This window comes from Mycobacterium sp. MUNTM1, from assembly GCF_054660795.1.
In genome coordinates this window covers 1-55,935 of sequence record NZ_BAAGDE010000008.1, presented here as the reverse complement: position 1 = coordinate 55,935, position 55,935 = coordinate 1, and the positions used below count along the sequence as shown (strand labels likewise).

Below are 55,935 nucleotides of genomic sequence, written 5' to 3'. Positions count from 1 at the left end.
GGTCAACCTGCTGCGCCCGATGCCGTCCCTGCGCGAACTCTCCGCCATCGTCACAGACCTGCCGGTCGCCTATGCCGCTGTGGGACCGAGCTTTTGGGGCGACGGTCAATACCCGCCCAGCGACGCCGTCTATTACCCGTTGTACACCAAGTGCGCCGAGCTGGAGCTGCCGCTGTGTATCAACACCGGCATTCCCGGGCCCCCCATCCCCGGCGAGGTGCAGAACCCGATCCACCTGGACCGGGTCTGCGTGCGATTCCCGGAACTGAAGCTGTGCATGATTCACGGCGCGGACCCGTGGTGGGACGTCGCGATCAGGCTGCTGATCAAATACGCCAACCTACGGTTGATGACGTCGGCGTGGTCGCCAAAGAGGTTGCCGGACAGCCTGTTGCACTACATGCGGACCCGCGGGCCGAACAAGGTCATCTTCGCCTCGGACTGGCCGGTGCTGAAAATGCATCGCGTCGTTCCCGAAGCCGCTGCGCTGGACCTGCCCGCCGACGTGCTCGACAACTATCTCTACAACAATGCCCAAGAATTCTTCTTCGGTGGCCAGGAGGAAGGCTGAGGATGGACCGCTACGAACTGCGTAGGCTCGACTACAGCCTGACCTCGGATCACGAGGCGCTGCAGGCCGCCTACCGCGACTTCTTCAAGACGCATTGTTCGATCGAGACCGTGCGCGCCGCCGAGGAGACCGGCTTCGACAAGAACCTGTGGGAACGGTTGTGCGCCATGGGCGCAACGACGATGGCCGTCCCGGAATCCGCCGGCGGAGACGGTGCGACAATGGTCGACCTGACCTTGGTGGCAGAGGAGATCGGCCGGTCACTTGCGCCGGTACCGTGGATCGACCAGGTCTGCAGCGCACGGCTGCTCGCGCGCCTCGGCGCCGTCGAACCTGACGTCGTCCACGGCAAGCGCCTCGCCGCGTTCGATCCGCAGCACGACAGCGCGTCTGGTGCCCGGCTCCTGCCCACCGGCTCGATCGCCGACCAGATCATCGTTCGCGACGGCGACGACGTCGTCGCGCTGACCTTCGGGACGCGCCCGACCAAGGTGGACAACATCGGCCGGCTGCCGATGGCCTGGGTCGATCCGGCGACCGCCGACACCCGCACCGTGCTGGCCAGCGGGTCCGACGCATTGGCGGAATATCAACGGGCGCTGGATGAGTGGCGCGTGCTGAGTGCCTCGGCACTGGTCGGGCTCGTCGAGGAGACCATGACCATCGCCGCCGAGTTCGCCAAGACCCGCTACACGCTGGGTGTGCCGATCTCGACGCTGCAGGGCATCTCCCATCCGCTGGCCAACATCGCGATCACCGTGCAGGGCGGCCGCAACCTGGCGCGGCGCGCGGCCTGGTTCCTGGACAACGAGCCGCAGGAGCGACCGGAGCTGGCGCCCTCGGCGTTCGTGTTCATGGCCGAGGAGGCGGCGAAGGCCGCGACCATGGCGGTGCATATCCAAGGTGGACTTGGTGTTTCGGCGGAGGCCGCGGCGACCGCGTATCTGGTGCGGGCCCGCGGCTGGGCACTGGCCGGCGGCGACCCCGGCGCCAGCGCCAAGTACGTCGGCGAGCTGGTCGCCGCACGCGAAAGTGGAAAGGGCGCCTAGGTGGACTTCTCACGGGTCACGCTGTCCGACGACGATCAACGTTTTCTGGAAGAAGCGCGCGACTTCCTGCGCACGCATGTGACGGAAGACGTCAAGCGCCGGGACCGGGAAACGGGTGACAACTTCGACGAAGGGGTGCACCTGGCGCTGGGCGCCGCCGGTTACCTGGAGCGCGAATGGAAGTCGGAGGCCGACGGCGGCTTCAGCCGGGTGCGTCGCCGCATCTGGGAGCTGGAGAAGCGACGCGCGCACGTGCCGTGGGTGACCTGGGGTACCACCGCTATGGTGGCCCGTTCGGTCTCGAGATTCGGCTCCGCCGAATTGCGGGATGAGGTGCTACCGGGCGTCTTCAGCGGGCACGTCCGGCTCTGCCTGGGCTACACCGAACCCGAGGGCGGGTCCGACATCGCCACCTGCAAGACCCGCGCGGTGCGGGAAGCGGATGGATCGAGCTGGATCATCAACGGCTCCAAGATGTTCACCACCGGCGCGCACAACTGCCAGTACGTCTTCCTCATCACCAACACCGATCCGGACGCCCAGAAGCACAAGAGCCTGACCATGTTCCTGGTTCCGCTGAACTCCCCGGGCATCGAGATCCAGGGCATCCGCACGGTCGACGGTGACCGCACCAACATCGTTTACTACAGCGACGTGCGCGTCGACGACAAGTACCGCCTGGGCGACGTCAACGCGGGCTGGACGGTGCTGCGCGAACCCCTCAACACCGAGCACGGAGCGGTGGCGGCAGCCCCGGACGGGCTGCAGGACGTGTCGATCATGATGCACCAGGCGGGTTTCATGGCCGATGCCCTGGACAAGGCCGCCGCCAAAGTCGCGGAGCGGGATCCCAACGGGCGCAGGCTCGTTGACGATTCTGCGGTGGCATATCGGTTGGGCCGCAGCGCCGCGCGGATGGAAGCGTCGCTGAGCGCGCCCAGCATCTTCGGGCGTGTTGCCCTGGCGCAGACGATGCGTGACATCTCCCCGGACCTGATGGATATCCTCGGCACCGCGGCCACGCTGCCCCTCGGCACCGACGGCGCCGCCGACAACGGCGCCGCGGAGTACGTGTACCGATTCGCCCCGCTGGTCGGCATTTACGGCGGGACGCTCGAGGTGTTCCGCAACATGATCGCGCAGTACGTGCTGGGCCTGGGCAAGCCGGCGTACGCGCCGGTCGCGAAGAAAGCCTCCTAGCGCCCGGGAGGGCGGTCAGGTCGTGAGGATGGTCGCCGCGGCGGTGCCCGGGGCGCCATACAACTGGGTGAATCCCACCTTCGGGTTGCCGGGCACCTGCCGCTCGCCCGCCTCGCCGCGGAGTTGGCGCACGATCTCGTGGATCTGCCGCAGGCCGGAGGCGCCGATGGGCTCGCCGTTGGCGATCAGCCCGCCGTCGGTGTTGACCGGCATCGCGCCTGTGATCTCGGTGGCGGCGTCGGCCAGCAGCTTCTCCTGATCGCCGTGCTCGCAGAACCCGCACTCGGCCATGTGGATGATCTCGGCGCCTGCGTCGGTGTCCTGCAACTGGATAACGTCGACGTCGTCGGGTGCGATGCCGGCCTTCTCGAACGCGGTCCGCGCGGCGTAAACCGTTGGCGCCAGGTCTTCTTCGACCGGCGCGCAGGTGGTGTTCACCTCGTAGGCCCCGTAGCGGCGGGTGCGCACCTCCACCGCCCGCAGATAGACGGGCTTGGAGGCATAGCGGTGCGCGATGTCCGCTCGGCACATGACCACGGCGGCGGCGCCTTCGTCGGGCGCGCAGAACATGTATTGGGTCAGCGGATAATTCAGCATCGTCGAGTTCAGGATGTCTTCTTCGGAGATCGGCTTGCGCCGAAATGCGTTGGGGTTGATGGCCCCGTTGCGGAAGTTCTTGGCCGCGACCTTGGCCAGGGTCCGCCGGGAGATGCCGTGGTCGTGCAGGTAGCGGTTGGCCTTCATGCCGAAGAACTGGGTCGTCAGATACTGCCCGTTCTCGGCATACCAGCGCGGCATCCCGACCAGCGCGGGATCCTCGGTGAACGCGCCGCGCGGGTGCTTGTCCAGGCCGATGGCGATCCCGATGTCATAGTCGCCCAGCCGGATGCCGTCGGCGCACGCCTTGGCGGCGCTGGCGGCGGTCGCGCACGCGTTGAACACGTTGGTGAACGGGATGCCGGTCAGACCGACCATGCCGACGATCGCGTCCGGGTTGGCCACCGTCCAGCTCCCGCCGGTGGCGAACTGGACGTCCCGCCAAGCGATACCGGCGTCGGCGACCGCGGCGAGAATGGCGTCGACGCCCATCTGCATCGCCGACTTGCCCTCGAAGCGCCCGAACGGGTGCAAGCCCACGCCGATGATGGCGACGTCGTTATTGGAGGTCACGCAATGGCTCCTGCATTCTTGAGTTCGTCGATGCGGTCCCAGTCCATGCCGAGCTCCATCAGGACCAGTTCGGTGTGCTCGCTGGCCTGCGGCGCCCGCGTCGTCGTCAACGGCTCGTGGTTGAACTGAACGGGGCCGCGGACCACGCGGAACGGCTTACCGCCGCCGGCGAGCTCGACCTCGGCGATCATGTCGTTGGCGATCGCCTGCTCGTCGTCCACCAGGTCGATGAGGCTCTGGAACGGCGCCCATTGACCCTTCATGGTCTTGAGGTGCTGTCGCCAATAGCCAAAGGGCTTGCCGGCGAAGGCCTTTGAAATCAGTTCGGCGGCGGCGTCGGCGTTCTGAATCAGCGGGAGTACATCGGAAAAGCGGGGATCGTCGGCCGCCTCGGGAATGCCCAGGTGTTCGAACGTGTCGCGGATCAGCCCGGTCGGGCTGATGATGCACAGGTTGATGGTGCCGCCGTCGGAGGTTTCGTAGTTGCCCATGAACGGATTCACCGAGGGCGCGCCCGAACCCGGCATGGGCGTGCGCATGACCTCGCCGGTCTCCATGCCCTGCGTCACGCTGGCGCCCGCCGCCCACCAGGCCGTGCTCAGCAGCGACACGTCCAGCTCGACGGCCTCACCGGTGCGCTCGCGGTGCAGCAGCGCGGCCGAGATGCCGCCGGCGATGAACATGCCGCCGATCGAATCGCCGAAGGCGGGAATGCCTTGTCCCAGTGCGCCGCCCAGCTCCTCGGGGGTCAGAGCGTAGCCGATGCCGCTGCGCGTCCAGAACGCCGTCCCGTCGTAGCCGCCGGTGTCACGCTCCGCGCCTTTGTCGCCGTAGGCCGAGCCGCGGGCGTAGATGATGTTCGGGTTCACCGCGCGAATGTGCTCCACGTCGAACTTGTGCTTCTGGCGCTGCGCGGGCATGTAGTTGGTGAGGAACACGTCCGCGGTTTTGGCCAGCTCGTAGATCACTTCCTGACCGCCCGGCGTGGAGACGTCGATCCCGACGCTGCGTTTGCCGCGGTTGGGATGTTCCATCAGCGGGTGCCGTTCCGGATCGACTTGAATGCCACCCATATTCAGGAAGCCGCGCTGGGTGTCGCCGCGCGCCGGGTGTTCGACTTTGATGACGTCGGCTCCCCAGTCGGCCAGGATGGCTCCCGCCGCCGGAACGAAGGTGAACTGCGCAAGCTCCAGGACCCGAAAGCCCGTCATGACTTTGACCATTTCGCCGACCCTACTTCGCGTCGAACGTCACCGGAAGCGCATTCGGCGACCGGAACGGCTGGCCGTGGATATGCGGATCATCGTCGGTCAGCAAGGTGAGGTTGGTCAGCCGGTCCAGCAGGCATTCCATCGCGACGCGCATCTCCAGCCGCGCCAGATGCAGACCCAGGCAGGTGTGCTCACCGGCGGCGAAGGAGATGTGTGGCATGTGCTTGCGGAAGATGTCGAACTCTTCGGAGCGTTCCCAGCGCCGTTCGTCGCGGTTGGCCGAACCGATGCACACCCCGATCACCGAACGAGCCGGAATCTTCACACCTTCCACCTCGGTGTCCTCGGTGGTGAAGCGTTGCACGGTGGTCAGCGGCGTCTCGTAGCGCAACCCTTCCTCGATGGCCGGCGCCAGCAACTCGCGGTTGGCCTGCAGCGCGGCGAACTGCTCGGGATGGGTGAGCAACAGGCACAGCAGGTTTCCCGACGAGCGGTAGGTGGTCTCCAGGCCGGCGGGCAGCAGCAGCCGCAGGAACGAGAAAATGGCTTCGTCGGTAAGCTTTTCGCCGTCGATCTCCGCGGTGACCAGGTCGCCGATGATGTCCTCGGTGGGCTTGGACTTACGCTGTTCGATCTGTTCGAGGAAATAGTCCTTGAGCGCGGCCGACGCCTCGAAGGCGCCTTCGTAGTCGACGTGGTAGCTGATCAACTGGACGGCCCGCTTGCGGAACATCGGCAGGTCGTCGGCGGGCAGCCCCAGCAGCTTGGCGATGACGCGGGTGGGGAATTCGAAGGTGAAGTTGCGGATCAGGTCGGCCCGGCCGGTCTCGATGAACTCGTCGATCAGGCCGCTGCAGATCGGCCGCACGATGGTGGGCTCCCAGCGGGCCAGCGCCTTGGACTTGAACGCCGCGGAGACCAGGTTGCGGTGTTCGCGGTGTTTCTTGCCTTCCATCGCCAGAATCGTCGGCCCCATGAACAGGCCGATGGTCTTGTCGTACGGCTTGGAGCTGAACACCCGGCCGTCCCGGAACACCGTGTTGACCGCGTCGAACGACATCGCCGAGTATTCCTGCTTGGGCATCAGGGACTCCGGGGTCCTGGAGTAGTCCATCACCGTGCCGGCGAACACGCCGGCCTCGCGCCGCTTGCGGGCGAAGAACGGATAGGGGTCACGCAGGCTGACGGTCTCGTCGCCGGCATCGGCGGCGGTGTGCACGTTGGTCGTCACCTGATCTCCCAGATCTCAGCACGATCGAACACTTACTTCGTAAGATCGTACTGTAATTATTACAGTAGGCAATATGGGCATGACCACGCGAGGTCGCTCGCCGGTCCGGACACCGAAGGTGATTCATGAGCACACTCGACGAACGCCCTCACGGCACCGCCGAACAGCGGGCCGCTGAGCTGGATGCGGTTTTGCGGCGGCAACGGCGTGCCTTCATGGACGAGGGGCCGCCCGGCCTGGCGGTGCGGCGCAACCGCATCGACCGGTTGATGGCGCTGGTACTCGACAACACCGATGCGTTCGTGGACGCCATGGCCGCCGACTTCGGCACGCGCTCCAAGGCGGCCACCCTGTTCACCGAGGTCATCGGGATGCTCTCGGTCATCGAGCACACCAGATCCCATGCCGCTCAATGGATGCGGCCGACCAAGCTGATGCGCGCGGCGCGGCTGTGCGGCCTGCGGGCCGAGGTCCAGCCCTCACCACTCGGGGTGATCGGGATCATCGGGCCGTGGAACTTCCCGCTCAATCTCGTCGTCCTGCCCGCCGCCACCGCGTTCGCGGCCGGCAACCGGGCGATGGTCAAAATGTCGGAGGTCACGGCGCACACCGCTGACCTGATGGCGTCGCTGGCACCGGAGTACTTCGATTCGGACGAGCTGCACGTCGTCACCGGCGGTCCCGACGTGGCGGCCGCCTTTGCCGCGTTGCCGTTCGACCACCTCTTCTTCACCGGCTCACCGTCGGTCGGGACTCTGGTGCAGCGCTCGGCGGCGCAGCATCTCGTTCCGGTGACGCTGGAGCTGGGCGGAAAGAATCCCGTCGTGGTCGCGCCGGGCGCCGACATCCGCCGAGCGGCGAGACGGATCGCGCAGGCCCGCATGGTCAACGGGGGACAGGTCTGCGTATGCCCCGACTATGTGTTCGTGCCCGAGGCCCGGCTGGACGCCTTCGTCGACGTCGCCCGGAATACCCTGCGCGACATGTTCGCAAGCATCGTGTCGAACAAGGACTACTGCTCGAGCGTCAATCAGGCGAATTTCGACCGTGTCGTCGGGCTGATCGAGGATGCCCGAGACAAGGGCGCCAGCGTGGAAGCCATTGCACCGGTGGGAGAGTCGCTACCGGACCGAGCCTCGCGCAAGATCGCACCCACCATCGTCCGCAACGTCGACGAGCGCATGACGATCGCCAGCGAGGAGATCTTCGGCCCGGTTCTCGTCGTGCAGACGTACTCGGGGCTGACGGAGGCCATCGACTACATCAACGACCGGCCGACGCCGCTGGTGGCGTACTGGTATGGACCCGACGACGCCGACTTCCGCACCTTCGTCCGCAGCACCCGCAGCGGCGGCGTCGCCCGTAACGACTTTGCGGCACAGATGATTCCGTCCGCTGCGCCGTTCGGGGGAGTGGGCCGCAGCGGGATGGGCGCCTACCACGGCAAGGCCGGTTTCGACACGTTCAGCCATCACCGCACCGTGGTGGGCAACGATCTGCCGTTCAGCATCACGGGAAGCGCGGCGCCACCGTTCGGGAAGTCGATGCGAATGTACGCCGACCTGATGATGCGAATAACGAAGGCCCGCAACCGCCGCCGGCTCAGCGCGAGTCGGTCAGTTTCCCGGCCCTAGCCAACAGGCCCGCGTACCCCGCGCCGAGCAGGCGCGGCATCGCCGCCATCACGCGGCCGTCGGCTCCGATGAGGATGCGGGCGCGGTTCTTGTCGGCCCCGCGCAGAATCAACCGGGCGGCCTTGGTGGCCGACGTCAGGGCCGCGCGATCGAACATCTTGGTCGCCATCTCCGGATCCTCGGTGTCGGCAGTGCGCATGTTGGCCCCGAAGTTGGTACGCACGACACCGGGATGCACGCAGTGCACGGTGACCGGGCGGCGTTCCATGATCATCTCCTGCCGCAGCGCCTCGGTGAGGCCGCGCACCGCGAACTTGGACATGCTGTAGGCGCCCTGGTAGGGAACCGCGATCAGCCCGAAGGCGCTGGACAGGTTGATCAGCCGGGCCGGTCGTCGCGGCGTACCCGCCTCGATGAGTTGTGGGAGAAAGGCTTTGGTCCCGTTGACGACGCCGCCGACGTTGATGTCCATCAGCCAGTCGAAGTCCTTCCAGGACATGTCCGCCACGCCGGCGAACAGGTCGACCCCGGCGTTGTTGAACACCAGCGAGGCGGGCCCGTGCTGCTCGCGCACCTCGTCGGCGAAACTCAACACCGCATCGCGGTCGGCGACGTCGACCCGGTACGGGGTGACCTGTCCGGGCCGACACGCGGCCTGGGTTTTGGCCAGGCCGTCCGGGTCGATGTCGGATGCCGCGACGTGCGCCCCATCCCGAGTAAGCGCCTGAGTCAGGGCGCGGCCGATGCCGGAGCCGGCACCGGTGACCACGGCGACACGACCTTGGTACTTCATGAGTTCCTCACGCATCCACTCCTGCCTCGACGATCCTGCGGATCCGGTCCACCGAGACCTCGAGGTTCTGCTGCAGATCACCGCGACGATCCCGGACGAACAAGAACAGACGCTCGAAAGCCACCGCGCCGAGCGGAAGTGGCACGCACATCCGTACCGTTTCGGTCAGGCGCGTCGTGCCGGCGGTGAGACCGGGCTCGATGAGGTACGTCCATTGCGTCCAGTCCCCACCCATTGCCTGAACGACGAAGGAGAACCTGTGTCCCGGCTCGGCTTCGACGACGTTGGCAACGGTGCGCCACCGGCCCAGGCGGCGCCGGTTCCAGGCTTGAAAGCGATTCGGCGCCAGCCACTCTGCGCGCGTTGTCTCGGGACTCCACTCCGGAATGCGGGTGACGTCGGAGACGACGGCGTAGACTTGATCCGGGGCGGCTCGCACCTCGGTGGATGCCGTCAGCGTCTCATCCTTTTGCAGCAACGACATGGTCTACGCCCTTCCGCGGCGGGCTGCCGGATCACCGGTCAGCCAGTCACCGCCTGCTCGCGCGCCCACCGGTAGTCGGCCTTACCCGACGGGCTGCGCTCGATGACCGAACGGAACACGATCGCTTTGGGCAGTTTGTAGCGCGCCAGCGTCTGCGCGGCGTGCGCCACCAGCTCGCCGGATTCGGCGCTGGCCCCCGGTGCGAGCGCCACCACGGCGACGACCTCCTGGCCCCACCGCTCGCTCGGCCGACCGGCGACCACCACGTCGGCGACCGCGGGATGCGACGCGATGGCCGTCTCGACCTCCTCGACGAAGATCTTCTCGCCCCCGGAGTTGATGGTCACCGAATCCCGGCCCAGCAGTTCGATGGAGCCGTCGGCGCCGTGGCGCGCGCGGTCACCGGGGACGGCGTACCGGACGCCGTCGATCACCGGAAATGTCTTGGCCGTCTTGGCCGCATCGCCCTTGTAGCCCAGCGGAACGTAGCCCCGCTGCGCCAGCCAGCCCATCCCCTCGTGGCCCGGTTCCAGGATTGCGGTCAGGTCCTCGGCGGCGACGAAGGTGTCCGGCCCGGCGTTGAACGTGCCGGTGGCCACCGCGCCCGACGTCGACATGTGGTGCATCTGCGCCCCGGTCTCCGACGAGCCGACGCCGTCGACCACAACGGCGTTCGGCAGCGTTTCGATCAAGCGCTGCTTGACGTACGGGGTCAGCAGCGCACCGCCGTTGGCGACGACCGCCAGCGACGACACGTCGGCGATCTCCTTCTCGATCGCGGCGACCAAGGGGCGCGCCATCGCGTCGCCGACCACGGTGACCACCATGACTTTCTCCCGCTCGATGGTGCGCACCACGTCCTCGGCGTCCAGGTGATCGACCACCGTCGGAAAGACGACTGACTGCCCCGTCGTGATCGCGGTCATCACACTCCACTGGGCGGCGCCGTGGATCAGCGGGGGCAGAATCATCAGCTTGGTGCCCGGGCCCGACGCGGCGCGTTCGACGATCTCCTCGAGGGAGTTCGACGGCTCGCCCGTCATCAGATTCCGGCCGCCGAAGGACGTCATGAAGATGTCGTGCTGGCGCCACAGCACGCCCTTCGGCATCCCCGTCGTGCCCCCGGTGTACAGGACGTACAAGTCGTCGGCGGAATGCTGCACCGGCGGCGGCTCCGGGGACACCGACGCCAGGGCGGCCTCGTAATCGACTGCCCCGTCAAGGAGTTCGTTGCCCGAGCCGTCGGCGATCTGGATCAGCACGCGCAGCTGTGGCAGATCCGGCAGGATCTCGGCCACCCGCGGTGCGAAGGCGGCGTGGTAGAGCAGCGCGGTCGCCCCGGAATCCGCCAGCAGGTATTGCAGCTCGCTCTTCACGTAGCGGAAGTTGACGTTGAACGGGGCGACCCGTGCCTCGAAGCTGCCCAGCAACGCCTCGACGAATTCGTTCCCGTTGTAGGCGTACAGGCCCAGCAGGTCTTGGCCTACCTCGTGGCCGCCCAGCGCCGAGCGCTCGGTGTGGCAACCCAATCCCTGCGCGTGCAGATACGCGGCCAGTCGGTTGGAGCGCTCGATCACCTGCCGGTAGGTGTAGCGCCGGTCCCCCTGAATGATCAGCTCCCGGTCGGGGATCGCGGCGGCGACGGCCTTCGCGACGGCCGGAACCGTGAATGTTGTTGTGGTGTCGGACATCGTGCCTCTCACGGCTGGTGGGGTAGCAAACGAACCATCAGGCCGTTGGCTTCGCTGAGCAAGGTTCCATCGGCGGCTGTCATAGTAGCGTCAATGAAAACCTTCCTGCCGTCGACTCTGGCGATGCGGCCGTGGGCGGTCAGCGGCTGGTCAATGGGAGTGATGCTGCGGAAGTCGACGTGCAGATAGGCCGTGCGCGTCGGCCGGATGTCCGCGGCCGTCACGACCATGCCGAACAGCCAGTCGTAGAACAGCGGGATCATGCCGCCGTGCACCGCGCGGTTCCCACCGATGTGGGCGGTGCTGAAATGACCGGCCATCCGCACGCCGTCGGGGCCGGACTCCGTCACCATCCAGGGCGGGATCAGCGGATGGGCCAACCCCGGCAGGCTCAGCACCCGGCCGGCCACCGCCTCGGTCTCGGGGACCTGGTGGCCGTCCAGCAACGCGCAGGCGTTCTCCAGGTGCACGGTCGCGGAAGCCCACAGCGTGGGGTCGGGCTTGGTGGATACGGTCAGGTCCTGCAGCCGGCGCAGGGCGGCGACGAACGGGCCCAGTTCCGCGGGCGCGTCCTCGACGGGTCTGACGTCGGGAAATCCGCCTCGCACTTCCGGCGCGGTGTCGGTCATTGCGTTCCTTCGTCCCAGGCCCGGAGCAGATCGTCGGTGCGGGTGATCGTAGCCAGCAGTGACAGGGTGTTGGTGATCATCGCTGCACCGTAGTCGGCGGGTATCCCGGCCACCGCGTCGCGGGGGACAACCACCCGGTAGGCGGCGTTGACGGCGTCCATGACGAGGTTGGGAATCGCGATGTTCAGCGAAACACCGACCACGACGACGGTCGACACCCCGAGATTGCGCAGCACCGCATCCAGGTCCGTGCCGCCCATCGGGCCCACGCCGTGCCACCGGCGCAACACCAAATCCGAAGGCTCCGGCCCTAATTCGGGCAGCAGCTCCGCGCCCGGCGTGCCGGGCGCGATGTCCACCTTGTTGCCGCCGCCCATCGCGAAGATCTTCGCGTTGTGGTTGGAGCCGAGCCCGTCGGGCCGCCGCTGCACCAGGCAGTGCACGACCCGCACCCCGGCCGCCCGGGCCGCGGGCAGCAGACGCGCGATGTTGGGCAGCGCCTCGCGGCGGGCCTCCTCGGCGAGCATCGCCAGTCCCGCGTCGGGGCCCATCACCGCGCCCTGGCACTCCTGGGTGACGATCGCGGTGTGCCCCGGTGCGGCCAGCCCGGCCAGTCCGTCCGTCATGCGGGGGCGCCCACCGGGGCGACGTCATAGAACTGCGTCGCCCACTTCCGCAGCGCCATATAGCCTTTCGCGTCGACTTTTGACAACGCCGGGTGTTCCACGTACTTCTGGTAGCGCCAGATCTGCAGATCGTCGAACACGGTGGACAGGAACTGGTTTTCGATCAGGTCTCGCAGCTTGCCATCGGGCACGGGGGAGTCGTCGCCCGGAATCCGCGGCCACCAGATCGAGTAGAACAGATCCGAGCATTCGTCGTCGACCGGTGTGCAGGTGAAGATCAGCCGGTGATTCTGGGCGCCCTCGAAGACGCTGATCGCTCCGCCGAGGCCGAACAAGTGGCTGTGGAACCGCAGCGCGAGGTCTTCCGCGTTGTCGCTGCGCGCGTCCGGCCAGCCCGCAATGAACTGCCATTCCTGGTCGACGATCTTCCACTCCAGCACCCGGGGCGTCACGGTGGCGTGGTGCACGTACTCGAAATGTGCACTGTCGGGGGCATTCTCGGCGACGATCTGTGGATGCACCGGTTCGCGCGCCGCGCGCCGGGAGAACTCCGGATACGCCCGGTAGTAGGCCGCCGGGTCCGTCTCGAACTGCGGAAACTTGTGGAAAATGTCCGGCATCTCCCACTGCGGCTCCTTGCCGTCCGGGTGGTGCCAGACGAAGACGCAGTCGTACTGCTCCCGCACGGGAAAGGCCTTGAGGCGCAGCCCGCGGTTGGGCCGGTCCGGCTGGTAGGGGATGTACCGGTTGGTGCCGTCCGGACCCCAGCGCCAGCCGTGGAAGGGGCACTCGACGCAGTCGCCGACCACCTTGCCGCCGTGGCCGATGTGCGCGCCCAGGTGTTTGCAGTGTGCCTCCAAGACGTGCAGCTCACCCTGCTCGTCTCGGTAGGCCACCAGATCCTCACCGAAATAGTGCAGCGGCCGAACCTCGCCGACGGGAAACTCTGGCGACCAGCCGACCATAAACCAGCCGGTGACCTTCCAGGTGAATGGGACTTTCACGCGAAGCCTCTCGATTCCTGATAGATACTAAGTCCGTTACAGTATAGATTTCAGCAGTCGAGTCCGTAAGCGGCAAGGGAGTGCGATGACTGAGGCGGCTGACGAGCTGGAAGCCCTCCGGCAGCTGAAGGCGCGCTACTGCCGTTTCCTGGACACCAAAGACGTCGGGGCGTGGCGTGACGTATTCGCCCCCGATGTCGTGGTCACCCTGGACATGGCGGTCTCGACGGTCGGCGCCGATCCGCAGACCGCCGCGCCGATCGAGGGCGTCGACAACTTCGTCCCGATGGTGATGGGCGGTCTCGAGAACGTGGCGACCAAGCATCACTGCCACACGCCCGAGCTCTCGCTCACCTCGGCCGCCACCGCGACCGGCATCTGGGCGATGGAGGACCTGCTGATCTTCGGCGACGGCCGCGAGTTGTACGGCGCCGGGCACTATCACGAGACCTACGAGAAGCGGGACGGGTCATGGCGGATCAAGAGCCTGCACCTCACCCGAACCATCCTGAAAATGACCGGTGGTGAAGATGGCTGACGCCGATACCTCCTTCGATGCGCTCGTCATCGGTGCGGGATTCTCCGGGTTGTACATGCTGCACCGGCTGCGACAACTCGGGATCCGGACCCGGGTGCTGGAGATGGCCGAAAACGTCGGTGGCACCTGGCTTTTCAACCGGTACCCGGGCGCACGGTGCGATATCGAGAGCATCGAATACTCCTACAGCTTCTCCGAGGAGATTCAGCAGGAGTGGGTTTGGACCGAGTCGATGCCGGCCCAGCCCGAGATCGAGGCCTACCTCAACTTCGTGGCCGACCGGCTCGAGCTGCGCCGCGACATCCAATTCGGCACCAAGGTCGTCGCGATGACGTTCGACGAAGAAGCCGGCGTGTGGCTGGTGCGCACCGAAGCAGGCGATGCATTCCGGGTGCCTTTCGTCGTCGCCGCCTCTGGCATCCTGTCGGTGCCGCTGGAACCCGACATCCCCGGAATGGATAATTTCGCCGGGACCTCACTGTTCACCAGCCGCTGGCCGGAGGGCGGCGTCGACCTCAAGGGTAAGCGGGTCGGCGTCATCGGCACCGGCTCGACCGGCGTTCAGCTCATCCCGGTGGTCGCCCGAGAAGCCCTGCACCTCTCGGTGTTTCAGCGTTCGCCCGCGTACACCCTGCCCTGGCGGGTGCACCGCTTCGAACCGGGCGAACTCGACGACATGAAGGCGCGCTACGGCGACATCCGGGCGGCCCAGCGAGCCCACCCGATCGGGGCCGCCCGGTTGAGCGCCTTCTCCGTCCTGCTCGAGATGCTCGGCCGGCCGCCGTTGAAGTCGGCGACCCGCGAAGAACAGCTGCGTGCCATCGAAGAGAACGGCGTGATGGGGGCGTTGAACTGGGGCGACATCTTCTTCGACATCGAGGCCAACCGGATGGCCACCACACTGTACGGCGAGGCGGTGGCCCGGATCGTCAAGGACCCGGACACCGCCGCGTCGTTGGTGCCGGTGCACCCCTTCGCGTGCAAGCGGCCGATCATCGACCAGGGCTACTACGAGACGTTCAACCGGGACAACGTCACCCTGGTCGACCTGCGCAAGTCGCCGATCCGCGAGGTCACGCCGGTCGGCATCCGCACCGAGGACCGGGTGCACGAACTCGACGTCATCGTGTACGCCACCGGGTTCGACGCGATGACCGGTGCGCTGAGCCGGATCGACCTGCGCGGTCGCGGCGGAATGTCGCTAAGCGAATTCTGGGCCACCGAAGGGCCGCTGTCGTATCTGGGCCTCGCGGTCGCCGGCTTCCCGAACCTGTTCACGGTGCAGGGCCCGGGCAGCCCGAGCGCCGCCACGAATTTCGTGGCCGCGCTCGAGCAGCACGTCGAGTGGATCGGTGACTGCATTGCGTATCTGCGCGCCAACAACATTCGCACCATCGAGGCGATGAGCACCGCGCAGCAGGACTGGATCGATCACGCCACCGCGCTGGTCGCGCCGACGGTGTTGGTTCATCCGTCGTGCAACTCCTGGTACAACGGCGGAAACGTGCCCGGTAAGAAACGGATGTACATGGGTTATACCGGCGGAATACCCGAATACCGGCGCCGCTGCGACGAAATCGCGGCCGGCGGATACACCGGATTCAAACTGGCATAGCTGGCGAAGGTGAACGACATGGCGACGGCGATGAGCGGGCTGAGCCTGGCCAAAGATGTGGTTCGTGAATTGGGAATGCTGGCGCCGCGCACGGTGGCCGGCCTGCAGGAGTCGACCGGCTGGGCACCACTAACGCCGCGCGGCGCCCGCCAGTTCGGCGAGGCGATGCTCGACGAACTGGTGTTGAGCGCCTTTTCGCTGTTGGGCGGCAGCCCCGCCGCGATACGGCCACTGGACGCGTGCACCGCGGCAGCCGAGGAGCTCTCCTCGCTGGGTATCGACCGGGCGCATGCCGACCCGAACCCGTTGCGGGCCAACTCGATCCGGAAGCGAAGCATCCCGGGTCTGGCGTACGAACGGATGGCCTTCGAGCACGACCCGGCGTTGCCGGCCACGCTGCAGGCCGACGGCCTCGGCGGCCCGGCGCGGGCGGTGGTGCATCTGTGCCGGCACCGTGACGAGCCCAGGCCGTGGCTGGTCTGGGTGCACGGCGCCGGCCAGGGTGGCACCGAGGACCTGGTGTTGTCCCGGATCGGACACATCCATCACAAGCTGGGTTTCAACGTCGCGCTGCCGGTGCAGCCGGGCCACGGGTGCCGGCGGCGCCAATGGCCGGTCTATCCCGACATGGATCCGCTGGCCAACGTGGCGGGCATGATGCGCGTGGTCTCCGAGGTGCGCGCTGTCGTGCGCTGGGTGCAGCCGCGGGCCACCGCCGTTGTGGTGGCGGGGATTTCGATGGGCAGTCCGGTGGCCGCGCTGGTTTCCCACCTGGAGAAGCAGGTCGACGCGGTCGCCCTCTACACGCCGATTCTAGGGCTCAACGCGATGATCGCGCGCCACCTGACGCGGTGGGGTTCGTCGCGCGAGGGATTCCGCGAGTTGCTGGAATCGCCCGTGGTGGCCCAGCTGACGTCGGTGATCGATCCGCTGGCGGTAACCCCGTCTGCGCCGCCGGATCGCCGGCTGATCGTCGGGGCGTGGCACGATCGGATGGCGATGCGCGAGCCCGCCGACGCGCTGCAGGAACGCTGGGGCGGCCAACTGTACTGGTACGATGGCAGCCACGTCGGGCACATCTTCTCGCGGCGCGTGCAGCGCATCACCGACCGATTCCTGCGCGACGTGGCCGCCCGAAAAGCTGCGGTGCCCGGCTGATGGCGCCCACCTGGACCGCGCGAACGGTGGTCGAACTCTACAACCTCGTCGTGTGGAACGAACGCAATATCGAGCTGGCTGAGGAGTTGTTGGGCGACACGGTCATTCGGCACGAGGTCGGTACCTCGCGCACGCTGACCCACGCCGAAGCGGTGCAGCGGGTGGTGGACATGTGGGAGCTGGCCGATTCGTTGCACTTCGACCTCAACGTCGTCATCGAGGGCGACGATGGCGAGCACGTGGCGATCGTCTACGACTCGACCATCACCACCAAGGACGGCACCGAGACCAACATCGCCAGCATCGAGGTGTTCCGCGTCGTCGATGGCAAGATAACCGAGGTTTGGAACTGCGGCTACCAGCAAGGGGTTTGGAATTGAGTGACCGAACGCTTGATGAATTGGGTTTCTACCTGCTGGCCGGAGCCGGCGGTGAGGGCCCGGCAACATTGATGGACGAGGCCCGCCGCGGCGAGGAACTCGGCTTCGGCACCGGATTCATCTCCGAGCGGTGGAACGTCAAAGAGGCGTCGTCTCTGGTCGGGGCGGCATGCGCGGTCACCAACCGAATGCAAATCGCCACCGCCGCAACCAATCACAACACCCGTCATCCCCTGATCACCGGTTCGTGGGCGACCACGATGCACCGCCTGTCGGGCGGCCGATTCACTCTCGGCGTCGGCCGCGGCATCGCCGCGATCTACGGGGCCTTCGGCATCCCGGCGGTGACGACGGCGCAGATGGAGGACTGGGCCCAGGTCATGCGCCGGCTGTGGCAAGGCGAGCTGATCTTCAATCACGACGGCCCGATGGGCAAATATCCCATCCTGTTCCTGGATCCCGACTTCAACGAGGACATTCGGCTGGCGCTGGTGGCCTTCGGGCCGAATACGCTCGCGCTCGGAGGGCGGGTGTTCGACGACGTCATCCTGCACACCTATTTCACGCCGGAGACCTTGCAGCGCAGCGTCAACACCGTGAAGTCGGCGGCGGAGAAGGCCGGCCGCGACCCGGACAGCGTGCGCGTGTGGTCGTGCTTCGCCACCGTCGGCGACCACCTACCGGAACAACTGCGGCTGAAGAAGACCGTGGCGCGGCTGGCCACCTACCTGCAGGGCTACGGCGATCTGCTGGTCAGCACCAACAACTGGGATCCCGCTGTGCTGCAACGGTTCCGCGAGGATCCGGTGGTGACCTCGATCGCGGGCGGGATCGACCACAAGGGTACGGCCGAGCAGATCGAGCACATCGCGACGCTGATCCCCGATGAGTGGCTGGAGCCCTCGGCCACCGGGTCGGCGCAGCAGTGCGTGGATCGCATCCGCAAGGAATTCGACTACGGCGCCGACGCGGTCATCATGCACGGCGCCACGCCCGACGAGCTCGAGCCGATCGTCGCGGCCTACCGAGCGGCCATGCCCTAGCCGCGAGCGCCGCAGATGTACGCCTACCACGGCGGGTCATCGTACAAACACACACGCTCGCGAGGGCGCGCCCCTCACGGCATGATGACCGTCCGGCTCACCGGCTCGGCGGCGGCTTGCCTGCTGGACAGGCCACGCTTCAGCGAGGCGAGCAGAACATCGCGCGTCTCACGGGGATCGATGAGTTCGTCGAACCCCATGTGTTCGGCCGACCGGAAGGACGCCTGCAACTCGGCCTCACGCAACTTCGCGGTGACGTCCTCGCCGGCGTGCGTCGCCCGGCCCAGCGCGGCCGCGCTCATGGCGCCCATCGTCGCGCCGGGGTAGGCGAAGGTCGCGGACTGGCTGTCGAAACCCAGCAGGGACATGACCATGGAACCGAACCCGTATGCCTTGCGCAGCGTCACGTGCAGCTTCACCGTGGTGGCCGTGGTTTGGGCGGCGAACATTCGCGCGCCGGCGCGCAGCACGCCGCTGCGCTCGGACCGACTGCCTGGCAGCATGCCGGGATTGTCGGCGAGGAAGACCAGGGGTAGGTGGAACGAGTCGGCCACCATGATGAAGTGCGCCGCCTTGTCCGCGGCCGCGGCGTCGATGGAGCCGGCGAGCACCTGCGGCTGGTTTGCCACCACCGCGACCGGGTGACCACCGAGATGGGCCAGCGCGCAGATGATCGCCTTGCCGTACTGCGGCTGCACCTCGAACCAGTCGGGCCGGTCGAAGACCACGTCGAGCACCGCGCGCATGTCGTAAACGCGGCGGTTGTCGCGGGACACGATGTCGAGCAGCTCCGGCGTCGCACGCGGCTCGCTGTCCTCGTCGCGCGGCAACGACGCCGGATACGACCACGCGCTCGACGGAAAGTAGGACAGGTAGCGCCGGATGTCGTCGAGTACCGCTTCGTCGTCCTCGGCCACGTTGTGGATCACCCCGCTGGGCAACGCGACGTCCGGCCCGCCGAGATCCTCCTTCGAAATGTCTTCTCCGGTCGACTCTTTGACGACGGGTGGTCCGGCGGTGAAAATCGCGCCCTGCCTGCTCATGATCCGGAAGTCGCAGACCGGGGCCACCAGCGCGCCGTGCCCGGCCGACGGCCCGAATACGGCGCCGACGGTGGGGACATGGCCCGAGCACCGTGCCTGGGCGAGCAGGTCGGTGGGGGTGCGGCCGTAATGCCCGCCGCCGGGACGAAAGCCGGCGCCTTCGAGCAGCATCACCAGCGGGACCTTGTCGCGCAGCGCCAGTTCGGCGATTCGGTATCGCTTGGAGTTGCCGCCGGGCCCGATGCTGCCCGCCATGGTGGTGAAGTCTTCGGCGCCCAACATGACCGGCGAACCGTTGATCTCCCCGGAGCCGACGATCAGGCCGTCGGCCGCGATCTCACCGCCGACCAGGGTGCCGAGCTCGCGGAATGTGCCCCGGTCGAGGAGGTACTCGATTCGTGCGCGGGCGTCGAGCTTTCCCTTGTTGCGGTGCTTGTCGAGTCGCTCCGGCCCGCCCATGTCCCGCGCGTGCTGACGGCGCCGCTCGAGATCCTCGAGCGTTTCTCCCCAATCCTGGGCTTTCGGCATGCCTATGTCCTACCTCATGGAGATTCGTCGCGCGACCAGATTTGTAGGGTCACATACTGGATTGCTTACTGTAAAGTTACCCGCATGTCTGACGCCACCCGTCTGGAGGTCGACGGGCCGGCCCAAATCGAGGAGTCTCAGCAGTGAGCGCAACGACGATGGACGAGGCCGCGAAGCTATTGGCGGACCCGTTGGCGTACACCGACGAGCAGCGGTTGCATGCGGCGCTGACGCACCTGCGCGCCAACGCCCCGGTGTCCTGGGTGGACGTCCCGAACTACCGACCGTTCTGGGCGATCACCAAGCACGCCGACATCATGGACATCGAGCGCGAGAACATGTTGTTCACCAACTGGCCGCGCCCGGTGCTGACCACCACCGAGGGCGACGAGATGCAGGCCGCCGCGGGTGTGCGCACGCTGATCCACCTGGACGACCCGCAACACCGCGTGGTGCGCGCGATCGGCTCGGACTGGTTCCGGCCAAAGGCTATGCGCGCGTTGAAGATGCGCGTCGATGAGCTGGCCAAGACCTACGTCGACAAGATGTTGGCCGTCGGGCCCGAATGCGACTTCGTCCAGCAGGTCGCGGTGAACTACCCACTGTTCGTGATCATGTCGCTGCTGGGCATCCCGGAAGCCGACTTTCCTCGCATGCTCAAACTCACCCAGGAGCTGTTCGGAAGCGAAGACAGTGAATTCAGGCGTGGCGACTCGAACGAGGATCAGCTGCCCGCGCTGCTCGACATGTTCGGTTACTTCAACGGTGTGACCGCCGCGCGCCGTGAGCACCCGACCGAGGACCTGGCCTCGGCGATCGCGAACGCCACCGTCGACGGCGAGCCGCTGTCCGACATCGACACGGTGTCCTACTACCTGATCGTGGCCACCGCCGGTCACGACACCACCAGCGCGACCATCTCCGGCGGCCTGCAAGCGCTCATCGAGAATCCGGACCAGCAGAGGCGCCTGCGCGACAACCTCGACCTGATGCCGCTGGCCACCGAGGAGATGATCCGTTGGGTCACCCCGGTCAAGGAGTTCATGCGGACCGCCGCCGAGGACACCACCGTGCGCGGGGTGCCGATCGCCGCGGGGGATTCGGTGCTGCTGTCCTATGTTTCGGCCAACCGCGACGAGGACGTCTTCGCCGACCCGTTCCGCTTCGACGTCGGGCGTGACCCCAACAAGCATCTGGCCTTCGGCTATGGCGTGCACTTCTGCATGGGTGCGGCGCTGGCCCGCATGGAAGTCAACAGCTTCTTTTCCGAGCTGCTGCCGAGGCTGAAATCGATTGAGCTGACCGGGGATCCGGAACTGATTGCCACCACCTTCGTCGGCGGCCTCAAGCACCTGCCGGTGCGCTACTCGCTGACCTGAGTGCGGCCGCGCCCTTCGATCGGGGCCCTGGCTAAACTCCGCGTGGAGGTCGAGGCAATGGCGCGTAGGACGATTGTCATCACCGGTGCCAGCGACGGCATCGGCGCGGCGGCGGCCCGCCGGATCAGCCGCGGCGGCGACAACGTGGTGCTGGTGGGACGCTCGGAGAGCAAGACCGCCGCCGTCGCCGCCGAGCTCGATGCCGACTACTTCGTCGCCGACTTCGCCGACCTGTCCCAGGTGCGGGCGCTGGCGGACAAGATCCGGGCCGAGTACCCCCGCATCGACGTGCTGGGCAACAACGCCGGGGGAGTGTTCTCCAAGCCCCGGCGCACGGCCGACGGCCATGAGATCACCCTCCAGGTCAACTACCTGGCGCCGTTCCTGCTCACCACGCAGTTGCTGGACATGCTGGTCGGTTCTCGGGCCACCATCATCAACACGTCCAGTTCCTCTCAGCGGCTGCTGCGCAACGTCAAGCTCGCCGACTTCGACACCACCGACCGGCGCCGGCCCAGCTCCGCCTATGCGTTGGCGAAGCTGGCAAACATCTTGTTCACCAAGGAATTACACCGCCGCTTTTCCGCCGACGGCCTTGCGGTGGCGGTGGTCCACCCGGGTTTCGTCAACACCAACATCGGTCACTCGTCCGGTTCCCGGTTCTTGACCACGATGCAACGCACGCCCGTCAGCCGGATGATCAAGACCCCCGAGCACGGCGCCGATCAGCTGGTCTGGCTGGCGACCAGCGTGCCCGGCGTCGACTGGGCGGCCGGCGAATACTACGTCAAAGGCAAGGCCGCCAAAGCCAATCGGGCGGCCGGCGATCCCATCCTGGCGCGGGAATTGTGGGATCACACGATGGCCAAGCTCGCCTAGCCAGGGCCAGCACCCGCCATCCTCTCGATACTCCCTAGTATCCAGTCGATACTGTCCAGTATGCTGTGACCATGTCGCCCGTCAAGCCGTACCGAACCCGCCCCACCCGCGGCGAGGTTCGTGACCGGATCCTGGACGCGGCGTCGAAGGTCTTCGCCGCCGAAGGGTTCGCCGGCGCCACCATCGACGCCATCGGCCAGGCCGCGGGCTTCACCAAAGGCGCGGTCTACTCGAACTTCGAATCCAAGGACGGACTGTTTCTCGCGCTGCTCGACCGCGAGTTCGAGCTGCGCGGCGAGCAGATCGCCACCGCGCTGGACAGCAGCGGCGGCGACACCGACGCGGCCGCGCGCGAATTAAGCCGGTCATGGCTCGACTCGGTTCGCGACCATTCCGACTTTTACGTGCTGTTCGTCGAATACTGGCTGCGCGCCCAGCGCGATCCCCAGCTGCGCGAGCGCCTCATCGAACGCCGCCGCGCCGCCGCCGCCGACCAAGCGGTGCACATCGTCACATCGACCCCCTCCGTGGCGTCCGATTCGGAGCTGGCCGACCTCGCGCAGCTCGTCGTCACGATCAACCTCGGCATCGCGATGGAGGAGGTCCTGCGGCCCGGGACCATCAACCCCGACCTGCTCGCACAGCTGATCACCGCAGTGCTGGAATCGGTCCCGGTTTCCGCCGATCGGAAAGAGCCTAACCATGAAGACAGATGACGGGCCGGACGAGGCGGCGGCGGTGATCACTGCCCGCGGCTTAGGCGTCGACGGCGAGCACGGCCCGCTCTTCTCGAATATCGATCTCGCGCTCCCGCCGGGTTTTCACGCGATTCGGATGCCCGGTGGACCTGGGCAGACCACGCTGCTACTGACGCTCGCGGGACGTTTCAAGCCGAGCCACGGCACGCTGATCGTCCTCGGTCAGACGACCCCGCGCGCGATTCGTCGGCGCTGCTCGATCGCGGCCTTCGACGACATCGACGAGCTGGAGGAATCGGTGACGGTGGAGACCGTGCTCGCCGAGCAACGCCGGTGGCTGGCGCCCTGGTATTCGGCTGTGCCGCTGCAAGCCGGCCAGGCCGAGCTGACCGAGGTCTTCGGCGAGATGACCCCGCCCTCCCATGACACGTACATCGTCGAATTGTCAGACCTGGAACTATTTTTGCTGCGAATCACGCTGGCGTTGCTGTCGAACCGCCCGATCCTGGTGGTCGGTGACCTCGAGCAGGTTCGCGACAATTCCCGACGGGCGATCGCGGTCGAGCGGCTGGGCGTGATCGCGAAGCAGCGCACCGTCGTCGTCGGCGTGACCAATCCGCTCGGCGCGGACGCGCCCGACCACGAACTTCACGATCACCGCATCCTGACCGGAGAGGACTGACGATGCTGGCTGGACTCGCCTTTGGCTCGGAGATCAAACGGTTCGGCCGTAGCCGCTTGACGCGCGTGGCCATCGTCGTGCTGATGCTGCTGCCCCTGGTGTATGGGGCGCTGTACCTGTGGGCGTTTTGGGATCCCTTCGGCCACACCAACAAAATGCCGGTGGCCCTGGTCAACTCCGACCGCGGCGCCGTCGTGTCCGGGCAGCAGTTCAACGCCGGCGCGGAGATCGCCAAGAGCCTGACCGCAGACGGCGGCCTGGACTGGCACGTCGTGGATCTACCGGAGGCGCGCAACGGAGTCGACCACGGCAAGTACTACTTCATGGTCGAGTTGCCGCCGGACTTCAGCGCGGCGATCGCTTCGCCGGTGACCGGGCAACCCAAGAAGGCCAACCTCATCGCCGTCTACAACGACGCCAACAACTACATCTCCACGAGTATCGGTCGTACCGCCATCGGCCAGGTTCTCAACGCCGTGTCCAGCCGGATCTCGGGACAGGCGGTCAATCAGATGCTGTCGGTAGTGGTTTCGTCGGGATCGGGTATCAAGCAGGCCGCGGACGGGGCCGCCCGACTCGATGACGGCGCCGGCCAGCTGGTGGCCGGCCTGGACACCGCGCGGTCCGGCTCGGCGCAGCTTGCCACCGGTGCCAAACAACTGTCGGACGGGATCAACCAGGCTACCGACCCGCTGCTCGCGGTGACCAAGGCGGTGTCGCAAATCGGCGGCAGCACACAGCAACTGCAACAGGGCGCCACCGCGCTTGCGCAGGCCAACGACCAGATCGGTGCCATCGCGGCGGCGCAGGATACCGCCGCAAACTCGCTTTCGTCGGTGATCGATCAGCTCTCCGCGCGCCAGGATCCGCTGGCGAACAACCTGCGCGGCATCCAGGATCAGCTCCGGGGTCACCAGTTCACTCCCCAGATCCGCCAGCAGCTCACCGACGCGCAGAACGCGGCGATCGCCATGACGTCGGGGTTGCGTAACCCGGGCAGCCCGCTCGGGTCGGCGCTCGACCAGGTCGGCAGCAAGGGGCAGGACCTGACGAACAAGCTCACCCAACTGCGCGACGGAGCCCAGCAAGTCGCCACCGGCAATGCCGAATTGGCCGGCGGCATCGTCAAGCTCGACGATGGCGCTCGACAACTCAAGTCCGGATCGGCCGAGCTGGCGACCAAACTCGCCGAAGGGGCCAAGCAGGTACCCAACTGGACGACCCAGCAGAAGGATGCGGTCGCCGACACCATCGGTGGTCCGGTGCAACTCGAGGCTTCGCACGAGAACGCCGCGCCCAACTTCGGCACCGGAATGGCTCCGTTCTTCCTCACCCTCGCCTTGTTCTTCGGCGCCTTGGTGCTATGGATGGTGTTGCGGCCTCTGCAGACTCGTGCGATCGCCGCGGAGGTGCTCGCGCTCCGCGTGGTGCTCGCCAGCTACCTGCCCGCCGCCGCGATCGCGGTATTCCAAGCCGTCGTTCTCTACTGCGTGGTCCGGTTCGCCCTCGGTATGCACGCCGTGCACCCGGTGGCGATGCTGGGGTTCATGGTGCTGATTTCGGGCGCGTTCGTCGCCGCGACGCAGGCAATCAATGCGCTTGTCGGTCCGGCGGTGGGCCGGGTGCTGATCATGGCCCTGCTGATGTTGCAGCTCGTCAGCGCGGGCGGCATGTATCCGGTGGAAACCACGTCACGGCCATTCCAGGTCCTGCACCGCTTTGACCCCATGACCTACGGCGTCAACGGGCTCCGGCAGCTGATACTCGGCGGCATCGACGCCCGGCTGTGGCAGGCGATCGTCGTGTTGGTCGGGATAACGGCTGTCGCACTGGCGATCTCCTGCCTGTCGGCGCGAAGAGACCGGCTCTGGAATCTCAGCAGGCTGATCCCCGCCATCAGGATGTAGACAAAGCCGTCAGCTGACGCCGAAATCGATGATGCCCCGGACGATTTTGCCGCCGAGCAGGTCGTCGTAGGCGTCGTTGACCTCGTCGAGGCGATAGCGCTTGGTGATCATCTCGTCGAGCTGAAGCTGGCCCGTCTCATAAAGCCTGGCCAGCCGCGAGATGTCTGCCTTCGGGTTGCACGAGCCGAATATGGTGCCCGCCAACGTCTTGTTCATCAGGATGAAGTCCTGCAGGTCGATTTTGACCGACCGGGTCAACTGCGACGTCATGCCGGTGAGCACGCAGGTGCCGCCCTTGCGGGTGAGCTTCACCGCCTCGCGGACGTCCTCCGGGGTGATCAACGAGGGCGAGACCACCACCGCGTCGGCCATCACCCCGTAGGTCAGGCCGCGCACCAGATCCAGCGCCTCGTCGATCGTCGCCGCGCTGTGGGTCGCGCCGAACTGCAGCGCCGACTTCTGTTTGAAGTCAACGGGATCCACCGCGATGATCTGCGCGGCGCCGTTGATGCGGGCGCCCTGGATCGCGCCCGTGCCGATCCCGCCGACGCCGATCACCACGACGGTGTCGCCGGCGCGCATGTTGGACCGGTTGGCGACCGACCCGTAACCGGTCGGGATGGCGCAGGACAGCAGGGCGCTCGACGTCAGGGGCAGGTGTTGCTCGATCTTCACCAGTGAATTCGTCGACACCACAGTGTGTTCGGCGAACGCGCCGATCTTGGCGATGTGGCCGAGGTTGTGGCCGTCGGCGGTATGGTGGCGGAACGTGCCGTCCGTGGGCATCCCCGGGATCATGGTGCCGATGCCGACGTCGCACAGGTACTCGATTCCGCTGGCGCACCAACGGCATTGGCCGCACACGGCCACGAACGACATCACCACGTGGTCACCCGGCTCGAAGTCGGTGACACCCGGGCCGACCTCGCGCACGATGCCGGAGCCCTCGTGTCCGCCGATCGTCGGGAACATGGTCGGCAGGCCCATCGAGCGCATCACCTCGTTGGGCGCCGACATGTCGCCTTTGAGGATGTGGTCGTCGGAGTGGCACAGGCCGGCCGCCGCCAGCTGCACCAGCACCTCGCCGGCCTTGGGCGGATCGAGCTCGAATTCCTCGACGGACCACGGCCCGCCGACGTCGTGCAGGATCGCTGCGCGGCTTCTCATGCGGCGGGGGCGAACGTCACCGGAAGCTTGTTCGGCGACCGGAAGGTGAGCCCGACGATCTTGGATTCCTCGCCGGTTCCGTCGTCGGGCACGAAGGCCAGATTTTCAACGCGGTCCAACAGGCTGTTCAGCATGACCCGGGTTTCCAGCCGGGCCAGGTGCATGCCGAGGCACATGTGGATTCCGCCGGCGAAAGCGATGTGGGATTGGCGCGGCCGGCGGATGTCGAACGTGTTGGGATCGGTCCAGCGGGTCTCGTCGCGATTGGCCGAGCCCATACACATGTCGATCTGGGCCTCGGCCGGGATTGTCTTACCGCCGATTTCGACCTCCTCGGTCGTGGTCCGCATAACCATAGTCAGTGGCGTTTCGAATCGTAGGCCCTCCTCGATCGCCATCGGTATCAGTGACCGGTCCTGGTTGACCATCGCGAGCTGTTCGGGGTGCGTCAGCAGCAGGTAGAGCAGATTGCCCGAGGAGCGATAGGTGGTCTCCAGGCCGGCCGGGAGGAGCAACCGCAAGAAGGCGATGATGGCCTCGTCGGTGAGTTTCTCACCGTCGATCTCGGCGGCGACCAGGTCGCCGATGATGTCATCGGTGAGCTTGCGTCTGCGCTGCTCGACCTGTTTGAGGAAATAGTCGTAGAGCTCTGTGGCGGCGTTCAATCCGGCCTCGATGTCGGTCGGGATCGAGATCAGGTCGAGGGACAGACGCCGGAAGAGGTCCAGGTCCTCGGCGGGCAGACCGAGCAGTGTCGAGATGATCCGCGTGGGGAATTCGAAAGTCACCGCCTTCACCAGATCGGCATGACCGTCGTTCTTGATCTCGTCGACCAGTCGATCGCAGACCGGCCCGATGACCGACGGTTCCCACCGTTCCAGAGCGGTCGCGCGGAACGCCTTGGCCACCAGGTTGCGGTGATCGTGGTGTTCCCGGCCGCCCATCGCCAGGATGGTGTGTCCCATCACCAACCCGATCGTCTTGTCGTACGCGGCCGACGTGAAGATCCGATCGTCGCGAAAGGCTTGGGATACACCGTCGTAATCGAACAGGACCCACTCGTCACTGGGTCGCAGCTCTTCCGGCAGTTGGGTGTTATCGCTTAACGAACCGTGCCACACCGGGTCGGTGTGACGCATGTGTTGAAAGAACGGGTAGGGGCTGGTTTCGCCGGTGAAATCGAGTGGGGGTACGACGGGCTGACCGTTCGGGCCAGTGCTGAGCGTCATTGGCGCTACTCCTGAAACAACGGATCGGGCGGTTCACGCGGACCGGATGACGAGTGCCCGCGAAATCCACGGCGGGGTGTACCGAGGGGGAAAATAGCTATCATAGTATAGATAGCAACGAAGCCCAATGGCTTGTGCTCGCCGGCCCGACCGGCGACCGATCCGCGGCGTGTCGAAGGCCCACTCGAAGAGACCCCCTTTTTGCCGCGGCGCCGGCCCGCCGGACATGTTTCGCGGCGCTGAGCACCTGGTGTGTGGCCACCAAAAAGCGCAGGTCTACCTTGAAGGTGGTTTACGGTAAGCCTGACCTTCCCGGACGGTCGACGAGCACGCACGACGAGCCCAAAATGAGTTGACATGACACAGACGAACCTGGCCCGGCCGCACGGCCTCAGCCGCATCGATCCGGTGCTGCGCGATGCCGCGGTGGAGTTGGGCGCCTTTGAATTCCGCGCCGAGACACTGCCGGCCGAGCGCGAACACGCCGACCTATTGGCCGCGCAGCGCGCCGCGGCGGCCGATACCACCGGCGTCTCCATCGATTCACGATCCATCGCCGGGCCGGACGGTCAGCAGCTGGGCCTGCGTCTGTACCGCGGCCGCACCGAATCCGCCGCGCCGCTGGTGGTGTACGCGCATGGCGGCGGGTTCGTCACCGGGAACCTGGAGACCGACCACGCCCACTGCGTGGAGCTGGCCCGCGACGGGGCCTGTCTGGTGGTCTCGGTCGACTACCGCCTGGCCCCCGAACATCCGTGCCCGGCGGCGCTCGACGATGTCGAGGCGGCCTTCCGTTACGCCGTCGACAACAGCGCGGAGCTGGACGCCGACGCGAGCCGCATCGCGGTGATGGGCCGCGACGCGGGTGCCGCGCTGGTCGCGGGCCTGACCCAGCGCATGTTCGACCAGGAAGGTCCGGCGATCCTGATGCAGATCCTGCACCAGCCGATGCTCGATTCCGATGCCACGCCGTCGCGCCGGGAATTCCAGCGCACCCCAGGCCTCAACGGTCCTGCCGTGAGCCGGGCGTGGAACCACTATCTCGGCGACGCCCGCGCCAACGGTCAGCACGTCCCCGCGCACCGCGCCAATCTCGAAGGCCTGCCGCCCACCTTCGTCAGCTGCTCCGAGATCGACCCGTGCCGCGACGAGGCCATCGACTACGCCAACCGGCTGTTGCATGCATACGTCCACACCGAATTGCACGTGATCGCCGCGACCTTCAACGGCTTCGACTCGATGGTCCCCGATTGGGTTGTTTCCCAGGAGAATCGGGCGCTGCACGCGCAGGCGGTGCGCCGCGTGTTCGCCATGTAGCGCGACCGCGGGCGAGTGACCCGCCGACGCCTCGACTTGCCTGCTCGTCCCCGCTTTTACCGACTGAACTCCGGTATCTCTTACCGTATCGGACGTTGCTAACATCGGAATCGGCAGCCAACCGAGGACCGATCGGGCGGATGATCAAACACTCAAACCGATTCCGTTGCACGGCAGCGATCGAATGTCACGAAGGATCCCCCGGCACTATGACCACCCTCGACTCTCCCGAAAAGATCCTTTTCACCTCGACCACCCAGGCGTTCCTGGAAAAGGAAGCGCCGCTGCGCCGAGTCCGGGAGTTGCACGCCGCGGGCACGTCGTTCGATCCCGCGTGGTGGCGGCGCGCCGCGGAGCTCGGCTGGACGGGCCTGCTTGTGCCGGAGGCGCTGGGCGGCGGAAGCGTCTCGGAGAACGGCTTCGCCGATCTGGCGATGGTCGCCGAGCAACTCGGCAAGACGGTGGCGCCCGGACCGCTGTACCCGGTCAGCACCGTGCTGGCCGGGCTTGTCGAGTGCACCAACTCCGGTGAGCACGCCGACGCCATCGAGGCGCTGATAGCGGGCGAATCCGTGGCGTCGTGGGCGGTCTGTGAGCCGGGCCGGGGCTGGGCACCGCTGGACGCGTCGGTCACGGCCACCGAAACCGATTCCGGTTACCGCATCGACGGCGTCAAGGACCGCGTCGAGGCGGCCGCCCAGAGTGCGCTGCTGCTGGTGGTGGCGCGCTGCGACGCCGAGATTCGTCAGTTCCTGGTACCGGCGGACGCGCCGGGGGTCCGGATCGAGCCGCAGCAGTCGGTCGATCTGGTCAAGCAATATGGTCGGGTGCGCTTCGACGGCGTCGAGGTGCCGCGGTCAGCGGCCGTGGGCACCGCCGGCGAGACGGGCGCGCTCGTCGATCGACAAAGCCAGATCGCCCAGGTGCTGCAGTGCGCCGAGGTGGTCGGTGCCCTGCAGACGGTGTTCGACCTCACCGTGCGGTGGGCACTGGACCGGCACACCTTCGGTCGTCCGCTGGCGTCGTATCAGGCGCTCAAACACAAGTTCGCCGACATGAAGCTCTGGCTGGAAGCCTGTCGCGCCACCACCTCGGCGGCGGTTGCCGACGTGGCCGCCCGCGCGCCGGAAGCGAATCTGTCGGCCAGTATCGCCAAGTCCTATGTGGGCGAGATGGCGGGCCAGATCGTCCAGGCGTGTGTGCAGATGCACGGTGGCATCGGTGTCACCTGGGAGCATGACCTGCACCTGTACCTTCGCCGGATTACGTTGTACCGCAGCATGTTCGGGACGCCAGAGGAGCACAATCTGCGCGTATACGAGTTCGAAAAGGCGGGTCGTTCGGCGAAATGAGGAAGATCCGATGACGTCGACCGAGTCCGTTGCCCAGTTCGCCGCCCGGGCCAGGGCATGGCTGGCGGACAACATGCCCGCCATCGACAGCGAGGCCCCGCCGGCGGCCCCTCGTGACCAGGAACGGTCCTGGCTGAGGGCCAGGGAACTGCAAAAGCGTTTGTATGACGGCGGATTCGCCGGCATCTGCTTTCCCCGCGAGTACGGCGGCCTCGGGCTGGACTACGAATACCAGAAGGCTTTCGACGTCGAATCCCTCGACTACGAGATGCCGTTGATCCTCAACACCCCGACGTTCACCATCTGCTGCGCCACCCTGCTCGACACCGGCAGCGAAGACCAGAAGAGGCAGCACATCGCCGCGGCGCTGCGCGGTGAGGAAGTGCTGGTGCAGTTGTTGAGTGAGCCCAGCGGCGGATCGGACCTGGCCGGTGTCCTCACCCGCGCCGAGCGGCGGGGTGACCGCTGGATCATCAACGGTGCCAAGACCTGGAGCACCAGCGCGTTCGCCGCCGATTACGGTCTGTGTCTGGCCCGCACCAACTGGGACGTGCCCAAGCACGAGGGCCTGACGATGTTCTTGGTACCGATCGCGCATCCGGGAATCACGTTGCGGCACATCACGATGCTGAGCGGTTCCACCGAATTCTGCGAGGAGTTCCTCGACGGTGTCGACGTCGGAGACGACGCCGTCGTCGGCGAGGTCAACGGCGGCTGGGCGGTGGCGTCCCGGCAGCTGTACCACGAACGCCGAGCGGTGGGGCAGGGGTCCGAGTTCGCCAGCGGCAGCGGTAGCGAGGGCGGCAACGCCATTCCGGTCGACTACGTGGCGCTCGCCGAGAAGACGGGGCAAGCCGACGACGAGCGCGTGCGCGAGATGGCCGGCCGCGCCCTGGTGCACCGCGCGGTGGCCGAGCAACTGATCGGTCACGTGTACCGCAGCGTCAGAGACGGCGCGCTGCCGCCCGCCGCCGGAACGCTCATCCGGCTGTTTCACTCCGAGACCACGACCACCGACGTCGACACGGCGCTGGCGATCGCGGGAAGTGCGGGCGTGGTGGGGGAGCAGGGCGCCGGACTGGAAACGGGCCTGCGGTATCTATCCCGGCAGACGGTCGCCATCGGCGGCGGCACAACGGAGATGGCCCGCAACGTGATCGGCGAGCGGGTGCTGGGCTTCCCCCGGGAGTACGCCGCCGATCGCGGGGTTCCCTTCAACCAGGTGCGGCACGGCGAGCGCGCCGACCGGGCCTAACCCTCGGCGACGAGGTTCTCGGCGAGGCCGCTGACCACCGGGATCTGCACCAGGGACAGCACGTGGTGCGCCGGGCTTCCCGGCGGGGCCACCAGCACGTACTCGCTGCCCTGTCGGAGCGCCCGCTCGCGGGCGGCGGCCAGCGCGCTGACGCCCGCCGATCCGAGGTGGGTGACGGCGGTGAGGTCGACCGTCAACGGCGCCACGCCGGAACGGCTTTCGACCGCGATCTGACGGTCCAGGGTGGAGGCGGTGTTGGAGTCGATGTCGCCACTGACCACGATGCGGCCCGGTTCGCTGACCTCGGAGACGAATTCCGCGTTGACCGTCCGCCTGCCCTGCGCCCGGCTGACCACCGAGTCGGTGACGAAATTCGCCGGCCGCGAGAGTTGATGCGTCACACTGGCGGTCGTCCCGTCGGCGCCGTGACTGACGTGTGCCTCCGACACCAGGGCCTCGGCCATGGCGAGGCCGCGGCCGCGGCCCGTCTCGCCCTCGCGGTGGTCCTTCCACCGTCCCCGGTCGGTCACCGAGGCGTGCAGGTTGCCGTCGCCGGACAGCGTCGCCTCGACGACAACGCCGTCGGGGACCTCGTCGGCATAGCCGTGCTCGACCGAGTTCTCGACGAACTCCGAGATGGCGTGCACCACATCGGAGATGTCGTCGGCGTCGGCGCCGACTTCCGACAGCCACTCCCGCAGGCGGGTGCGTGCGATGCGTGCGGCCCGGATGGTCGCATCCAGCGTCAGGTGCAGGGGCGCGGGCGGTGTCCGGCGTTGCGCCGCAAGCAGTGTCACGTCGTCGCTGTAGCCCGTCGAACGCAGCAGTAATTCCAGTGTCTCCGAGCAGATCCGGTCGATCGGCCGCACCGATGACTCGATGACGAACCCGCGCTGGCCGCCGACGATGGCCGCGGCCAGCTCGGCGAATTCGGCGGTGCTGGCGACCAGCGGCCGGCCGGGTCGTTCGATCAGGCCGTCGGTGTAGAGCAGGATCGAGTCGCCCACGTCAAGCAATTCGGTGCGCACCGGAAACCCGGTGCCGCTGCCGAGGGGGCCGGCGCCGGACGGCTCGAGGTAGCGTGCGGTGGCATCCGTCGTCACCAGAAGCGGCGGCGGGTGTCCGGCGGTGCAATATCGGAATTCGCCTGTGCCGAAGTCGAGCGAACCGACGCAGATGGTGGCGGTGTTCGAGCCGGGAACGTGCTTGCGGAAGCGGTCGACCGCCTCGAGCGCCTCGGCGATCGGATATCCCGCGACGACCTGCATCCGCAGCGCGGTGCGCAGCTGCGACATCACCGCCGCCGCTTCGACGCCGTGGCCGACGACGTCCCCGACGACGAGCACCAGCCGGTCCCCGAGGGGGATCGCGTCGAACCAGTCGCCACCGGCCGCGGTGTCCTCCGCGGCGACGAGGTACTGCGCGGTCACGTCCGCGCCGGGGATGATGGGCACCGACGGCGCCAGGAGCGCCTGCTGCATGACGGTGGCGGAATCGCGGACGTTGCGGTACCGCTCGGACAGCTCCTCGAGGCGTGCTTCGGCGGCCATCCGTGTTTGCACCCGGCTGGTGACGTCCACGAAGGCCAGCTGCACGCCCTCGATCGTGCCGTCCTCCGCCCGCCGCGCCGTGACGATGAAGTCGAAGAAGTGTTCCTGGGCGCGACCCTCGCCCTCAAAGTCGGCCTGCACTCGCCATTCCGTGCCCGACTGCGGCTCGCCGGTTTGATATACCCGGTCGAACATGTGCAGGATTTCCTGGCTCTCCAGCTCGGGATAGATGTCGCGCACAAATAGCCCGATGGAGTCAATTGGCGGACTGAGTGTGCGGTAAGCCGCATTGACCGCGACAAAGCGGTGGTCGGGCCCCTCGAGTCCGACCAACAGCGCGGGGACGTTCTCGAAGACACGGCGTACGTCGTCCGCGGCACCGACGGTTCTGTCCCAGTCCTTTTCGGCCACCATCTGGCCGTTCCTCCTAGCAGCCTCCGAGCGGCCCGAAAAACGGGCCGAGTCGAAAACCGGGTCAAATGGGCTGACCTATTTGCACACGTAGATGATCAGATTAGCAATCGATGTTGCATGCGTATTGCAACGGTTTGATGCCGGTGTCACCGGTGTCGGCAAATACGCTGACAAATGCAATTGACGACTGCGACAATCGTGCCCCGCTAAACCGCCGAGCAGCCCGTTTTGCGGGCGTGCGGGGCGGGTACCTCGCAGTCGTGGCCGATCTCGTGGTGCGACGGACGACGGCGCTCTGGCGGCGCCTCCTGTCATCACCGATGCTGACCTTGAACGGCTGGGTGGCGTTCAACCTACCGCGCACGGTGACTGCGCTGGGCGGGGGTCTGCTGACCGGGCTGGTGGCGGTGCACGTCTACCTGCTGGCCGCCGAGCCGGACCTGCCGCGCTATTTCGTCGCCTACGTGCTGGTGCTGGCGGCCGCGTGTCTGACCGCGGCGGGCGCCATGGTGATCGGCATCAAACCGGCTGTGCCCCAAGCGGGTTGGTATCTCGGCAGTTTGGTCTGCTTGGTCTTTCTCGCCCTGTATCTGGTCACTCGCTGGGTCAGCCTGCCCGGGCTCGTCACGATGACCGCCCGATGGGACTTCGCACCGGGGACGTTGGGGATGGCTTGCGCGGCAGCGTTTGTCGTCGTGCACACGACGGTGCTTTCGGGCATCAACGTGGCCTACCCGCGACGCCAGCAGTGGTACGACTGACGGGGTGCCGGCATGACAGTATTGGACTATCCGGTATGGCTGCGCATCGACCATTGGCTGAACGTGTTGTTCGTGACGCTGATTCTGCGCAGCGGAATCGAGATCCTGGCTACCCACCCGAAGTTGTATTGGCACGACGACAGCAAGCCGGGCACCGAGTGGGCGCGCTTCACCCGAAAGGTGATGCCGCGGGACAGGATCTACGACACCCTGGATGAGGAAGAGGACTACAGCCCGTTCATTTCGCTGCCCGGCCGCGCGCAGCTCGGTGTGGGCCGCCACTGGCACTTCTTCGTCGTCATCGGCTGGATTCTGCTCGGCCTGTCCTATTACATCCTGTTGTTCGCGACCGGCCAGTGGCATCGCTACTGGCCGGCCTCGTGGTCGATCTTCCCCGAAGCGTGGGACGACGTCGTCACGTATCTGTCGTTCAATCTGCCACCGGTGCTGCCCGGTGAGCCGCTGGACGCCATGCAGAAGCTGACCTACGCCGGGGTCGTGTTCGTTCTGGCGCCGTTTCAGATCCTCACCGGGGCCGCGCAGTCTCCCGCGATCGAGGCGCGGTTCCCGTGGTACGTCCAGATGTGGGGCGGCCGGCAATGGGCGCGGAGCCTGCACTTCCTGGGCCTCATCGCGTTCCTGGGCTTCATCGTGATTCATCTGTCGATGATTTTCTTCTGGGGCTGGGGAAGGCTCACCGCGTCAATGATTTTCGGTTCCGTCCGTAACACCTATTGGGCCACCGCCATCTCGCTGCTCATCATTGCGGCGATCATCGCCGTCCACGTCGCGGCGACGGTGTGGAGTCTGCGCAACCCGCGGTCGGTGCAGCGCGTGCTGGGCGCGGTGGTCACCGCGGCGCGCCTGCTGCTGCTGCGCCCGCTGAACTCGCGGCAGAACTACCCGGCGCACAAAATCTCCAAGCAGCACCGCGTCAACGGAAAGCCCCCCACCAGCACGGAATACAAGGTGATGGCGGTGCACAACTTCGTGGACTGGCGGCTGCGGGTCGGCGGGCTGGTGGAGAATCCGGTGATCCTGGACCTGGGTGCGCTGCGCGCGCTGGCCGAGTCGGAAACGCAATGTGTGATGCACAATTGCGTCCAGGGCTGGACCAGCATCGGCGAATGGACCGGCGTTCACCTGCATCAGCTGGTGGACCTGGTGCGGCCGCTGCCGCAGGCGCGCTACATCTGCTTCTTGACGATGCAGGACAACAGCACCGACGAGCCGGCGTCGCACGGCGGGGGCCAGTTCTATGAGGTGCTCGACCTCGAGTTCGCCGACAAGCCGCAGACCCTGCTGGCCTACGAAATGAACGGCGCGCCCCTGCCGATTCAACACGGTGCGCCCTTACGGCTGCGGGTGGAAACTCAGGTGGGCTTCAAAATGGCCAAGTGGATCAACCAGATCGAATTCGTCGAGAACTACGCCGGGATCGGCATGGGCACGGGCGGCTGGCGCGAGGACCGCGTGTACTACGACAAGGACGTGGAGATCTGAGATGACCGACACGGCGACCGAGGGAGTCGGGGTACGCCCCGAGCTGATCAGCCTGGACACGGTGGCGCACCACCGCGTGCTCGAACAGATCGCGGCCAAGGGCGGGCACTGTGAAGCTTGCGGCGCAACGGATTTCGCCGTCGGCGACGCCCTCTACCTCGGTTACCTGTTCTTGAACGAGGATGCCGACGCATACATGGTTGCGCTCACCTGCCGCAATCCGGACTGTCCCAAACCGCGGACCGCGATCAGATTGCGCGCCACCGACTTTCTCACCCACGCAGGAGGCGACGGGGACGCTTCCGGGCACGACGCCCGCGGTTAGCCTGGCCGTCCGTGGACCCGGGGAGCTGCGGTCGAGCGAGGCCGAATCGCTCTATCAGCGGCGACAATTCGCGGAGCTGGTCGCACAGCGATCGAAACCGCCGCTGATCGTCCTCGCCGAGCCGCCCCAGCGAACCGTAATGCGCCATGCGCGGCAGCCGTCCCGCGAGCGCGGCGCCCCACCTGATGCTCAGGTCGTAGATCTCTTCGTCGTCGACGTCGTCGCGCTGTCCGAGTCGTTGCAGCGCCTCGATCTGCTCGGTGAGGAAGGCGACGTCGTCATCGATATCGACCGGCGTCCCGCCGTGCGGTGCCATGCTCATCTGCCCTCCCTCCGCCGGACGACGCGTCGACCGTCATGTCGAGGAGTACCCGACGGCGGTCCGGCTACACCGAACCGTCGTCGGGCAGCGATCAGGTGATCAGGCCGAGACCGGTTTCTTGGCCGGCGCCGACACCTTCATGAGCTTCATCAGGTTGCCGCCCATGATCTTGGCGATGTCTTCTTCGGAGAAGTCGGTGAGCTCGTCGACGAACGAGATCGGGTCTTTCAGACCTTCGGGGTGGGGCCAGTCGGAGCCGAACAGCACCCGGTCGGTGCCGACCATGTTGACGATCTCGGTGAACCGGTCCTCCCAGAACGGGGTGATGTAGACGCACCGCTTGAACGCCTCGATCGGGTCCTCGCTGAACGACTGCGGCATCTTCTTGTAGACGCCCTTGAGGCCCTTGAACAGGTCCGGCACCCAGTCGGCGCCGTTCTCGATGGACAGGATCCGCAGCTCGGGGTTGCGCGACAGCGCGCCGTGGCACACCAGCGCACCCATCGCGTCCAGAATCGGGCGATGGCCCATCGCGAAGCTGCGGAACGGGGTCGGCTTGAACGGCAGGAACTCGTCGCCGGGCTCCCAGACGTTCGCGAATTCGGAGTAACCGCTGTCCGAGGCGTGCATCGAGACCGGGATGCCGGCCTCGATACAGGCCTGCCAGAACGGGTCGAACTCCTCGAGCCCGAACGAGCGGCTGCCCTTGTAACCGGGCACCGGCGCCGGGCGGACCAGCACGGTGCGGGCGCCGCGCTCCAGGCACCACTGGAGTTCTTCCAGCGCGCGGTCGACGATCGGCAGCGTGATCACCGGGGTGGCGAAGATGCGGTCGGAGTAGTTGAACGTCCACTGCTCGTGCATCCACTGGTTGAGCGCGTGGATGACGTCGTGGGTCATCTCCGGGTCGTCCTTCATGCGCTCCTCGACCAGGCTGGCCAGCGTCGGGAACATCAGGGCGTAGTCGATGCCGAGCTCGTCCATGACCTCGAGTCGCGCGCCCGGTTCACGGAAGGCGGGGATGGCCTTCATCGGCTCGCCGAGGATCTCGCGGTAGCTCTTGCCCTGCGCGCCGTTGCGGAAGTAGTCCTCCTGGGCGCCCGGTTTGGCGACCTTCTCGAAGGTCGGGTTGGGGATGTACTCGCTGATGTGGCCGCGCACAACGATTTTGGTGCGACCGCGCACCTGCACGTAGTCGATGACGTTCTTGCGGTTGTCCGGAAGGTACTTGGTCAGCGCTTCCTGCGGCTCGTACATGTGGTTGTCGGCGTCGAACACCGGGAAGGAAAGTTCGCGAGAGGGCATGGCGATCTCCTTATTGAAGTCTCGATTCTCGCTGCGTGGTAACGACGTTACCACCGATGGGCGATCTGGGGGTACCCGATCCGTAGTTCAGGCGTCCGGCCAGCTGGGGAGCTTGGGCGTGGTCCCCTCGATCACCGCGAAGTTGACGGTCGCCGTGGCGAGCAGTTCGTCGTCGCCGTCGCCGTAGATGTCCACCTGCATCACCATCGCTCGTCGCCCGGATCGCAGCATCGTGGGCACGGCGAAGGCCGAGCCCTGGCGGACCGGCCGCAGGTAGCGGACGAATAGGTCCGCGGTGGTCATGGTGGTGCCCGGTTGCAGATAGTCCAGCCCGAATTGTCCGCCCGCCACGTCCACGAGCGTGGCGATCAGGCCGCCCTGCAGCGCGCCGGACGTGTTGACGACCGCGGGGCTGACCGGCATGGTCATGGCGAATTCGCCGTTGCGGGTGCCGGGGCGCATGCCGATCTGGGCGAACAGCTCGGCGAGCGACGGGGCGGCCGATTCTTCCTCCCTGTCGCGGATGCCCAGGGCGCGGCTGCAGAAGTCATACAGCTGGCCGGCGTCGACGGGTGATCCGTTCAATTCCGAACCGAGCCAATGCAATCGCTGCGCACCCATCATCGTCTGCATGACGATCGCGGCCGCCGCGCCGACGTCCAAGCCCGGGTTGAAGACCCCCTCCGTGATGCCCTGCCCGACGATGTCGCGAATCAGGCCGTGCAGGGGAGAGAGCACCCGGGCGTATTCGCGGGGCCGGGTCTCGGCCAGGTGCTGGTTGTACAGGGTCAAAGCCCGGTTCAGGCTGTCCTGGGTGGTCGACTCCGGTTGCTGGCTGAGCCGGTCGATGAGCAACTTGAGCGCCGAGGTGCTGTCCAGCCCCGTGGTTTCGGCACGCCACGCCTGCACCGATTGGGCGATGGTTCGGTCGAACAGCGCCAGCAGCAGGGCATCCTTGCTGCTGAAGTGTTGGTAGAAGGCGCGCAGCGACGTCTTGGAGCGCGCGACCACTTCTTGCACGGTGAAGTCGGTGCGGCCCGTCTCGCCCAGGATCGCCACGGCGGTCTTGATGAAGCGGTCGCCACGGGTGATCTCCACGTCGTCGCTGGGGTCGGCCATGAGCGATTGGTCCCCTTCCATAGCGCGCTGGTTGCGCTATGAGAATGAGGTTACCGCGCCTGGCCGCCGGGGGTGGCGTCAGCCGCCCCGAGCCTCGATCATCGCCGAGCGGTTGACCTTGGTCGCCGCGGTGCGCGGAATCGCGTCGACGAACTCGACGGTCTTGGGCGCCTTGTACGGGGCGAGGCGATTCTTCGCATACTCGATCACCTGCTGCTCGGTCAGCGGCGCACCACCGTCGGCGTCGGCGCGCTGAATGACCGCGTGCACCCGTCGTCCCCACTGCTTGTCCGCCAGCCCGATCACGACGACGTCGGCGATGCCGGGGTGGCCGGCGAGCGCCGACTCGACCTCGGCCGGAAAGACGTTGGCGCCGCCGGTGACGATCATGTCCACGCGGCGGTCGACGATGTAGAGGTAGCCGTCCTCATCGAGGTGGCCCATGTCACCGGCCGAGCGGAAGCCGTCCTCGGTCGACGGCAACGGGGGCGCGCCGCCCAGGTAGCGGTATCCCGCGCTCATCGGAGCCCGCAGGTAGATGTCCCCGTCCTCGCCGGGACCCAGCGGCCGCTTGTCGGCGTCCAGGATCCGGATCTCGGTGTCGCGGAAGCCGCGGCCGACGCTGCCCGGGTGGGCGAGCCACTCGTCGCCGCGCAACGCCGTGAGCCCGAGGTTTTCGGTCATGCCGTACGCCGTCACCATCTGCTCGGGGCTGAGCAGGTCGAACCAGGTGTGCAGCAGCGATGGCGGCATCACCGCGGCGCCCTGCAGGACGAACACGATGCTGGACAGGTCGCGCTGCCGCACGTCGGGCCGGGCCGCGATGCGGGCCAGCATCGTGGGCGTGGCGGTGAAGTTGGTGATCCGGAAGCGCTCGATGACATCGAGAACGATTGCCGCGTCGAACTTTTCGAGGATGACCAGATGGTCGCCGGCCAGCATCATCAGGAAGGTGGCAAAGCCGTTGGTGTGATACATCGGCGCGGGCACCATGATGGTCTGCGGCTGCTCGACCGGCGTCCAGTTCGACAGGAAGGGTTCGCCCTGCTGCGGGATCCACAGCGACGGAGCCAGGTTGAGGATCACCTTGGGCACGCCGGTGGACCCGCTGCTGCAGATCCCGTTGGCGGTGGGGGAGACGGCGACCGGTAGGGCGTCGGCGGACTCGGCGGCGGCGCGGGCGTCGAGCTCCCAGCGGCTCTGTTCGTCGACGACGACGGCGGGGTCGATCACCGCCCGCACCCGATCGCGCTCCCACTCGGGCAGGTCCCAGTGCATGGGAACCGGAACGGCGCCGATCTTCCAGCACCCCAACGTGGCGAGCACGAGATGCCGGGAATTCGGGATGGCAAGCGCGACAAAAGAACCCGTCTCGGCGCCGCTGGCGGCCAGCGCCCGTCCCCACTGGTTGGCGCGGGCATCGAGTTCACCGAAAGTCAGCGCCTCCGCGGTGCCGTCGAGCGCGACAACGGTGACGCCCGGATCGTCGCGCCGCTCGTCGGCCAGTTGCTGCAGTTTGATCCCGAATGGGACTCCCTCGTCGAACGGATTCGGCGTCACCGCGGCCGCGGGGCACATTTGCGCCGCTCCTCCTCATCGCTTCGCTCTGCATCGTCACCGGCGCGGGTCATGCCGATACCGGCTCACTGAACAAGGTCTCGAACGACCCGTCCGTCACGCAGGGCACCAGGCGCAAGGCGAGCTCCTCGGTGCCCACCGGCAGCCGCATCAGCGGTTGGGTGTGCCGATCGAGCACGCTGACGTCGGACTCGTCGCAGAAGCCCAGCGCTCCAAGCAGCTGGTGCGACGTGCGCATCACCTGTCGCGCCGTGTCGGCGGCCTTGAGCCGCAGAATCAGGGCGTCGGCCGAATGGATCTGCGCGGCAAGCGAATCCGGGCGACAAATGGTGTACTTGGCGAGCTCGTGCAATCCGCGGACCGCGACGGCCGCATCGGCGACGGCGAACCTGACCGCCTGAAAGTCCGCGAGCGGCTTGCCGAACTGAATCCGGGCGCGCACATGCTCGGTGACGATCCGCAGCGACTGCTGCACCGCTCCCAGAATCCGCCATGATCCCAGCACGAGATGAAGATTAACGTCGGCGGCGGGCACGCTTGCCTCCGGTGCGCTCACGGTGGCCGGGACCAGGAATGGCCCCAGCTTGGCGCCGGTCCGCGAGCCCGGCTGCGGACGGTACCGATTGCCGTCCAGGTCCGCGGCGACCCACTCACCGGCCAGGTCGCCGTGGTCGATGCGCGGGGCCTTCGGATTGACCAGGGCCAGGCGTGCGCCGTCGATCGCCAGCAGCTCCTCCACCAACGGGTAGGGGAGCACGGTCGCGCCGGCGGCCTGGCACAGCACCGCCGCGGCCAGCAGGTCATCCGGCGCCGAACGCACGTCGAGGTCGAACGCACCGACGTCGTTCAGCGCGGCACGCGCGGCATCCCGGACGGTGTCGTCGGTCTCGGCGCGCAGCGCGGCCGGCGGACCGCCCAGCCGGGTGAGCCGCTTGCCCGCGACGGCGGCGAAGTCGCTGATGTCTTGTGGTAGATCGGTTTTCACCTGTGTTCTCCCAATACGTCTCGTGCCACCAGCATGCGCTGCACCTCGATGGTGCCCGATGCGACGGTGGCCGCCTGCGCGTAACGCCAGTGGTCTTCGATGGCCCCGTGCAGGGGCGCGGAGGTTCCGCTGTCCAGCGCCGTCGGGCCGAGCACGTCGAACAGCAATTCCGCGACGAGTTGGTCGCACGTCGTGGTGATGATGCGCGCGGCACTGGCGGCCGCCCCCGCGGCCGCGTCGTCCTGCAGTGAGACCGCGCGGTAGGCCAGCAGCCGCGCGACCCGCAGGTCGACGAGCGCCCGCACCCACCGGGTACGGATCGTTTCGGGCAGCCGATCCCAGTCGTCGCCGAGCTGGGCGCGCATGCGTTCGAGCAGCGATTCGCAGCGCGCGTAGCGGGCGATGCCCACTCGCTCGAACGCCAGGGCTTCGCGCATCACCCGCCATCCGTCGCCGACCTCGCCGAGCACATCGCCGGGGAACGCCTGCACGTCGTCGAGGAACATCTCGTTCAGGTGGTGCGGTCCCAGCATCGACGGGATCGGCCGCACGGTGAAGCCGGCCCGATCCATCGGGATCAGAAACAGGGTGAGCCGCTTGTGTTTTGGGGCCTCGGGGTCGGTGCACGCCGCCAACACACACCAGGATGCCATCAGGGCGTACGACGTCCACACCTTCTGGCCGGTGATGCGCCACCCGTCGCCGTCGGCGACGGCGCGGGTGCGCAACGACACCAGGTCGGTGCCGGCCTCCGGCTCGGAAAAGCCCTGGCACCAGATCACGTCTCCCGACGCGATGGCCGCCAAATGCTTGGCCTTCTGTTCGGCAGTGCCGTACCGCATCAGCGCGGGCCCGACCCAGTTGATCCCCATGTACTGCGGACCGCGCGGCTCGTGCTGGGCCCACATCTCCTCGCGCAGCACCGTCTGCTGCCAGACCGAACCACCGCCGCCGCCATGCTCTTTCGGCCATGCCAGCGCCAGCAGCCCCTCGGTGGCCAGCAGTTTGCAGAACGTCTCGGTGGTGGCGAGGTCCTGCGGGTTCTCGGTGCAGGCGCCCAGGAAGTCGGCGGGGATGTGGTTGGCAACCAGCTCGCGCAGGTGGGCGCGCAGTCGCCCGGCGTCGTCGCCGAGGTCGTAATCCATTGTCGTCATCCCTTCGGCAGCCCGAGCAGCCGCTCGGCGATGATGTTGCGCTGAACCTCCGACGTTCCGCCGTAGATCGTTGCGGCCAGCGCGTCCTGACGTTCGAACAGTAGATCCGGATCGGTGGCCGAATCCGGGCCGGCGGCGGCCGCACTGAGTTCCCAAACACGTTGCAAGGTAAGGGATCCGAGCAGCTTCATGGTGTCGGCCTCTGGGCTGGGTCGTCCCGCGAGTTCATTGCCCAGGGCGCGATATCCGGTGGCCCGCAACGCTTCGGCGTCGGCCAGCAGCGAACCGAGTTCGGCGTACACGTCCCGGCTCGAGTCCGCGGCGCCGGCGTCGCGCACCGAGGCGAGCCCGCGTTTGATCTCGACCCAGTTCATGATCCAGATCATCTGGCGCTCATGGTGTAGCGACGACAGGGCGACATTCCAGCCGCCGTTCAGTGGCCCCAGCAGGTTTTCGGCCGGCACCTCGACGTCCTCGAGGAAGACCTCGCAGAACGTCTCGTCGGAGATCGACGCCATCCGCACGGGCTCGATCCTGACCCCCGGGGAGTGCAGATCGAGGATGAGGCAGGAGATCCCGCGGTGCTTCGGGGCTTCCGGATCCGTGCGGGCGTACAGCGTGCACCACCGCGACAGGTGCGCCTGGGTGGTCCAGATCTTGTGGCCGTTGACCCGGAACACGTCGCCGTCGCGCACCGCGCGGGTGCGCAGGCCGGCGAAATCCGACCCCGCCTCGGGTTCGGACATGCCCAGCGCCCACCACTCGTCGCCCCGCAGCAGCGGAACGAGCAGACGCTCGATCTGGGCGGGCGTGCCGAACTGACGGATGCCGGGCGCGGCGACGCCGGGGCCCTGAATGTTGGGCAGCTTGGGCGCCGACCGCAGCGCCGCCTCGATCCGGACTTCCATGGCGTCGCGCAGGCCCAGCGATCGACCACCGTGCTCGCGGGGCCAGGTCGGTTGCAGCCAGCCGGCCTCGAACGAGGCCCGCTGGTAGTCGCGCCGCAACCCCAGGTCCCAGCGGTAGTGCCGATAGTTCGCGTAGTAGTCGTCAGGCAGAAACTCCGCCAACCACGCGCCGAATTCCTCCACCACGGGGTTCACGGGCACCGCTCCTCCTCATCGCTGCGCTGTGCATCGTCGCCGCTGCGGTTCACGCGGCACCCCCGCAGAATCGGCGGCCCACCTCGTAGTACAGGGAGCGGCTGTCGCCCAGCATGGCGGCGCCCTGCCAGGCGCGCCGCACATAGAGGTGGGCGTCGTGCTCCCAGGTCTGCCCGAGGGCGCCGTGCACCTGGACCGCGGTGCGCGCACAGCCGGTCGCGGCGTCGTTGGCCGCCGCCTTGGCCAACGCCGCGGCGGTCCACAGCTCTGCCGGGGGCGCGGCCGGGTCGGCGAGCCGGGCCGCCGCCGCATAGGTCAGGCTGCGGGCCCGCTCGACGCTGACGTAGTTGTCGGCCAGCGCGTGCTTGACGCCCTGGAACGCGCCGATCGGCTGGCCGAACTGGCGCCGTGACTTGGCGTACTCGACCGAGCGGTGCAACGCCGCGCTCGCCACGCCGAGGAGGTCGGCGGCCGCGGCCACCCAGGGCGCCACGAACGTCGATTCGAGGTCGACCGGGGCCACCGCGATGGGCTCCGCGTCGATCTCGACGCCTGCCAGCGGCTGGGCGGGATCGGTGGAGTCGGCCGCCGGCAGCGCGGTCACCCCGTCGCCACAGCGGGCCACGGCCGCCACGGTGTCACCGTCGTCGGGGCGGGCCAGGGTGACGACGAGCTCCGCGCGCGTCAGGTTGGGGACGGCAACCGCCGTGCCACGCAGGCGTCCCTGGCGCAGCGTCATGGGCGCCCCGGGCAGTCGGGATCCCGGGGCGTGCACGGCCGCGGTGGCCACCACGCCGCCGGCGATGTCGGTCAGCACGGAGTCGAGCCCGGTATTGCGCAGCAGGCCGGCGGCCAGACCGACGCTGCCCAGCAACGGAATTGGTGCGATGGCCGCACCGCATTCCTCGAGGACCACGGCCAGCTCGACCGGTCCGTAGTCGCCGGAGCCGGGGGCGGCGAGCTCGGTCCAGCCGAGATCGACGACCGTCTTCCACAGGGCGCGCCAGCGCTCCGGATCGGTGATCGCTTGGCGTGCGGCGTCGGTCGGGCACTCCGTACGTAATATGTCGCGTACGGTGTCGCGCAGCGACAGCTGCTCCGAGTTCAGTCCGACATCCATAAGACCTCTAACATAGTAAAGATAATAAACTAGCCGTGCCGTCGCAATCGCACGGAACCCGACGTCGAGGTGGCGCATGGCCGAGTGGTATCTGTTCCTGCCCCAGGTGCGATTGTCGGCGGCCGACATCGCCGACCGGGCACGTCATGCCGAGGCCGGCGGCTTCGACGGGATCGCGTTCATCGATCACCTCGAGGCGCCGGGGCTGCCCGACGAAAGCATCTGGGAGGCAATGGGCGTTGCCACCTGGGTGGCGGCCAAGACCGAGCGGCTGCGGATAGGTCACCTGGTGCTGTGTGACGCGTTCCGGCATCCCGCCGTGCTCGCCAAGCAGGCCGTCACGTTGTCGGAGGCATCCGGGGGCAGGTTCGAGCTGGGCCTCGGGGCGGGATCGTGGCCCTCGGAATTCGCGAGATTCGATGTCGGCCAACAAGATCCGCGGGCCAGGGTCGAACAACTCGGCCGCCACCTGGAATTGATCAGGCGGTACTGGGGCGACGATGGCGAGCAATCCGGCCCGGCCCCGCAGGCTCCGCGACGGTCCTACCCGATACCGCTGGTTCTGGGTGGAAGCGGGCCCAGGATGATGGAACTCGTTCGCAGATACGCGTATTGGTGGAATCTGCCGGCGAACCAGCTCGACCGGCTGCCGAAGCTCGCCCCGGCCGCGGGAGCGGCCCGGATGTCGATTCAGCAGATGGTCGGCTTCGTGCGGTCGGGCGCCGACCCCGACACCGTGCGCGAGGTCAGCACGCGCCGCTTCGGCAACCTCGGGTCCGGGCTGGTCTGCGGCGACGCCGACGAGCTGATCGGGCACTTCCGGGGTCTGGCCGACCAGCGGGTCGAGCGGTTCTATGTGTGGTTCGCCGACTTCGCCGCCCCGGACTCCCTGCACGAGTTCGGCGAGTCGGTGATCAAAGCCTTCCCGGGGGCGTAGGGCTCAGCCTCGTCGCGCGCGGCGCCGCGCCTCGGTCGGCACCACCGGCGGCCGCGCGAACGGACCGCGCTCCACGGCGGACAACCGGATCTCCGGCAGATCGACCGACGGATCGACGGTGTCCAGCCAGGCGACCGCCTCGGCGACGTCGGCCACTCCGATCGCGTACATCTCGAACGGGACGTCCTGCAGCATCTCGGTGGCCACGGGCCCGGGCGTGACGATGTGCACGCTGATGCCGTCACGGTCGACTTCGAGCGCCAGGGCGCGCGCGAACGCGTTCATGCCGGCCTTGGATGCGGAGTAGGCGGTGCGGGCCGGCATCGGCTCGTGCGCCGCCGACGACGAGATGAACACCAGCCGCGAGCCCGCCGTCATTTTCGGCAGCACCGCGGACGTCACCACGAAGCACGAATCCAGGTTGGCCGACATGATGGCCTGCCACTGCTCGAAGCTCTGCTTGCGCGCGTAGGTCCCCCCGAGCGCACCGGCCGCGTGGACGACCAGGTCGATCGTCTCCAATGTGCTTATCGCAGCCGGAAATCCGTCGGGATCGGACGCGTCGGCCACGATGTGGCGGGCGCCGACCTCCTCCGCGGCGGCGCGTAACGGGGCCTCGTGGCGCGCCGAGAGCACGACGTCGTAGCCGCGCTCAACCAGCTTGCGGGCGCACCCTTTTCCGATCCCGCCGCTGCCGCCGGTGACCAATGCGGTTCGCATGACCGTCGCAGGCCGCTCGTCAGGAGTGCCGGATATCCCGCGGCCGCGACAACGCCTGCGGGGAGAGCGCATAGATGCGTTGATCGTGCTGGCCGGAGAGGACATAGGTCTGCGTGTCGGCCAGATGTCGGCCCGCGATGCGCCGAGCCCGGTCGACGTTGCCCTCGGCGATGGTCTCGGTCAGCTTGACGTGCGTGTTGAGCACCGCGCGCCGCTGAGTGAGCGACGGGTAGGTGCCCCGGGACGCGCTCTCGTCGGCCCACTGCCGTTCGTGACTGGTCCACAGCGTCTCCAGGCTGCCCACGACCGCGATGATCGTGTGGTTGCCGCAGCCGCGGACGACCTGATCGTGAAATTCGCGCCCGATTTCGGTGAAAAGCCGTCCGTCATCCAGGTTTTCGGCCATCGACTCGTTGATTCGGGTGAGCTCGGGGACCAAGGTCTCCGCCCGGTCCGGTCGGCGGGCCGCCAGCGCGGCGCAGGCGGGCTCGAGCTCCTGCAGGGCCATGCCGAGGTCGGCGACCTCGACGGACTCGCTTTGCAGCAACAATCCGAGCATGTAGGCGGCGCTGGTCTTGGCCGGGGCGTGGACGACGGCACCGCCGCGGTTGCCGCGCCGCACCGAAACAAGTCCCTCGGTCTCCAGGATCCGCAGCGCTTCGCGCAGCGACACCAAACTCACGTTGAACTGTTCGACGAGCACCTCTTGGCGGGGCAGGAGATCACCGTCGGCGAGTTCGCCGTCGATGATCTGACGGCGCAACTCGTCGGCTACGATTTCGGCGATCCGCGGCGCCGACAACCGGCGCCGGGCGTCGGGGCCAATTCCCAAGGCGGTCATCCGATCCTCGAAACACATGCAACTCGCTGGCTTAGCTATTTTAGCAGTAATGATATAAATAGCTTCTCTGGTCGCATGTCGATCGGAAGGGCGGGTGCAATTGAGCGAGCGGTCCGAAAGCCGGCCGACACCGCTACACGATTTGCGTGTCGTCGAGATCAGTGACCGGATAGCGGGCAGCTACTGCGGGAAGCTGCTGCGCGACGCCGGCGCGCAGGTGCACAAAATCGAACCGCCGCAAGGGGATTGGCTGCGGCGCTACTCCGCCGGCGCCTCCCCGATTCCCGAGGAGCGCAGCGGGCCGTTCTTCAGTTACCTCAACGCTGGCAAGCGCAGCATGACTTTCGCCCCCGGCTCGCAGCGTTACCGCGACGAGCTGGCCGGCGCCGACGTCGTCGTCGTGACGGCGGGCCGGGAGGGTGCGGCGGCGCTGGGCGTCGACCCACAGCAGCTCCTGGAGCGTTCGCCGCGGGCGATCATCGTCAGCATCTCCGACTTCGGCTGGGCCGGACCCTACGCGGACCGGGCCGCCACCGAGTTCACGCTGCAGGCGTGGGCGGGCTCGCCCGGCTTCCGCGGCGATCCGGCCGGACCACCGATCTCCATCGGCGGCGACCTGGGGGAGTACATGGGTGGCGTGTTCGCCGCGTTCGGCGCCCTGGCGCTGCGCCGTCGCGTCGAGCGCGGCGGGCCCGGCGAACACCTGGACCTGTCCATGCTGGAAGCGTTGACCACGATGCAGAGCAGCGAATGGCTGCATTCGCAGCTGCTGCGCGTCCCTCCGATCCGCCGCACCACCGAGGTCCCGTCGATCGAACCCGCCAAGGACGGCTACGTCGGGATCACCATGGTCACCGGTCAGCAATGGCTCGACTTCGCCGCGATGGTCGAATGCCCGCAATTGGAGGAGATCGAACAGCTGCGGTTTCAGATCGGCCGGTGGCAATATCGCGACCTGATCCGCGAGCAGATCCGTCCGTGGCTGGCCGAGCGCACCGTCGCCGAGGTCGTCGAGCTCGGACAATTGTTCCGACTGCCGATCGCCGCGCTGGGCAACGGCTCCACCATCCGGGAGCTGGAGTACGTGCGCGAGCGAGAGGTCTTCACCCGCAACCCCGCCGGGTTCGATCAGCCCCGGCCGCCCTGGCTGATGTCGGTGTGTGCGCCCGCACCCGTGGGTGACACGCCCCTGTGTGGTGAGGCCGACGGCGAGTCCCCTTGGCGCCGGGCGGAATCCGACGCCGAGCCGGCACCGGACGGGCTGCCGCTGGCCGGTGTCCGCGTCGTCGACCTCACCGCGTTCTGGGCCGGGCCGGCCGCGACTCATCTGCTGGCCGCCTTCGGCGCCGACGTCGTCAAGATCGAGTCGATCCAGCGTCCCGACGGCATCCGATACTCCGGCGGGATGCGCACCGACGTGGACGACTGGTGGGAGTACGGCTGGGTGTTCCACGCGATGAACACCAACAAGCGTTCGGTCACACTGGATTTGGGTTCCGAGCAGGGCCGCGGTCTGTTCACCGAGTTGGTTGCCGGCGCCGACGTCGTGATCGAGAACTTCTCGCCGCGGGTGATGGAGCAGTTCGGGCTCACCGACGACGCGCTGCGCGCGGTCAACCCGAAACTGGTGTTCGCCCGGATGCCCGCGTTCGGTGTCGAGGGACCATGGCGCGAACGCGTCGGCTTCGCGCCCACTATGGAACAGATCGCCGGCCTGGCCTGGGTGACCGGCCTGCCCGACGCGCCACCGGTGACACCGCGCGGCGCCTGCGATCCGCTGGCCGGTGTGCACGCCGCGTTCGCCGTGCTGGCCGCGCTGAACTTCGCCGAACGCACCGGAACGGGCCAGCTGGTCGAGCTGCCGATGCTCGAAACCGTGCTGAACGCCACCGCGATTCAGGCGATCGAGTCCGAGGTGTTCGGCGTGACGCTGAGCCGCCGCGGCAACCGCGGGCACAGCGCGGCGATCCAGAACATCTACCGCTGCGCCGGATCCGACGACTGGATCGCGATCACCGTGGGTGACGACGCGCAGTGGCGGGCGCTGGTGGACGTGATGGATCGGCCGGCGTGGTGCGACGACGACGCGTTGTCCACCGTCGCCGGGCGGCACGATCGAGCCGACGACATCGACGGCCGGCTGGCGGACTGGTTCGCCGGGCAGCCACTTGACCCGACGGTGGAGCGGTTGGCCGGCGCGGGTGTTCCGGCGGCTCCGGTGGTGTCGCCGTCGCTGGTCACCGACAATCCGCAACTGCGCGAGCGTGGCTTTTTCGAGTCGTTGCATCATGCGAGCACCGGCCTCGGCCTGTACCCCTGCCCGCCGTTCGCTCGGCTCGCCGGTCAGGATCAGTGGCTGCTGCGGCCGCCGCCCAGGCTGGGCGAGCACAATGAAGAGATCCTGCGCGAACGGTGCGGGCTGACCGACGAAGAACTGACACGCCTCGCGACCGGCGGGGTGATCGGGACCCGACCCAAGGGCCTCTAGAGAAGTGGAGGGCATCTGATGCGCGTAACGGTCGACGAAAACCTGTGTGAAGCCAACGGCTTCTGCGAATCGCTTGCGGCGGAAGTGTTCGAGCTGGGCGACGAAGACGTGGTGCAGATCGCCAACGGTCCCGTGCCGCCGCGCCTGGAAATCGACGTGCGTGCGGCGGTGGACCAATGTCCCAAGGCCGCGTTGCGGTTGGTCGACTGACGGCCGCTTGAGCGCCGTGCCCTGACTCAGCGCCGCTCGGTCAGCGAGATGGCCATCTCGTCGTAGATCGACATGTTGGTGGTCAGGTTCGGATGAGCCACCTTCGCCGGGCCGATCTCGATGTCATCGCAGCGCAGGAACAGTTCGTCGAGGACCGCGCGGAGTTCCGCGCGGGCCAGCATCGCGCCCAGGCAGTGATGCGGTCCGCCGCCCCCGAACGCCACGTGGGGGTTGGGCTGCCGGCCGATGTCGAAGGTGAACGGGGAGGAGAAGACCTCCTCGTCACGGTTGGCCGAACGCAGTGTCGACACCACGCGGTCGCCCTTGGGGATGTGCTGGCCGTCCATCTCGACGTCGGCCTTTGCGGTGCGCGTCCAATAGGCCACCGGCGACGCCCAGCGCAGCACCTCCTCGACGGCGCTGGCCCGCAGCGCTTCGTCCGCGCGATAGCGGTCGATCTGCTCGGGGTTCGCGATGAACGCCTGCAGTCCGATGGCCAGCGCGTTCTTGGTGGTGTCGCTGCCGGCGAACGCCAGCACGAAGAAGAAGAACTCGAGTTCGTTCTCGGGCAGGCTGAACTGCTCGCCGTCGTCGCCGGTGATCACCGCGGTGGCCAGCGTGCTCCAGATGTCGTCTGTCGGGTTGCGCCGCTTATCGGCGGTGAGTTCCATCGCGTAGTCGAAGACCGAGGCGAAGAGTTCGGTTTCGGCGTGCCCGCTCGGTTTTTCGTCCGGTGCAAGCGCCTTCAGGATGCGGTCGAACAGCTCGAATATTCGCGGCCGGTCCTCGTCCGGGATGCCGATGATGTCGCCGATCACCGTCATCGGTAGCGCGTCGGCAACGTCGTCGATCCAGTCGCCGCCGCCGTTGGCGAGCAAGCCGTCGATCATCCGCGCGGCGCGCGCCCGGATGCCGTTCTCCAGCTTGGCGATCGCACGCGGGTTGAAGGCGTTGGAGATCAGTTTGCGGCGCTTGTTCAGGTCCGGCGGGTCCAGCGTGATGATCGTCGGGGACGCCGAGAACATGGCGACCGGCTGGATGAGCGGCCCGTCGGCCGCGGTGAACGACTCGGTGTCGCGGTGCAGACGGACCGCGTGCCGGTGTTTGGTGGCAACCCAGAACTGGCGGCGGACGGTGTCGGCGACACCCGGTGTCAGGTCGTGCTTGAAAAGCGGCATGTTGCGTCGCAGGTCGGCGAACAACTCGTCGGGAAAACCGTTACGCCACAAGGCGAAGTCGGAAAGGTCCACCGCAGCGGCCGTCATGCGAACCCCCATTGGCTCGGGCACCACGCGACCACCGGGCGGCGTCGCGTTGACGTTCAATGTCTAAAATAGTAAAAATAGACTTTAGTCGTCGAAACGCGGTGAGGTAAGAGCGGCCCAGAATGCGCCCGGCCGCGTGGGAAACGGAGTTCTCGTGACGAATACGATTCCAGAATCAGACCCTTCAGAACGGGAGTTCGGTCCGGGCGGCATCGCCTTGTCTACCTACCGCTTCCCGACGGGCTGGTTCATCGTCGCCTTCGGAACCGATCTGGCTCCCGGCCAGGTCAGGCGCGCGCACTACTTCGGTGAGGAGTTGGTGCTGTTCCGCACCGCGTCGGGCCAGGTTCACGTGATGGAGGCCTACTGCCAGCACCTGGGCGCCAACCTCGGGGTCGGCGGCACCGTGGAAGGCGAAAACATCGTCTGCCCCTGGCACGGCTGGCAGTGGCGCGGCGACGGGACGAACGCGCTGATTCCCTACAGCAAGATCGGCTGCAAGAACAACGTCCGTATCCGGACCTATCCGAGCATGGAGTGGTACGGCTTCATCCTGGCCTGGCACGAGCGCCACGGCCGGGCGCCGTACTGGCAGCCGCCGGTGCTGCCGGAACTGGAAACCAACGAGTACTACCCGCTGCACCCGCACACCCAGATGCTCAACCGCGTCAAGGTGCATCCGCAGATGATCATCGAAAACGCCGCCGACCCCTACCACGTTCAGTACGTGCACAAGGCCGCCAATCCGGCCACCACGGCGTCGTTCGAGGTGGCCGGCTATCACTTGCACGCGACCGTCAACGCCCATTTCGGCGGCGGCCGTGCGCAGACGTGGCTGACCCCCAACGGTCCGGTCGACGCCAAGATCATCTACGACAACTACTCACTGGGCCTGGGCGTGGTGCGCTTTCCCAGCGAGCTGGTGGCCACCGTGCAGGTCACCGGCCAGACGCCGGTCGACGAGGACTACACCGACTACTTCTACACGCAGGCGTCCGTGCGCGAACCGGGCGACAGCGGTGACGTGCCCACCGGCCGCGCCGCCCGGTTCCTCGCCCTGCAGCAAGAGGTCATCAAACAGGACTTCTTCACCTGGGAGAACATGAAATACCTGGAAAAGCCGAACCTGGCACCGGAAGAGGCACACGACTACGCGGCCCTTCGCCGGTGGGCGCACCGCTTCTACCCGGGGGAGGAGCCGTCGCCCTCCGACTTCGGTTACAGCGCCGACGGCGAGCCCGACCCGGCGGCCGCCAAAGCTTGATCAGAGCCAAAGCCTGATGTGCGCTGACCGCAGCGGGCCCGCGCAGCCCTCCGATTACGGCGTCGACCGTTTCACCGTGCCCGCAGTGCTCGATCGCCGCGCTCAGCAGTACCCCGATCGGGTGATGATGTCGATCGCCGGAGTCGACGTGACGTTCGAGCAGATGCGCCAGCGATCCTGTGCGGCGGCAAACCTGTTGACCGACTTGGGGGTCGGACCCGGTGACCGCGTCGCGTTGTTCACCGGCACCTGTCCGGAATGGGTGTACTTCTGGCTGGGCGCCGCGCGGATCGGGGCGGTGAGCGCGGCGATCAACGCCGCGAACAAGGGCGACTTCCTGCTGCACGCCCTGCGGCTGTCGCAGGCCAAGGTGATGCTGACCGACGCTGAACGCCGGCCCCGCGCCGCCGAGGTCGCCGACGCGGCGGGATCCCTGACGAGCATTGTGGTGCAGGATGATTCACTGACCGCGACGCTCTGTCAGGGCGCGGACCGCGCGCCGGCCGATGGTGAGAGTGGGCCGGGCGAGCTCGGCTGCTTGTTCTACACGTCGGGCACCACCGGCCCGTCCAAAGCGGTCGCCACGACGTGGCACTACCTGTTTTCGGTGGCCGCGACCGTCTCATTGGCCTGGGAATTCCGCGAGGGCGAGGTGCTGTGGACGGCGATGCCGCTGTTCCACCTCAGCGCGGCGCCCAGCATTTTGGCGCCGATGCTGGTCGGCGCAACGACGGTGCTGGCCGGGGCTTTTCATCCCGGCGAGGTGTGGGACGACATACGCGCCCGCGGTGCCGTCGGCTTCGCCGGCGCCGGGGCGATGGTGGCGATGCTGCGGAACCTGCCGGCGGATCCGGGCGACGCACGGCTGCCGTTGCGGTTCATCTCCGCCGCTCCGATCGACGCGGACTCCTACCGCGACATCGAGAAGCGTTACGGCTGCCGCATCGTCACGATGTACGGGCTTACCGAGGCGTTTCCGATCGCGGTCAAGGCGTTGGCCGACGACGGGGTTCCCGGAACGTCGGGGCGGCCGAATCCCGATTTCGAGGTGCGCATCCTCGACGAATCGGGACACCCGCTGCCCGCCGGCGCCGTGGGTGAGATCGCCTGCCGGCCCAGGCATCCGCACGCGATGAGCGAAGGTTATGTCGGCGCGGATTCGCAATTGAAGCCGCATCCGGAATGGTTTCGCACCGGCGACCTCGGGCGGCTCGATCGCGATCAAAATCTGACATATGTGGATCGAATCAAGGATGCGTTGCGCCGCCGTGGGGAAAACATCTCTTCGGTCGAAGTCGAGGGCGTTGTCATGCGCCATCCCGCCGTGGCGGAGGCCGCGGCGGTCGGTGTGCCCAGCGAGCTGGGGGAGGACGACGTCCTGGTGGTCATCACGCTGCAGCCCGGCGCCACACTGGATTTCGCCGAACTCCTCGACTTCTGTGCCGCGCGCATGCCCTACTTCTGCGTGCCGCGATTCGTGGAGACGGTCAGTGAACTGCCGAAGAACGTTATTGGACGAATACGTAAAGATTTGTTGCGCACTCGTGGCTTGAGTGAGGCCACTTGGGATCGTGAAGAACACGGTTATATCGCAAGCCGCTGAGTTAAGTTAGTGTTACGTGAGGCAATTTCCCGTCATTTCCCGACAGAGGCTGGAGAGCCACCATGACCCTGAGCTATCAAGAAGAGCAGTTCCTCCATGCCGCGACGGGGCGCGCTGCCGTCCTGGACCTGAATGCTCGGCACAATCGGGCGTACTCCGACGGGGACCGCAAGCGCTGGATCGCGACCTTCCGCCATTCCGGCGCCAGCTACACCCGCGATGGCGAGACGTTCGAGGATCTGGGCGCGGCCTTCGATGGCGGTGACGGACAGCGCATGATCACCGTCGACCACGAGATCAAAGTCGACGGGGTCGATGCGGTCCAACGTTGTGTGGTCGTGCTGTTCGCCAGCATGTTCGGCGACATCACGCTGCGCGCCACCGGCACGTTCAAGGACAAGCTGATCTACGAGCGCGGTGGCTGGTATTTCACTTCCCGTGTGCTGGAATGGGATTCGGTCCCCAGCCGGCACCCGCTCGTCATGTGAGCGATACCGATACGTGGATCAGGATTTCAGCGAGCGGCTGGCCTTCGGCAGCTACGAAGATGCGCTGCGGATGGTCGGCACCAAAAGCCAGCCCCGCACCGCCGCGACCGCGGTCAGCGCCGCGCGCATCCAGTTGTTCGCCGCGATGGTCCGGGATGGCAATCGCTCGTATTGGGATTCAGAGTTCGCCCGGCAGCACTGGGGAGGGCTGCTGGCGCCGCCGGCGCTGTTGATGGGGTGGCTGATCACACCGCCGTGGCAACCCGGGGGTCGCGGGACGGCTTCGTTGATCGCCCTGCGGGTGCCGCTGCCGGGTACCACATTCATCAACGCGGCCAACGAGGTTGAATTCGGCGAGCCCATCGTCGAGGGCGACGTGTTGACCGTAGTCGACGAGCTGGTTTCGGTGTCACCGGAAAAACGGACGCGGCTGGGCGTCGGTCATTTCGTCGAGACACTGGAGACCTTTCGCCGCCAGGACGGCACCGTGGTGGCCACCTGCCGCAATACCCTGTTCCGGTTCACCCCCGGGGACGCCTCGTGACCTTCGACGGCGTGGACTGGAGCCAGCTCACCGTTCCGGTGGAGCTGCCGGAGGTGATCGACTACATCAGCTACCAACGGGTGGTGGAGAACGCCGGAGCGACATGGGATTATTTCCCCGGCCATTTCGATCCGGATTACGCACGGGCTCAAGGGAATCCGACGATCTACGTCAACACAATGCACCTGGCGGGGTTCGCCGATCGCGTCGCGACGGATTGGGCGGGTCCGCGGTCGCGCGTGGTGCGCCGATTCATGCGGCTGGCCGGGTCGGTGTACGCGGGCGACACGATGATCGGCCGGGGCCGCGCCGTGGCGAAGCGCCGGGACACCTCGGTGCACCCGCCGCGCTGCCTGGTCGATCTCGAAATCCAGGTGACCAATCAGCATGGCGCGCTGTGCTGCCCGGTCGAGCTGACCTTGCAGCTGCCCGAAACCGCGTGCGATGGATGAGGTTGGCGAACTGCACTTGGCGGTGTGCCGTCGATTCGGAGAGGCGGTCGCCATCGGTGACGAAAACGATGTGCAGGCCCGGCTTTTGGCGCGGCTGGGCCGTGACCCGTCCTGGAGACCGAAATACCTATCGCGGCGGCAGCTGGCCCTTGCATATCAGGGTCTGCAGCCCGATCTGCGCGCGCGACCTTTGGGCGGGGGATTCAGGGAGGCCGTTTTTTGTCGGTGATGGCTGCGATGATGGCGTTATGTCCCCGACCGCGACCGCGACTGCACGTAGCGTCGAAGCGTCTCCCAAGGATCGTCTTGAGGTGCTGTTCGAGGAGCTGGCGGTGTTGGCCGGTCAGCGCAACGCGATTGATGGGCGCATCGTGGAGATCGTGGCCGAGATCGATCGCGACGAGCTCTGTGGAATGACGGG

General features: G+C 67.1%; 52 protein-coding genes and 1 pseudogene (1 of these 53 only partly in view). 29 read left to right on the top strand and 24 right to left on the bottom strand.

Annotated elements, in window-relative coordinates; all coding sequences use genetic code 11:
* The 3 genes in view from ACYQ8K_RS06710 to ACYQ8K_RS06700 are tightly spaced (at most 2 nt apart) and all read left to right on the top strand, a layout consistent with a single transcriptional unit that may run on beyond the window.
* On the top strand, positions 1-571 hold the 3' portion of the coding sequence (locus ACYQ8K_RS06710) for an amidohydrolase family protein (protein WP_459967707.1). It extends 260 nt beyond the left edge of the window; only the last 571 of its 831 coding nucleotides appear in the window; its start codon lies beyond the left edge, outside the window; it ends in the stop codon at positions 569-571.
* A gap of 2 nt (positions 572-573) precedes the next feature.
* Positions 574-1,620: an acyl-CoA dehydrogenase family protein gene (locus ACYQ8K_RS06705; protein WP_459967706.1), complete on the top strand. Its 1,047-nt coding sequence runs from the start codon at positions 574-576 to the stop codon at positions 1,618-1,620.
* Positions 1,621-2,820, top strand: coding sequence for an acyl-CoA dehydrogenase family protein (locus tag ACYQ8K_RS06700; protein WP_459967705.1), 1,200 nt, complete (start codon positions 1,621-1,623; stop codon positions 2,818-2,820).
* 15 nt (positions 2,821-2,835) lie between these two features.
* Here ACYQ8K_RS06700 and ACYQ8K_RS06695 read toward each other — a convergent pair whose 3' ends face one another.
* The 3 genes from ACYQ8K_RS06695 to ACYQ8K_RS06685 are packed head-to-tail and all read right to left on the bottom strand — an operon-like array spanning position 2,836 to position 6,432.
* Entirely contained in the window at positions 2,836-3,990 is a 1,155-nt protein-coding gene (locus ACYQ8K_RS06695) for a thiolase family protein (RefSeq protein WP_459967704.1), read from the bottom strand.
* The gene (locus ACYQ8K_RS06690; protein ID WP_459967779.1) at positions 3,987-5,201 is read right to left on the bottom strand and encodes a CaiB/BaiF CoA transferase family protein; all 1,215 of its coding nucleotides are present in this window, start codon (positions 5,199-5,201) and stop codon (positions 3,987-3,989) included. Before ACYQ8K_RS06690 ends, ACYQ8K_RS06695 begins: the two co-directional genes overlap by 4 nt.
* A gap of 22 nt (positions 5,202-5,223) precedes the next feature.
* Positions 5,224-6,432 (bottom strand): cytochrome P450, encoded by a 1,209-nt coding sequence (locus ACYQ8K_RS06685; protein ID WP_459967703.1) that lies wholly within the window; start codon positions 6,430-6,432, stop codon positions 5,224-5,226.
* Positions 6,433-6,557: 125 nt separating this feature from the next.
* Between ACYQ8K_RS06685 and ACYQ8K_RS06680 the strand changes: the two genes are divergently transcribed.
* Positions 6,558-8,066, top strand: coding sequence for an aldehyde dehydrogenase family protein (locus ACYQ8K_RS06680; protein WP_459967702.1), 1,509 nt, complete (start codon positions 6,558-6,560; stop codon positions 8,064-8,066).
* On the opposite strand, the gene ACYQ8K_RS06675 is transcribed toward ACYQ8K_RS06680, so the two are convergent.
* The 6 genes from ACYQ8K_RS06675 to ACYQ8K_RS06650 are packed head-to-tail and all read right to left on the bottom strand — an operon-like array spanning position 8,035 to position 13,293.
* Positions 8,035-8,859, bottom strand: a complete 825-nt coding sequence (locus tag ACYQ8K_RS06675) for an SDR family NAD(P)-dependent oxidoreductase (protein WP_459967778.1) — start codon at positions 8,857-8,859, stop codon at positions 8,035-8,037. The two genes, ACYQ8K_RS06680 and ACYQ8K_RS06675, sit on opposite strands and share 32 nt — an antisense overlap.
* A 7-nt stretch (positions 8,860-8,866) precedes the next feature.
* The gene (locus ACYQ8K_RS06670) at positions 8,867-9,343 is read right to left on the bottom strand and encodes an SRPBCC family protein (protein ID WP_459967701.1); all 477 of its coding nucleotides are present in this window, start codon (positions 9,341-9,343) and stop codon (positions 8,867-8,869) included.
* Between the two features lie 38 nt (positions 9,344-9,381).
* A complete protein-coding gene (locus tag ACYQ8K_RS06665; RefSeq protein ID WP_459967777.1) occupies positions 9,382-11,034 on the bottom strand; it encodes an acyl-CoA synthetase in 1,653 nt (550 codons plus the stop codon).
* Between the two features lie 8 nt (positions 11,035-11,042).
* The gene (locus ACYQ8K_RS06660; protein ID WP_459967700.1) at positions 11,043-11,663 is read right to left on the bottom strand and encodes a PaaI family thioesterase; all 621 of its coding nucleotides are present in this window, start codon (positions 11,661-11,663) and stop codon (positions 11,043-11,045) included.
* Positions 11,660-12,289, bottom strand: a complete 630-nt coding sequence (locus tag ACYQ8K_RS06655; RefSeq protein ID WP_459967699.1) for an isochorismatase family protein — start codon at positions 12,287-12,289, stop codon at positions 11,660-11,662. Before ACYQ8K_RS06655 ends, ACYQ8K_RS06660 begins: the two co-directional genes overlap by 4 nt.
* The gene (locus tag ACYQ8K_RS06650) at positions 12,286-13,293 is read right to left on the bottom strand and encodes a Rieske 2Fe-2S domain-containing protein (RefSeq protein WP_459967698.1); all 1,008 of its coding nucleotides are present in this window, start codon (positions 13,291-13,293) and stop codon (positions 12,286-12,288) included. Before ACYQ8K_RS06650 ends, ACYQ8K_RS06655 begins: the two co-directional genes overlap by 4 nt.
* A gap of 85 nt (positions 13,294-13,378) precedes the next feature.
* On the opposite strand from ACYQ8K_RS06650, the gene ACYQ8K_RS06645 reads away from it, so the two are divergent.
* Genes ACYQ8K_RS06645 through ACYQ8K_RS06625 form a run of 5 tightly spaced genes read left to right on the top strand, consistent with a single transcriptional unit; the run spans position 13,379 to position 18,027 of the window.
* Positions 13,379-13,831: a nuclear transport factor 2 family protein gene (locus ACYQ8K_RS06645; protein WP_459967697.1), complete on the top strand. Its 453-nt coding sequence runs from the start codon at positions 13,379-13,381 to the stop codon at positions 13,829-13,831.
* Positions 13,824-15,446, top strand: a complete 1,623-nt coding sequence (locus ACYQ8K_RS06640; protein ID WP_459967696.1) for a flavin-containing monooxygenase — start codon at positions 13,824-13,826, stop codon at positions 15,444-15,446. Before ACYQ8K_RS06645 ends, ACYQ8K_RS06640 begins: the two co-directional genes overlap by 8 nt.
* An 18-nt stretch (positions 15,447-15,464) precedes the next feature.
* Positions 15,465-16,604 (top strand): PHB depolymerase family esterase, encoded by a 1,140-nt coding sequence (locus tag ACYQ8K_RS06635; RefSeq protein ID WP_459967695.1) that lies wholly within the window; start codon positions 15,465-15,467, stop codon positions 16,602-16,604.
* The gene (locus ACYQ8K_RS06630; protein WP_459967694.1) at positions 16,604-16,984 is read left to right on the top strand and encodes a nuclear transport factor 2 family protein; all 381 of its coding nucleotides are present in this window, start codon (positions 16,604-16,606) and stop codon (positions 16,982-16,984) included. The genes ACYQ8K_RS06635 and ACYQ8K_RS06630 overlap by 1 nt, the downstream gene beginning before the upstream one ends.
* Positions 16,981-18,027, top strand: coding sequence for a TIGR03857 family LLM class F420-dependent oxidoreductase (locus tag ACYQ8K_RS06625; protein WP_459967693.1), 1,047 nt, complete (start codon positions 16,981-16,983; stop codon positions 18,025-18,027). Before ACYQ8K_RS06630 ends, ACYQ8K_RS06625 begins: the two co-directional genes overlap by 4 nt.
* Before the next feature lie 74 nt (positions 18,028-18,101).
* On the opposite strand, the gene ACYQ8K_RS06620 is transcribed toward ACYQ8K_RS06625, so the two are convergent.
* Positions 18,102-19,598 carry an acyl-CoA carboxylase subunit beta gene (locus ACYQ8K_RS06620; protein ID WP_459967692.1) on the bottom strand — a complete coding sequence of 499 codons (1,497 nt, stop codon included), beginning with the start codon at positions 19,596-19,598 and terminating at the stop codon, positions 18,102-18,104.
* 158 nt (positions 19,599-19,756) lie between these two features.
* On the opposite strand from ACYQ8K_RS06620, the gene ACYQ8K_RS06615 reads away from it, so the two are divergent.
* From ACYQ8K_RS06615 to ACYQ8K_RS06595, 5 genes are all read left to right on the top strand, one after another.
* Positions 19,757-20,977, top strand: coding sequence for a cytochrome P450 (locus ACYQ8K_RS06615; protein WP_459967776.1), 1,221 nt, complete (start codon positions 19,757-19,759; stop codon positions 20,975-20,977).
* Positions 20,978-21,034: 57 nt separating this feature from the next.
* Positions 21,035-21,856 carry an SDR family NAD(P)-dependent oxidoreductase gene (locus ACYQ8K_RS06610; protein WP_459967691.1) on the top strand — a complete coding sequence of 274 codons (822 nt, stop codon included), beginning with the start codon at positions 21,035-21,037 and terminating at the stop codon, positions 21,854-21,856.
* Between the two features lie 71 nt (positions 21,857-21,927).
* The gene (locus tag ACYQ8K_RS06605; RefSeq protein ID WP_459967690.1) at positions 21,928-22,572 is read left to right on the top strand and encodes a TetR/AcrR family transcriptional regulator; all 645 of its coding nucleotides are present in this window, start codon (positions 21,928-21,930) and stop codon (positions 22,570-22,572) included.
* On the top strand, positions 22,559-23,236 hold the full coding sequence (locus tag ACYQ8K_RS06600; protein WP_459967689.1) for a hypothetical protein: 678 nt from the start codon (positions 22,559-22,561) through the stop codon (positions 23,234-23,236). Before ACYQ8K_RS06605 ends, ACYQ8K_RS06600 begins: the two co-directional genes overlap by 14 nt.
* 2 nt (positions 23,237-23,238) lie before the next feature.
* The gene (locus ACYQ8K_RS06595) at positions 23,239-25,143 is read left to right on the top strand and encodes a YhgE/Pip family protein (protein WP_459967688.1); all 1,905 of its coding nucleotides are present in this window, start codon (positions 23,239-23,241) and stop codon (positions 25,141-25,143) included.
* 9 nt (positions 25,144-25,152) lie between these two features.
* On the opposite strand, the gene ACYQ8K_RS06590 is transcribed toward ACYQ8K_RS06595, so the two are convergent.
* Both ACYQ8K_RS06590 and ACYQ8K_RS06585 read right to left on the bottom strand, forming a co-directional pair.
* Entirely contained in the window at positions 25,153-26,310 is a 1,158-nt protein-coding gene (locus tag ACYQ8K_RS06590; RefSeq protein WP_459967687.1) for a Zn-dependent alcohol dehydrogenase, read from the bottom strand.
* Positions 26,307-27,539 carry a cytochrome P450 gene (locus ACYQ8K_RS06585; protein ID WP_459967686.1) on the bottom strand — a complete coding sequence of 411 codons (1,233 nt, stop codon included), beginning with the start codon at positions 27,537-27,539 and terminating at the stop codon, positions 26,307-26,309. Before ACYQ8K_RS06585 ends, ACYQ8K_RS06590 begins: the two co-directional genes overlap by 4 nt.
* Positions 27,540-27,896: 357 nt before the next feature.
* Here ACYQ8K_RS06585 and ACYQ8K_RS06580 point away from each other — a divergent pair, with 357 nt between their 5' ends.
* From ACYQ8K_RS06580 to ACYQ8K_RS06570, 3 genes are all read left to right on the top strand, one after another.
* Positions 27,897-28,856 (top strand): alpha/beta hydrolase, encoded by a 960-nt coding sequence (locus ACYQ8K_RS06580; RefSeq protein ID WP_459967685.1) that lies wholly within the window; start codon positions 27,897-27,899, stop codon positions 28,854-28,856.
* 209 nt (positions 28,857-29,065) lie between these two features.
* Positions 29,066-30,208: an acyl-CoA dehydrogenase family protein gene (locus ACYQ8K_RS06575; RefSeq protein ID WP_459967684.1), complete on the top strand. Its 1,143-nt coding sequence runs from the start codon at positions 29,066-29,068 to the stop codon at positions 30,206-30,208.
* 10 nt (positions 30,209-30,218) lie between these two features.
* On the top strand, positions 30,219-31,463 hold the full coding sequence (locus ACYQ8K_RS06570) for an acyl-CoA dehydrogenase family protein (protein WP_459967683.1): 1,245 nt from the start codon (positions 30,219-30,221) through the stop codon (positions 31,461-31,463).
* On the opposite strand, the gene ACYQ8K_RS06565 is transcribed toward ACYQ8K_RS06570, so the two are convergent.
* Positions 31,460-33,427: a SpoIIE family protein phosphatase gene (locus tag ACYQ8K_RS06565; protein WP_459967682.1), complete on the bottom strand. Its 1,968-nt coding sequence runs from the start codon at positions 33,425-33,427 to the stop codon at positions 31,460-31,462. The genes ACYQ8K_RS06570 and ACYQ8K_RS06565 overlap by 4 nt on opposite strands.
* A 320-nt stretch (positions 33,428-33,747) precedes the next feature.
* On the opposite strand from ACYQ8K_RS06565, the gene ACYQ8K_RS06560 reads away from it, so the two are divergent.
* Genes ACYQ8K_RS06560 through ACYQ8K_RS06550 form a run of 3 tightly spaced genes read left to right on the top strand, consistent with a single transcriptional unit; the run spans position 33,748 to position 36,016 of the window.
* Entirely contained in the window at positions 33,748-34,188 is a 441-nt protein-coding gene (locus ACYQ8K_RS06560) for an oxidoreductase (RefSeq protein WP_459967681.1), read from the top strand.
* A gap of 12 nt (positions 34,189-34,200) precedes the next feature.
* Entirely contained in the window at positions 34,201-35,691 is a 1,491-nt protein-coding gene (locus ACYQ8K_RS06555; RefSeq protein ID WP_459967680.1) for a molybdopterin-dependent oxidoreductase, read from the top strand.
* 1 nt (position 35,692) lies between these two features.
* The gene (locus ACYQ8K_RS06550; RefSeq protein ID WP_459967679.1) at positions 35,693-36,016 is read left to right on the top strand and encodes a hypothetical protein; all 324 of its coding nucleotides are present in this window, start codon (positions 35,693-35,695) and stop codon (positions 36,014-36,016) included.
* Here the strand turns inward: ACYQ8K_RS06550 and ACYQ8K_RS06545 are convergent.
* The 8 genes from ACYQ8K_RS06545 to ACYQ8K_RS06510 form a co-directional block, all read right to left on the bottom strand.
* Complete coding sequence (locus tag ACYQ8K_RS06545) at positions 35,964-36,332, bottom strand: hypothetical protein (RefSeq protein ID WP_459967775.1); 369 nt, start codon at positions 36,330-36,332, stop codon at positions 35,964-35,966. The two genes, ACYQ8K_RS06550 and ACYQ8K_RS06545, sit on opposite strands and share 53 nt — an antisense overlap.
* 105 nt (positions 36,333-36,437) lie before the next feature.
* Positions 36,438-37,643, bottom strand: a complete 1,206-nt coding sequence (locus ACYQ8K_RS06540) for an amidohydrolase family protein (protein ID WP_459967678.1) — start codon at positions 37,641-37,643, stop codon at positions 36,438-36,440.
* An 87-nt stretch (positions 37,644-37,730) separates the two neighbouring features.
* Entirely contained in the window at positions 37,731-38,762 is a 1,032-nt protein-coding gene (locus tag ACYQ8K_RS06535) for a hotdog fold thioesterase (protein WP_459967677.1), read from the bottom strand.
* A 78-nt stretch (positions 38,763-38,840) separates the two neighbouring features.
* Positions 38,841-40,340 (bottom strand): class I adenylate-forming enzyme family protein, encoded by a 1,500-nt coding sequence (locus ACYQ8K_RS06530; protein ID WP_459967676.1) that lies wholly within the window; start codon positions 40,338-40,340, stop codon positions 38,841-38,843.
* A 49-nt stretch (positions 40,341-40,389) separates the two neighbouring features.
* Positions 40,390-41,325, bottom strand: a complete 936-nt coding sequence (locus tag ACYQ8K_RS06525; RefSeq protein WP_459967675.1) for an acyl-CoA dehydrogenase family protein — start codon at positions 41,323-41,325, stop codon at positions 40,390-40,392.
* A complete protein-coding gene (locus tag ACYQ8K_RS06520) occupies positions 41,322-42,479 on the bottom strand; it encodes an acyl-CoA dehydrogenase family protein (RefSeq protein WP_459967674.1) in 1,158 nt (385 codons plus the stop codon). The genes ACYQ8K_RS06525 and ACYQ8K_RS06520 overlap by 4 nt, the downstream gene beginning before the upstream one ends.
* Entirely contained in the window at positions 42,476-43,573 is a 1,098-nt protein-coding gene (locus ACYQ8K_RS06515) for an acyl-CoA dehydrogenase family protein (RefSeq protein WP_459967774.1), read from the bottom strand. The genes ACYQ8K_RS06520 and ACYQ8K_RS06515 overlap by 4 nt, the downstream gene beginning before the upstream one ends.
* A gap of 58 nt (positions 43,574-43,631) precedes the next feature.
* Positions 43,632-44,702 (bottom strand): acyl-CoA dehydrogenase family protein, encoded by a 1,071-nt coding sequence (locus ACYQ8K_RS06510; protein WP_459967673.1) that lies wholly within the window; start codon positions 44,700-44,702, stop codon positions 43,632-43,634.
* A 76-nt stretch (positions 44,703-44,778) separates the two neighbouring features.
* Here ACYQ8K_RS06510 and ACYQ8K_RS06505 point away from each other — a divergent pair, with 76 nt between their 5' ends.
* Entirely contained in the window at positions 44,779-45,639 is an 861-nt protein-coding gene (locus ACYQ8K_RS06505) for an LLM class flavin-dependent oxidoreductase (protein WP_459967672.1), read from the top strand.
* Positions 45,640-45,642: 3 nt separating this feature from the next.
* Here the strand turns inward: ACYQ8K_RS06505 and ACYQ8K_RS06500 are convergent, their stop codons facing one another.
* Positions 45,643-46,359 carry an SDR family oxidoreductase gene (locus ACYQ8K_RS06500; protein WP_459967671.1) on the bottom strand — a complete coding sequence of 239 codons (717 nt, stop codon included), beginning with the start codon at positions 46,357-46,359 and terminating at the stop codon, positions 45,643-45,645.
* 19 nt (positions 46,360-46,378) lie between these two features.
* Positions 46,379-47,200: a FadR/GntR family transcriptional regulator gene (locus tag ACYQ8K_RS06495; protein WP_459967670.1), complete on the bottom strand. Its 822-nt coding sequence runs from the start codon at positions 47,198-47,200 to the stop codon at positions 46,379-46,381.
* Between the two features lie 94 nt (positions 47,201-47,294).
* Between ACYQ8K_RS06495 and ACYQ8K_RS06490 the strand changes: the two genes are divergently transcribed.
* Together ACYQ8K_RS06490 and ACYQ8K_RS06485 are read left to right on the top strand one after the other, a co-directional pair.
* Positions 47,295-49,688: a CaiB/BaiF CoA-transferase family protein gene (locus tag ACYQ8K_RS06490; protein ID WP_459967669.1), complete on the top strand. Its 2,394-nt coding sequence runs from the start codon at positions 47,295-47,297 to the stop codon at positions 49,686-49,688.
* An 18-nt stretch (positions 49,689-49,706) separates the two neighbouring features.
* A complete protein-coding gene (locus ACYQ8K_RS06485; protein ID WP_459967668.1) occupies positions 49,707-49,898 on the top strand; it encodes a ferredoxin in 192 nt (63 codons plus the stop codon).
* A gap of 26 nt (positions 49,899-49,924) precedes the next feature.
* Here the strand turns inward: ACYQ8K_RS06485 and ACYQ8K_RS06480 are convergent, their stop codons facing one another.
* The gene (locus ACYQ8K_RS06480; protein WP_459967667.1) at positions 49,925-51,163 is read right to left on the bottom strand and encodes a cytochrome P450; all 1,239 of its coding nucleotides are present in this window, start codon (positions 51,161-51,163) and stop codon (positions 49,925-49,927) included.
* Between the two features lie 154 nt (positions 51,164-51,317).
* On the opposite strand from ACYQ8K_RS06480, the gene ACYQ8K_RS06475 reads away from it, so the two are divergent.
* From ACYQ8K_RS06475 to ACYQ8K_RS06450, 6 genes and pseudogenes are all read left to right on the top strand, one after another.
* Entirely contained in the window at positions 51,318-52,427 is a 1,110-nt protein-coding gene (locus tag ACYQ8K_RS06475; RefSeq protein WP_459967666.1) for an aromatic ring-hydroxylating oxygenase subunit alpha, read from the top strand.
* A gap of 16 nt (positions 52,428-52,443) precedes the next feature.
* Positions 52,444-54,030 (top strand): AMP-binding protein, encoded by a 1,587-nt coding sequence (locus tag ACYQ8K_RS06470; protein ID WP_459967665.1) that lies wholly within the window; start codon positions 52,444-52,446, stop codon positions 54,028-54,030.
* Between the two features lie 62 nt (positions 54,031-54,092).
* Entirely contained in the window at positions 54,093-54,518 is a 426-nt protein-coding gene (locus tag ACYQ8K_RS06465) for a nuclear transport factor 2 family protein (RefSeq protein ID WP_459967664.1), read from the top strand.
* Positions 54,519-54,531: 13 nt separating this feature from the next.
* Positions 54,532-55,062 carry an FAS1-like dehydratase domain-containing protein gene (locus ACYQ8K_RS06460; protein ID WP_459967663.1) on the top strand — a complete coding sequence of 177 codons (531 nt, stop codon included), beginning with the start codon at positions 54,532-54,534 and terminating at the stop codon, positions 55,060-55,062.
* Positions 55,059-55,514 carry a MaoC family dehydratase gene (locus tag ACYQ8K_RS06455; RefSeq protein WP_459967662.1) on the top strand — a complete coding sequence of 152 codons (456 nt, stop codon included), beginning with the start codon at positions 55,059-55,061 and terminating at the stop codon, positions 55,512-55,514. Before ACYQ8K_RS06460 ends, ACYQ8K_RS06455 begins: the two co-directional genes overlap by 4 nt.
* Positions 55,515-55,762: 248 nt before the next feature.
* A pseudogene (locus tag ACYQ8K_RS06450) lies at positions 55,763-55,935 on the top strand (hypothetical protein); the annotation flags it as partial.

What these genes read in the sequence shown, in the direction of transcription:
- ACYQ8K_RS06705 (WP_459967706.1), top strand. Translation starts at nt 574, where the DNA reads ATGGACCGCTACGAACTGCGTAGGCTCGACTACAGCCTGACCTCGGAT.
- ACYQ8K_RS06690 (WP_459967779.1), bottom strand. Translation starts at nt 5,201, where the DNA reads ATGACGGGCTTTCGGGTCCTGGAGCTTGCGCAGTTCACCTTCGTTCCG.
- ACYQ8K_RS06680 (WP_459967702.1), top strand. Translation starts at nt 6,558, where the DNA reads ATGAGCACACTCGACGAACGCCCTCACGGCACCGCCGAACAGCGGGCC.
- ACYQ8K_RS06675 (WP_459967778.1), bottom strand. Translation starts at nt 8,859, where the DNA reads ATGAAGTACCAAGGTCGTGTCGCCGTGGTCACCGGTGCCGGCTCCGGC.
- ACYQ8K_RS06670 (WP_459967701.1), bottom strand. Translation starts at nt 9,343, where the DNA reads ATGTCGTTGCTGCAAAAGGATGAGACGCTGACGGCATCCACCGAGGTG.
- ACYQ8K_RS06665 (WP_459967777.1), bottom strand. Translation starts at nt 11,034, where the DNA reads ATGTCCGACACCACAACAACATTCACGGTTCCGGCCGTCGCGAAGGCC.
- ACYQ8K_RS06660 (WP_459967700.1), bottom strand. Translation starts at nt 11,663, where the DNA reads ATGACCGACACCGCGCCGGAAGTGCGAGGCGGATTTCCCGACGTCAGA.
- ACYQ8K_RS06655 (WP_459967699.1), bottom strand. Translation starts at nt 12,289, where the DNA reads ATGACGGACGGACTGGCCGGGCTGGCCGCACCGGGGCACACCGCGATC.
- ACYQ8K_RS06645 (WP_459967697.1), top strand. Translation starts at nt 13,379, where the DNA reads ATGACTGAGGCGGCTGACGAGCTGGAAGCCCTCCGGCAGCTGAAGGCG.
- ACYQ8K_RS06640 (WP_459967696.1), top strand. Translation starts at nt 13,824, where the DNA reads ATGGCTGACGCCGATACCTCCTTCGATGCGCTCGTCATCGGTGCGGGA.
- ACYQ8K_RS06635 (WP_459967695.1), top strand. Translation starts at nt 15,465, where the DNA reads ATGGCGACGGCGATGAGCGGGCTGAGCCTGGCCAAAGATGTGGTTCGT.
- ACYQ8K_RS06630 (WP_459967694.1), top strand. Translation starts at nt 16,604, where the DNA reads ATGGCGCCCACCTGGACCGCGCGAACGGTGGTCGAACTCTACAACCTC.
- ACYQ8K_RS06620 (WP_459967692.1), bottom strand. Translation starts at nt 19,598, where the DNA reads ATGCCGAAAGCCCAGGATTGGGGAGAAACGCTCGAGGATCTCGAGCGG.
- ACYQ8K_RS06615 (WP_459967776.1), top strand. Translation starts at nt 19,757, where the DNA reads ATGGACGAGGCCGCGAAGCTATTGGCGGACCCGTTGGCGTACACCGAC.
- ACYQ8K_RS06610 (WP_459967691.1), top strand. Translation starts at nt 21,035, where the DNA reads ATGGCGCGTAGGACGATTGTCATCACCGGTGCCAGCGACGGCATCGGC.
- ACYQ8K_RS06605 (WP_459967690.1), top strand. Translation starts at nt 21,928, where the DNA reads ATGTCGCCCGTCAAGCCGTACCGAACCCGCCCCACCCGCGGCGAGGTT.
- ACYQ8K_RS06600 (WP_459967689.1), top strand. Translation starts at nt 22,559, where the DNA reads ATGAAGACAGATGACGGGCCGGACGAGGCGGCGGCGGTGATCACTGCC.
- ACYQ8K_RS06595 (WP_459967688.1), top strand. Translation starts at nt 23,239, where the DNA reads ATGCTGGCTGGACTCGCCTTTGGCTCGGAGATCAAACGGTTCGGCCGT.
- ACYQ8K_RS06590 (WP_459967687.1), bottom strand. Translation starts at nt 26,310, where the DNA reads ATGAGAAGCCGCGCAGCGATCCTGCACGACGTCGGCGGGCCGTGGTCC.
- ACYQ8K_RS06585 (WP_459967686.1), bottom strand. Translation starts at nt 27,539, where the DNA reads ATGACGCTCAGCACTGGCCCGAACGGTCAGCCCGTCGTACCCCCACTC.
- ACYQ8K_RS06580 (WP_459967685.1), top strand. Translation starts at nt 27,897, where the DNA reads ATGACACAGACGAACCTGGCCCGGCCGCACGGCCTCAGCCGCATCGAT.
- ACYQ8K_RS06575 (WP_459967684.1), top strand. Translation starts at nt 29,066, where the DNA reads ATGACCACCCTCGACTCTCCCGAAAAGATCCTTTTCACCTCGACCACC.
- ACYQ8K_RS06570 (WP_459967683.1), top strand. Translation starts at nt 30,219, where the DNA reads ATGACGTCGACCGAGTCCGTTGCCCAGTTCGCCGCCCGGGCCAGGGCA.
- ACYQ8K_RS06565 (WP_459967682.1), bottom strand. Translation starts at nt 33,427, where the DNA reads ATGGTGGCCGAAAAGGACTGGGACAGAACCGTCGGTGCCGCGGACGAC.
- ACYQ8K_RS06560 (WP_459967681.1), top strand. Translation starts at nt 33,748, where the DNA reads ATGCTGACCTTGAACGGCTGGGTGGCGTTCAACCTACCGCGCACGGTG.
- ACYQ8K_RS06555 (WP_459967680.1), top strand. Translation starts at nt 34,201, where the DNA reads ATGACAGTATTGGACTATCCGGTATGGCTGCGCATCGACCATTGGCTG.
- ACYQ8K_RS06550 (WP_459967679.1), top strand. Translation starts at nt 35,693, where the DNA reads ATGACCGACACGGCGACCGAGGGAGTCGGGGTACGCCCCGAGCTGATC.
- ACYQ8K_RS06545 (WP_459967775.1), bottom strand. Translation starts at nt 36,332, where the DNA reads ATGGCACCGCACGGCGGGACGCCGGTCGATATCGATGACGACGTCGCC.
- ACYQ8K_RS06540 (WP_459967678.1), bottom strand. Translation starts at nt 37,643, where the DNA reads ATGCCCTCTCGCGAACTTTCCTTCCCGGTGTTCGACGCCGACAACCAC.
- ACYQ8K_RS06535 (WP_459967677.1), bottom strand. Translation starts at nt 38,762, where the DNA reads ATGGCCGACCCCAGCGACGACGTGGAGATCACCCGTGGCGACCGCTTC.
- ACYQ8K_RS06530 (WP_459967676.1), bottom strand. Translation starts at nt 40,340, where the DNA reads ATGTGCCCCGCGGCCGCGGTGACGCCGAATCCGTTCGACGAGGGAGTC.
- ACYQ8K_RS06520 (WP_459967674.1), bottom strand. Translation starts at nt 42,479, where the DNA reads ATGACGACAATGGATTACGACCTCGGCGACGACGCCGGGCGACTGCGC.
- ACYQ8K_RS06510 (WP_459967673.1), bottom strand. Translation starts at nt 44,702, where the DNA reads ATGGATGTCGGACTGAACTCGGAGCAGCTGTCGCTGCGCGACACCGTA.
- ACYQ8K_RS06505 (WP_459967672.1), top strand. Translation starts at nt 44,779, where the DNA reads ATGGCCGAGTGGTATCTGTTCCTGCCCCAGGTGCGATTGTCGGCGGCC.
- ACYQ8K_RS06500 (WP_459967671.1), bottom strand. Translation starts at nt 46,359, where the DNA reads ATGCGAACCGCATTGGTCACCGGCGGCAGCGGCGGGATCGGAAAAGGG.
- ACYQ8K_RS06495 (WP_459967670.1), bottom strand. Translation starts at nt 47,200, where the DNA reads ATGACCGCCTTGGGAATTGGCCCCGACGCCCGGCGCCGGTTGTCGGCG.
- ACYQ8K_RS06485 (WP_459967668.1), top strand. Translation starts at nt 49,707, where the DNA reads ATGCGCGTAACGGTCGACGAAAACCTGTGTGAAGCCAACGGCTTCTGC.
- ACYQ8K_RS06480 (WP_459967667.1), bottom strand. Translation starts at nt 51,163, where the DNA reads ATGACGGCCGCTGCGGTGGACCTTTCCGACTTCGCCTTGTGGCGTAAC.
- ACYQ8K_RS06470 (WP_459967665.1), top strand. Translation starts at nt 52,444, where the DNA reads ATGTGCGCTGACCGCAGCGGGCCCGCGCAGCCCTCCGATTACGGCGTC.
- ACYQ8K_RS06465 (WP_459967664.1), top strand. Translation starts at nt 54,093, where the DNA reads ATGACCCTGAGCTATCAAGAAGAGCAGTTCCTCCATGCCGCGACGGGG.